Source organism: Streptomyces sp. ISL-12, assembly GCF_018614415.1.
GTDB lineage: Bacteria > Actinomycetota > Actinomycetes > Streptomycetales > Streptomycetaceae > Streptomyces.
The window spans coordinates 1-44,650 of the sequence record NZ_JAGGOO010000092.1; the positions used below are offsets into that span (position 1 = coordinate 1).

The 44,650-nt window shown below is 72.4% G+C and carries 39 protein-coding genes, 1 pseudogene and 1 riboswitch; of the genes and pseudogenes, 17 read left to right on the forward strand and 23 right to left on the reverse strand.

The genetic code is table 11. The annotated features are described in order from the left end of the window. Window positions 1-112: 112 nt before the first annotated feature. Entirely contained in the window at window positions 113-343 is a 231-nt protein-coding gene (locus tag J7I94_RS24460) for a hypothetical protein (RefSeq protein ID WP_189420941.1), read from the reverse strand. Between the two features lie 441 nt (window positions 344-784). Between J7I94_RS24460 and J7I94_RS24465 the strand changes: the two genes are divergently transcribed. From J7I94_RS24465 to J7I94_RS24490, 6 genes are all read left to right on the forward strand, one after another. After that, a complete protein-coding gene (locus tag J7I94_RS24465; RefSeq protein WP_215170050.1) occupies window positions 785-2,908 on the forward strand; it encodes a type IIA DNA topoisomerase subunit B in 2,124 nt (707 codons plus the stop codon). 336 nt (window positions 2,909-3,244) lie between these two features. After that, window positions 3,245-3,769 (forward strand): DUF1453 family protein, encoded by a 525-nt coding sequence (locus J7I94_RS24470; protein WP_215170052.1) that lies wholly within the window; start codon window positions 3,245-3,247, stop codon window positions 3,767-3,769. Next, complete coding sequence (locus tag J7I94_RS24475; protein ID WP_215170054.1) at window positions 3,766-4,920, forward strand: histidine kinase; 1,155 nt, start codon at window positions 3,766-3,768, stop codon at window positions 4,918-4,920. The genes J7I94_RS24470 and J7I94_RS24475 overlap by 4 nt, the downstream gene beginning before the upstream one ends. Further along, the gene (locus J7I94_RS24480) at window positions 4,917-5,633 is read left to right on the forward strand and encodes a response regulator transcription factor (RefSeq protein ID WP_215170056.1); all 717 of its coding nucleotides are present in this window, start codon (window positions 4,917-4,919) and stop codon (window positions 5,631-5,633) included. The genes J7I94_RS24475 and J7I94_RS24480 overlap by 4 nt, the downstream gene beginning before the upstream one ends. A 69-nt stretch (window positions 5,634-5,702) precedes the next feature. After that, window positions 5,703-6,254, forward strand: a complete 552-nt coding sequence (locus J7I94_RS24485) for a DUF485 domain-containing protein (protein ID WP_215170058.1) — start codon at window positions 5,703-5,705, stop codon at window positions 6,252-6,254. After that, window positions 6,251-7,843: a cation acetate symporter gene (locus tag J7I94_RS24490; RefSeq protein ID WP_215170060.1), complete on the forward strand. Its 1,593-nt coding sequence runs from the start codon at window positions 6,251-6,253 to the stop codon at window positions 7,841-7,843. Before J7I94_RS24485 ends, J7I94_RS24490 begins: the two co-directional genes overlap by 4 nt. 133 nt (window positions 7,844-7,976) lie before the next feature. Here J7I94_RS24490 and J7I94_RS24495 read toward each other — a convergent pair whose 3' ends face one another. From J7I94_RS24495 to J7I94_RS24515, 5 genes are all read right to left on the reverse strand, one after another. After that, entirely contained in the window at window positions 7,977-8,657 is a 681-nt protein-coding gene (locus J7I94_RS24495) for a response regulator (RefSeq protein WP_215170061.1), read from the reverse strand. Next, the gene (locus J7I94_RS24500; RefSeq protein ID WP_215170063.1) at window positions 8,654-10,447 is read right to left on the reverse strand and encodes a sensor histidine kinase; all 1,794 of its coding nucleotides are present in this window, start codon (window positions 10,445-10,447) and stop codon (window positions 8,654-8,656) included. The genes J7I94_RS24495 and J7I94_RS24500 overlap by 4 nt, the downstream gene beginning before the upstream one ends. A 536-nt stretch (window positions 10,448-10,983) precedes the next feature. Further along, window positions 10,984-11,934 (reverse strand): sucrase ferredoxin, encoded by a 951-nt coding sequence (locus tag J7I94_RS24505; protein WP_215170065.1) that lies wholly within the window; start codon window positions 11,932-11,934, stop codon window positions 10,984-10,986. Window positions 11,935-12,176: 242 nt separating this feature from the next. Continuing rightward, entirely contained in the window at window positions 12,177-12,413 is a 237-nt protein-coding gene (locus tag J7I94_RS24510; protein ID WP_215170067.1) for a hypothetical protein, read from the reverse strand. Between the two features lie 150 nt (window positions 12,414-12,563). Continuing rightward, window positions 12,564-13,136 carry a DUF6082 family protein gene (locus J7I94_RS24515; protein WP_215170069.1) on the reverse strand — a complete coding sequence of 191 codons (573 nt, stop codon included), beginning with the start codon at window positions 13,134-13,136 and terminating at the stop codon, window positions 12,564-12,566. Window positions 13,137-13,419: 283 nt separating this feature from the next. On the opposite strand from J7I94_RS24515, the gene J7I94_RS24520 reads away from it, so the two are divergent. Next, entirely contained in the window at window positions 13,420-14,577 is a 1,158-nt protein-coding gene (locus J7I94_RS24520; RefSeq protein WP_215170071.1) for a GTP-binding protein, read from the forward strand. Here the strand turns inward: J7I94_RS24520 and J7I94_RS24525 are convergent. After that, on the reverse strand, window positions 14,574-17,030 hold the full coding sequence (locus J7I94_RS24525; RefSeq protein WP_215170073.1) for a DNA topoisomerase (ATP-hydrolyzing) subunit A: 2,457 nt from the start codon (window positions 17,028-17,030) through the stop codon (window positions 14,574-14,576). The genes J7I94_RS24520 and J7I94_RS24525 overlap by 4 nt on opposite strands. Before the next feature lie 663 nt (window positions 17,031-17,693). Between J7I94_RS24525 and J7I94_RS24530 the strand changes: the two genes are divergently transcribed. The 4 genes from J7I94_RS24530 (at window position 17,694) to J7I94_RS24545 (ending at window position 22,485) form a co-directional block, all read left to right on the forward strand. Next, entirely contained in the window at window positions 17,694-19,055 is a 1,362-nt protein-coding gene (locus J7I94_RS24530) for a pitrilysin family protein (protein WP_215170075.1), read from the forward strand. Then, the gene (locus J7I94_RS24535) at window positions 19,052-20,440 is read left to right on the forward strand and encodes a pitrilysin family protein (RefSeq protein ID WP_215170077.1); all 1,389 of its coding nucleotides are present in this window, start codon (window positions 19,052-19,054) and stop codon (window positions 20,438-20,440) included. The genes J7I94_RS24530 and J7I94_RS24535 overlap by 4 nt, the downstream gene beginning before the upstream one ends. Window positions 20,441-20,663: 223 nt before the next feature. Further along, window positions 20,664-20,828: riboswitch (cyclic di-AMP (ydaO/yuaA leader) on the forward strand. 12 nt (window positions 20,829-20,840) lie between these two features. Further along, complete coding sequence (locus J7I94_RS24540) at window positions 20,841-21,605, forward strand: M23 family metallopeptidase (RefSeq protein WP_215170079.1); 765 nt, start codon at window positions 20,841-20,843, stop codon at window positions 21,603-21,605. Between the two features lie 184 nt (window positions 21,606-21,789). Continuing rightward, window positions 21,790-22,485 carry a GntR family transcriptional regulator gene (locus tag J7I94_RS24545; RefSeq protein ID WP_215170080.1) on the forward strand — a complete coding sequence of 232 codons (696 nt, stop codon included), beginning with the start codon at window positions 21,790-21,792 and terminating at the stop codon, window positions 22,483-22,485. Between the two features lie 206 nt (window positions 22,486-22,691). Here J7I94_RS24545 and J7I94_RS24550 read toward each other — a convergent pair whose 3' ends face one another. Next, the gene (locus tag J7I94_RS24550; RefSeq protein WP_003981826.1) at window positions 22,692-22,973 is read right to left on the reverse strand and encodes an HPr family phosphocarrier protein; all 282 of its coding nucleotides are present in this window, start codon (window positions 22,971-22,973) and stop codon (window positions 22,692-22,694) included. Window positions 22,974-23,105: 132 nt separating this feature from the next. On the opposite strand from J7I94_RS24550, the gene J7I94_RS24555 reads away from it, so the two are divergent. From J7I94_RS24555 to J7I94_RS24570, 4 genes are all read left to right on the forward strand, one after another. Then, window positions 23,106-25,973: a bifunctional GNAT family N-acetyltransferase/acetate--CoA ligase family protein gene (locus J7I94_RS24555; protein WP_215170082.1), complete on the forward strand. Its 2,868-nt coding sequence runs from the start codon at window positions 23,106-23,108 to the stop codon at window positions 25,971-25,973. Between the two features lie 83 nt (window positions 25,974-26,056). Continuing rightward, complete coding sequence (locus J7I94_RS24560; protein WP_215170084.1) at window positions 26,057-26,653, forward strand: DUF5998 family protein; 597 nt, start codon at window positions 26,057-26,059, stop codon at window positions 26,651-26,653. After that, window positions 26,653-27,846 (forward strand): alkaline phosphatase family protein, encoded by a 1,194-nt coding sequence (locus tag J7I94_RS24565; protein ID WP_215170086.1) that lies wholly within the window; start codon window positions 26,653-26,655, stop codon window positions 27,844-27,846. The genes J7I94_RS24560 and J7I94_RS24565 overlap by 1 nt, the downstream gene beginning before the upstream one ends. 61 nt (window positions 27,847-27,907) lie before the next feature. Then, window positions 27,908-28,558: a thymidine kinase gene (locus J7I94_RS24570; protein WP_215170088.1), complete on the forward strand. Its 651-nt coding sequence runs from the start codon at window positions 27,908-27,910 to the stop codon at window positions 28,556-28,558. A 114-nt stretch (window positions 28,559-28,672) separates the two neighbouring features. Here the strand turns inward: J7I94_RS24570 and J7I94_RS24575 are convergent, their stop codons facing one another. The 14 genes from J7I94_RS24575 to J7I94_RS24645 all read right to left on the reverse strand — a co-directional run bounded on the left by J7I94_RS24575 (window position 28,673) and on the right by J7I94_RS24645 (window position 41,533). Further along, window positions 28,673-29,110, reverse strand: coding sequence for a transposase (locus tag J7I94_RS24575; protein ID WP_215170090.1), 438 nt, complete (start codon window positions 29,108-29,110; stop codon window positions 28,673-28,675). 15 nt (window positions 29,111-29,125) lie between these two features. Continuing rightward, window positions 29,126-30,043 (reverse strand): TIGR03619 family F420-dependent LLM class oxidoreductase, encoded by a 918-nt coding sequence (locus J7I94_RS24580; RefSeq protein WP_308114685.1) that lies wholly within the window; start codon window positions 30,041-30,043, stop codon window positions 29,126-29,128. Next, window positions 30,040-30,942, reverse strand: coding sequence for an NADP-dependent oxidoreductase (locus tag J7I94_RS24585; protein ID WP_215170092.1), 903 nt, complete (start codon window positions 30,940-30,942; stop codon window positions 30,040-30,042). Before J7I94_RS24585 ends, J7I94_RS24580 begins: the two co-directional genes overlap by 4 nt. 213 nt (window positions 30,943-31,155) lie before the next feature. Beyond that, on the reverse strand, window positions 31,156-32,364 hold the full coding sequence (locus J7I94_RS24590; protein WP_215170094.1) for an MFS transporter: 1,209 nt from the start codon (window positions 32,362-32,364) through the stop codon (window positions 31,156-31,158). A 100-nt stretch (window positions 32,365-32,464) separates the two neighbouring features. Further along, window positions 32,465-33,226, reverse strand: a complete 762-nt coding sequence (locus J7I94_RS24595) for an enoyl-CoA hydratase/isomerase family protein (protein ID WP_215170112.1) — start codon at window positions 33,224-33,226, stop codon at window positions 32,465-32,467. Window positions 33,227-33,390: 164 nt separating this feature from the next. Beyond that, window positions 33,391-34,110, reverse strand: a complete 720-nt coding sequence (locus J7I94_RS24600) for an SDR family NAD(P)-dependent oxidoreductase (RefSeq protein ID WP_308114686.1) — start codon at window positions 34,108-34,110, stop codon at window positions 33,391-33,393. Between the two features lie 29 nt (window positions 34,111-34,139). Further along, window positions 34,140-35,126, reverse strand: a complete 987-nt coding sequence (locus J7I94_RS24605; protein ID WP_215170097.1) for a 3-oxoacyl-ACP synthase III family protein — start codon at window positions 35,124-35,126, stop codon at window positions 34,140-34,142. A 50-nt stretch (window positions 35,127-35,176) separates the two neighbouring features. Further along, on the reverse strand, window positions 35,177-36,220 hold the full coding sequence (locus J7I94_RS24610; protein ID WP_215170100.1) for a 3-oxoacyl-[acyl-carrier-protein] synthase III C-terminal domain-containing protein: 1,044 nt from the start codon (window positions 36,218-36,220) through the stop codon (window positions 35,177-35,179). 9 nt (window positions 36,221-36,229) lie between these two features. Then, a complete protein-coding gene (locus J7I94_RS38575; protein WP_251075664.1) occupies window positions 36,230-37,333 on the reverse strand; it encodes a VOC family protein in 1,104 nt (367 codons plus the stop codon). A 28-nt stretch (window positions 37,334-37,361) separates the two neighbouring features. Further along, entirely contained in the window at window positions 37,362-38,153 is a 792-nt protein-coding gene (locus J7I94_RS24625) for an SDR family oxidoreductase (protein WP_215170102.1), read from the reverse strand. Continuing rightward, window positions 38,150-39,223 (reverse strand): alcohol dehydrogenase catalytic domain-containing protein, encoded by a 1,074-nt coding sequence (locus J7I94_RS24630; protein WP_308114687.1) that lies wholly within the window; start codon window positions 39,221-39,223, stop codon window positions 38,150-38,152. Before J7I94_RS24630 ends, J7I94_RS24625 begins: the two co-directional genes overlap by 4 nt. Beyond that, on the reverse strand, window positions 39,220-39,606 hold the full coding sequence (locus tag J7I94_RS24635; protein WP_215170104.1) for a cupin domain-containing protein: 387 nt from the start codon (window positions 39,604-39,606) through the stop codon (window positions 39,220-39,222). The genes J7I94_RS24630 and J7I94_RS24635 overlap by 4 nt, the downstream gene beginning before the upstream one ends. Beyond that, complete coding sequence (locus J7I94_RS24640; RefSeq protein ID WP_308114688.1) at window positions 39,603-40,304, reverse strand: cupin domain-containing protein; 702 nt, start codon at window positions 40,302-40,304, stop codon at window positions 39,603-39,605. The genes J7I94_RS24635 and J7I94_RS24640 overlap by 4 nt, the downstream gene beginning before the upstream one ends. Continuing rightward, entirely contained in the window at window positions 40,301-41,533 is a 1,233-nt protein-coding gene (locus tag J7I94_RS24645; protein ID WP_215170106.1) for a sedoheptulose 7-phosphate cyclase, read from the reverse strand. Before J7I94_RS24645 ends, J7I94_RS24640 begins: the two co-directional genes overlap by 4 nt. A gap of 514 nt (window positions 41,534-42,047) precedes the next feature. Between J7I94_RS24645 and J7I94_RS24650 the strand changes: the two genes are divergently transcribed. Both J7I94_RS24650 and J7I94_RS24655 read left to right on the forward strand, forming a co-directional pair. After that, window positions 42,048-43,622: an AMP-binding protein gene (locus J7I94_RS24650; protein ID WP_215170108.1), complete on the forward strand. Its 1,575-nt coding sequence runs from the start codon at window positions 42,048-42,050 to the stop codon at window positions 43,620-43,622. Window positions 43,623-43,678: 56 nt separating this feature from the next. Beyond that, window positions 43,679-44,125 (forward strand): MarR family winged helix-turn-helix transcriptional regulator, encoded by a 447-nt coding sequence (locus tag J7I94_RS24655; RefSeq protein WP_251075665.1) that lies wholly within the window; start codon window positions 43,679-43,681, stop codon window positions 44,123-44,125. Here J7I94_RS24655 and J7I94_RS24660 read toward each other — a convergent pair. Continuing rightward, window positions 44,122-44,650, reverse strand: a pseudogene (locus tag J7I94_RS24660) (integrase core domain-containing protein); the annotation flags it as partial. The gene J7I94_RS24655 and the pseudogene J7I94_RS24660 overlap by 4 nt on opposite strands.

The following is a 44,650-nucleotide window of genomic DNA, read 5'->3' on the forward strand; positions in this document are numbered from 1 at the left end:
AACGACAGGCCCTAGGGGCGCTGTACGCGAGCGAGGGCGGCCCGCCTCCGGGTGGGGAGGTGGGCCGCCCTTACCGGCCTGTGCCGGTCTGCTCGTCGTGGGACGCGATAGGTCAGCGCTCGTCTTCCGAGTCGCTTGCCGGAACGGAGGTCAGGCGCTCGGTCTCGTCCTGTATCTCAGCGGCGATCTTCTTGAGTTCCGGCTCGAACTTGCGCCCGTGGTGGGCGCAGAAGAGCAGTTCTCCGCCGCTCAGCAGGACGACGCGCAGGTACGCCTGGGCGCCGCAACGGTCGCAACGGTCGGCGGCCGTCAGCGGGCTCGCGGAAGTCAGAACAGTAGTCACGTCGCCTCTTCTCTAGCTCGACGAGCTGTCGTACCAGGGTCAACATCCAACCAGCCCCAAAACGTTCCCGCTCGTGGCTTTTCCTCGAAAAAATTTTCCGAGGAGGCTAGCTGTTGCCGGTTGGCGGCGAATGTGCCGTATTGCGTGTCTATGTGTCGTACGGGTTCGCGCTATCGGTCAGTGTCGGTCCCCGCCGGCTGGCTTGCCGGTTGTTCATGAGGACGTGCCCGGAGCCTAAATGGTTCATGCCTCGAAGGGAACGTGATGTGCACTTCACCCCATCGAGGGATCGAACAGGTATGCGACTGTGGACTAGGCTGCCGTCGTGACGAGGGTGGCGTTACAACGGCTCTACCTGGGCTCGGTACCCTCTGAGCGGTGAACGACGCCGCGCCCTTACCCAATGGGGCCCCATCTGAAATTCAGCGAGGAGCGAACCGCGTGACCGCCGAGACGTCCGTGCCGTCCACTGCGCTGCTGGCAGGAGCAGACCGGGACGGTTCCAACTACACCGCGCGGCACCTGCTCGTCCTCGAGGGGCTCGAGGCCGTGCGCAAGCGCCCCGGTATGTATATCGGGTCGACCGACAGTCGTGGTCTGATGCACTGCCTGTGGGAGATCATCGACAACTCCGTCGACGAAGCCCTCGGTGGCTACTGCGACCACATCGACGTGATCCTCCACGACGACGGCTCGGTGGAGGTCCGCGACAACGGCCGCGGCATCCCGGTCGACGTCGAGCCCAAGACCGGCCTCTCCGGTGTCGAGGTCGTCATGACCAAGCTGCACGCCGGCGGCAAGTTCGGCGGTGGCTCGTACGCCGCCTCCGGCGGTCTGCACGGCGTCGGCGCCTCCGTGGTCAACGCCCTGTCCGCGCGGCTGGACGTCGAGGTGGACCGTGGCGGTCACACCCACGCCATCAGCTTCCGGCGAGGGGTCCCCGGTGCCTTCGCCGGCGGCGGTGCGGACGCCAAGTTCGAGGTGAAGAGCGGGCTGCGCAAGGCCAAGAAGATCCCGAAGTCGCGCAGTGGCACGCGCGTGCGGTACTGGGCGGACCGGCAGATCTTCCTGAAGGACGCCAAGCTCTCGCTCGACACGCTGCACCAGCGGGCTCGCCAGACCGCTTTCCTGGTGCCCGGCCTGACCATCGTCGTCCGGGACGAGTTCGGCCTCGGTGAGGGCGGCAGCAAGGGCGAGGAGTCCTTCCGCTTCGACGGCGGCATCAGTGAGTTCTGCGAGTACCTGGCCAATGACCGCGGTATCTGCGATGTCCTCCGCTTCACCGGGCAGGGCAGCTTCAAGGAGACGGTCCCCGTCCTGGACGAGCACGGTCAGATGACGCCCACGGAGGTCACCCGTGACCTGGGCGTCGACGTGGCGATGCGCTGGGGGACCGGCTACGACACCACCGTCAAGTCGTTCGTCAACATCATCGCCACACCCAAGGGCGGCACCCATGTCGCCGGCTTCGAGCAGGCCGTCGCGAAGACCATGAACGAGGTGCTGCGAGCCAAGAAGCTGCTCCGCGTCGCCGAGGACGACATCGTCAAGGACGACGCCCTCGAGGGGCTCACGGCGGTTGTCACGGTTCGGCTGGCCGAGCCGCAGTTCGAGGGGCAGACCAAGGAGGTGCTCGGCACCTCGGCCGCCCGCCGCATCGTGAACAACGTGATCACCAAGGAACTCAAGGCGTTCCTGACCTCCACCAAGCGTGACGCCGCCCAGCAGGCGCGGGTCGTCATGGAGAAGGCGGTGGCCGCGGCCCGCACCCGCATCGCCGCCCGCCAGCACAAGGACGCCCAGCGCCGCAAGACGGCCCTGGAGTCCTCTTCGCTCCCCGCCAAGCTGGCCGACTGCCGCAGCGACGACGTCGACCGCAGCGAGCTGTTCATCGTCGAGGGAGACTCCGCGCTCGGCACGGCGAAGCTCGCCCGGAACTCCGAGTTCCAGGCGCTGCTGCCGATCCGCGGCAAGATCCTCAACGTCCAGAAGTCGTCCGTGACGGACATGCTGAAGAATGCCGAGTGCGGCGCGATCATCCAGGTCATAGGGGCCGGCTCGGGGCGGACCTTCGACATCGACACGGCCCGCTACGGCAAGATCATCATGATGACCGACGCCGATGTCGACGGTTCGCACATCCGCACACTGCTGCTGACCCTCTTCCACCGCTACATGCGGCCGATGGTCGAGGCCGGCCGGGTCTTCGCCGCGGTGCCGCCGCTGCACCGCATCGAGCTCACCCAGCCGAAGAAGGGCCAGGACAAGTACGTCTACACATACTCGGACCGTGAGCTGCGCGACAAGCTCATGGAGTTCCAGAGCAAGGGTGTCCGGTACAAGGACTCCATCCAGCGCTACAAGGGCCTCGGTGAGATGGACGCCGACCAGCTGGCCGAGACGACCATGGACCCGCGGCGCCGCACCCTGCGCAGGATCAACCTCACCGACCTGGAGGCCGCCGAGCAGGTCTTCGACCTGCTGATGGGTAACGACGTCGCGCCCCGCAAGGAGTTCATCTCCAACTCGGCGGCGACGCTCGACCGGTCGCGGATCGACGCGTAGGCGCCTCGGCGCCTGGGCAGGGAGCGAGCGGTAACGGACAGTCACGGAGCGTCCGTTACCGGGACCCGGAGTGGCGGCCCGGGGCCTGGGGTCGCCGGGGTGCAGGGAGTGCGGAGCCCCCGCCCCCGAGCCATTGCGTCACCGAGCCACTGAGGTGCCGAGCTGCTGTGGGAGGGGGCCGACGGGCAGCCTCCACCCGTGGGTGGAGGCCCATCGCTCCGAGGCTCCACCCATGATCCACCCGGGCTCCGATCTTCCGGTCCGGCACTTTCCGTAACGTCGAAGGCGTCGGCAGGACTCACTGCCGACTTCCCCTTCTCGTACACGGAGGCTTGGATGTCCGGGGTTGTCGACGCGCTGGTGATCGTGGCCGTGGTCGGCCTGGTGGTCTCTCGCCAGTTCCGCCCGAGCCGGATCAACACGGAGAAGCGCTGGTGGACAGCGCCCGTCGTGCTGGCCCTGGTCGCGCTGAAGCAGCCGGGACTGCTCGGCGCCGACCACCACACCGCGTCGGCGGCCCTGCTTGTCATGGAACTGCTCCTGGGGGCGGCGGTCGGAGCGGGACTGGCTTGGACCACCCGCATATGGTCGGAGGCGGACGGCACCGTCTGGAGCAAGGGCAGCAAGGCGACCGCCGCGGTGTGGGGCGTGGGCATAGCCGTCCGCGTGGCCGTGTTCCTCCTCGGTTCGGTCCTGGGCGTGCGTCAGGACACTCCCGCCCTGTTGCTCGCCCTCGCGGCCACCCTGCTGGCCCGCTCCGCGACTCTGGCCTGGCGTCTGCGCACGGTGCGCCCGATGGCCCCCTCGGCCGCGATATACGGTGCCGGCGTGTCCTGGTCCACTCGGAAGGAACCTGTGTGACGGAGAACGCCTGGACGCGGTGGCCGTCCAAGGAAGCGCTCGGGCGCGAGAGGCGCTCGGCTCACCGGCGCCTGCTGGCCGTCGTCGTACGGGTGCTGGGGCTGGGTGCGCTCCTGTGGGGAGCGGTCGCCGGCGGTGAAAACGGGTGGGACGCGGTCGGTGCGACAGCGGTGGTTCTGCTGTCCGTGGTGGTGGCCTGGGCGCTCTTCCGGACCACGCTCGCACACCGGCTCCGGCCGTCCCTGTGCCTCGTGGCGGTTCTCCTCGGTCTTGGGGGCATCGCCCAGGCCGTCGGCTTCGACATCCCCGCTGCGGTCCTGTGGTGTGGATGTGCGGTCATCGCGCTGGAGCGGCTCCCCCTCGTGGTGGCGCTGCCCGTGGACCTGGTGGCTTTCGCCGCCTACGCCATGGTCAGCGACAACTCCTGGGCGAGCAGCGCCGCCTTGGCGGCCGGGCTGGCCCTGGGCGGGTACGTCCTGCGGCTCGACGCGGAGGCCCGGGGACACGCACAGCGGATGCTCGCCCAGGAGCGTGCCGCGCGGGCGGCCGAGGCGGAGTCGGCGGCGCTCGCCGAACGCGCCCGTATCGCCCGGGAGATCCACGATGTGCTGGCGCACAGTCTGTCGGCACAGATGGTGCACCTGGAGGCGGCGCGGCTGCTGATCGAGAGGGGAGCGGAGCGGGAGCAGATCCTGGAACGAGTGGTGGCAGCCCGGGGGATGGCCCGCGACGGACTCGCCGAGACCCGGCAGGCGCTGTCCGCCCTGCGCGGTGAGCTGACGCCACTGGAGGATTTCCTGGAGCAACTCGTGGGCACACCGGACGGCGCCCGTGCGACAGTCACCATTACGGGTGAGCGTCGGCCGCTGCCGGCCGAGGCGTCGCAGACCGTACGCCGGGTCGCCCAGGAGGCGATGACCAACGTCCGTAAGCACGCTCCGGGCGCGGAGGTCCGGATGGTCCTCGACTACGGCGGGCACGAAGTGACCCTGGACGTCAGCGACTCGGGCGGCGGAACCGGTGAACTGGCAGGCACGGGAGGCGGCTACGGTCTTATGGGTATGCGGGAGCGTGCCGAACTGCTGGGTGGCTCGCTGCGGGCAGGACCGGGCGAGGAGGGGTTCGTGGTGACGTTGAAGGTCCCCGTATGACGGGAGAGGACCGGGACAAGGACGCCCGGGACGAGGGCTCTTGGGGCGGCAAGGACGCCCGGGTCCTGGTCGTGGACGATCAGACGGTGGTGCGCGAGGGCATCGTCATGCTGCTGGGGCTGCTACCGGGTGTCGAGGTGGTGGGCGCCGCGGGCGACGGTGAGGAGGCGGTGCGGCTGGTGGCCGAACTGGCTCCGGACGTGGCGCTGATGGACCTGCGCATGCCGCGGTGCGACGGGGTCGAGGCGACCCGGCGGATTCGGGCCGAGCACCCTGGAACGCAGGTCGTGGTTCTCACGACGTACGTGGACGACGAGTCGCTGTTCCCGGCCCTGCGAGCGGGGGCGCGCGGTTATCTCACCAAGGACGCGGGCGGGGAGGAGATCGTACGGGCCGTTCACAGTGTGCTCTCCGGGGATGCCGGCCTGTCTCCGGGTATCCAGCGCCGGTTGCTGGAGAGACTGTCGGAACCGGAAGCGCGTCCCGCACCGCCGGCCGAGGTGCCGGACGGGCTCACCACGCGGGAGACCGAGGTGCTGGTGCTGATCGCGGAAGGACTCAGCAACCAGGAGATCGCCCGCAGGCTGCATGTCTCCACCGCGACAGTGAAGACCCACATCAACAACCTGTTCGCCAAGACCGGGATCAAGGACCGTGCACAGGCGGTCCGTTACGCCTATGGGAAGGGGCTTGTACGGCCACCGGCGGGGTGAGTCACCTGAAGGGGTGAAGAGCGGGAGGAAGATGAGTCGGGGATCTTCCCGTTCTGTCCATTCTTGGGCATGCAGTCAAGCAATGATCGCCTCCGTGAGGCGGGGGCCTATGACGACCCTTGGTACGACGCCCTCGCCTCCGGATGGGGTGAGGTGGCGGAATCGGCCGGCACGGCGACGCCGGTTCCCCCGTCGCCGACGCGACCGGCACCGGGCGGCGGCGCCCCGGCCGCGGTCTCGCCCACGTCCGCGACGCGGGCCACGCGCACGGCTGAGGCTGCGGTCACGGCCACGACCGAGGCCTACTTGGAGGTGCAGGGGAGCGCGGCGTTCCAGGAGGTGCGCAGCCGGTATCGAAGGTTCGTGGTACCGGCGGGGGCCGGCTTCCTCGTGTGGTATCTGGGTTACCTGGTGGCCGCCACGACCGCGCCGGGGCTGATGGGCCGGCCGGTGGCGGGGGCCGTGAACGTGGCGATGCTCGCCGGGCTCGGTCAGTTCCTCACCACCTTTCTGCTGACCTGGGCCTACACCCGGCACGCACGGCTCCGCCGGGACCGGGCGGCGCTGGAGCTCCGCTGGCACACGCAGGAACGGGCCCGGGCCCGGGGTGGCGCGGCATGACCGGGGAGCATCAGACGCTGGCGTTGGTGCTGTTCAGCTGTTTCGTGGGGGTCACGCTGGGGATCACCACCTGGGTGGGCCGCAACCGGCGGGGATCGACGGAGGAGTTCTACGCGGGCGGCCGTCTGTTCTCCCCGTCGGAGAACGGGTTCGCCCTCGCGGGGGACTACATGTCCGCCGCTTCCTTCCTCGGCATCTCCGGCCTGATCGCGCTCTACGGCTATGACGGCATGCTCTACTCGGTGGGCTTCCTGGTGGCGTGGCTCGTGGTGCTGTTCCTCGTCGCGGAACTGGTGCGCAACTGCGGGCGGTTCACCCTCGCCGACGTGGTGGCGGCGCGGATGCGGGAGCGGCCGGTGCGGATCGCCGCGGGCACTTCATCGGTCACCGTGTCCGTGCTGTACCTGGTGGCGCAGATGGTGGGCGCGGGCAGCCTGGTCGCGCTGCTGCTCGGCGGCACCGGCGAGGCGGCGCGGGCCTGGACCGTCGTAGGAGTCGGCGCGCTCATGGTCGTCTATGTGTCGTTGGGCGGGATGCGGGCCACCACCTGGATCCAGATCGTGAAGACGGTGCTGCTGCTCGGCGGCACGATGACGCTGACCGCGCTGGTCCTGGTCCGCTTCCACGGCGACTTCAACGAACTGCTGCTCAGCGCGGCCGCGCGCAGCGGGCACGGTGAGGCGTTCCTGGCGCCAGGGCTCAAGTACGGCGGGGACTGGACCGCCCGTCTCGACTTCATCAGCCTCGGGCTCGCCCTGGTCCTGGGCACCGCCGGGCTGCCGCACATCCTGTCCCGCTTCTACACCGTGCCCACCGCCCGGGCGGCCCGGCGGTCGGTGGTCTGGTCGATCGGACTGATCGGCGGGTTCTACTTGATGACGATCGTCCTCGGGTTCGGTGCGGCCGCCCTCGTCGGACCGGACGCCGTACGGCAGTCCAGCGCGGCCGGGAACACGGCGGTGCCGCTGCTGGCGCTCGACCTCGGCGGCGGCCCCGACTCCACCGGCGGAACCGTGCTCTTCGCGGTCGTCGCCGCGGTCGCCTTCGCCACGATCCTCGCGGTGGTCGCCGGAGTCACCCTGGCCTCCTCCGCGTCCGTGGCCCACGATCTGTACGCCTCGCTGCGCCGCCGCCGCGCTGAGCCGCGCGGCGAGGTGGCCGTGGCCCGCTGCGCCGCGGTCGGCGTCGGGGCGGTGGCGATCGCCCTCGGGCTGCTGGCCAGGGACCTCAACGTCGCCTTCCTGGTGGGCCTCGCCTTCGCCGTGGCCGCCTCCGCCAACCTGCCGGTCCTGCTGTACTCACTGTTCTGGCGCCGCTTCACCACACGCGGCGCCGTGTGGGCGGTCTACGGCGGTCTGGTCCCGGCGGTGGTGCTGGTGCTGGTGTCGCCGGTGCTGTCGGGCAGCCCCGGGGCCCTGTTCCCGGACGCCGACTTCCAGTGCTTCCCGCTGCAGAACCCCGGCCTGGTCTCCATCCCGCTGGGTTTCGTCGCGGGCTGGCTCGGCACCGTCACCTCCGCCGAGCCCGCGGACCGGGCCAAGCACGCGGAGACCGAGGTACGGGCACTGACGGGGGCGGGAGCCGTGTGACGGGGGGCCCGCACGCCTGTGGTGCCGTACCGGCTCGTCCGTGGTGCCGTACCGGTTCGTCGTCCTCCGTCGACGGTTGCCGAGGGGGAGGGCGGACGAGAGCGTGACGTGACGTGACGTGGTCAGGCGGGCCTCAGGTGTGGGTCGCCCACACATACCGGTGTTCCGGGCGGCCGGCGTCGCCGTATCTCAGGGTCAGTCTGGCCCGTCCCGTGCGCTCCAGGAGCTTCAGATAGCGCTGGGCGGTCTGCCGGCTCACGCCGGTCCGTTCGGCGATCTCCTGGGCCGACAGAGACCCCTCGGCCCGCATCAGGCACTGGCGCACCAGCTCCGCGGTGGTGGGGGAGTGGCCCTTGGGCAGCCCGGGCTCCGACGATGCCGACAGGGCCCCGAACATCCGGTCCACCTCGGCCTGTTCCGCCTCGCCGCCGCCGTCCAGGGCGCGGCGCAGCTCCGCGTACGCCTCCAGCTTGACGCGCAGGCCCGCGAAGGCGAACGGCTTGACCAGGTACTGCAGCGCGCCCTGGCGCATCGCCGCCTGTACGGTCGCCCGGTCCCGCGCGGCCGTCACCATGATCACGTCGGTCTGGTGGCCACGCCGGCGCATCTCCTGGACGACCGTCAGACCGGTCCGGTCCGGCAGGTAGTGGTCCATGAGTACGAGGTCGAGGCGGGGCAGGGTCTGCAGCCGCCGCAGGGCCTCGGCCGCGCTGTGTGCCTGGGCGGCCACGCGGAAGCCCGGTACTTTCTCGACGTAGGCGGCGTTCACGCGTGCGACGCGGGTGTCGTCGTCCACGACCAGGACCTCGATCATCGCGACTCCTCCTCGCCGTCGGCCCCGGTGTCCGGCCGGGACGAGGGCACGGTGACGTCCGGCCGGGACGAGGGCACGGTGACGTCCGGCCGGGGCGAGGGCAGGGAGGCGGCTGCCGCGGGAGCGGGTCCGGTGGCGGTTGCCGTGGGGCCGGGCTCGGTGGCGGTTGCCACGGGGCCGGGCTCGGCCAGTGCCTCGGGCAGGACGACCGTGAACTCGGCGCCCCCGCCGGGAGCCTCGCCGGCCACCGCGCTGCCGCCCTGCCGCTCGGCGAACGTCCGGACCAGGGAGAGCCCGATCCCCCGCCGGCGGTGCGCCGGAGGCTCCTTGGTCGACCAGCCCTCCGTGAACACCACCTCGCGTTGCGAGGCCGGCACACCCGGCCCCGTGTCGCGCACGCGCAGCACCGCCGTACGTCCCTCGCCCCGCAGTTCCACCTCCACGCGCGCGTGCCGGGTGCCCGCGGCGGCGTCGACGGCGTTGTCGACCAGGTTGCCGACGACCGTGACGAGTCCCCTCGGGTCGATCAGCCGGTCCGGCAGCCGGGTCCGGTCCGACACCCACAGGGTGACGCCGCGCTCGGCCGCGACGGTCGCCTTGCCGACGAGCAGCGCGGCCAGCAGCGGGTCGGTGATCCGCTCGGTGATCTGTTCCGCGGTGGCCCGGTGGTTGCCGACCACCTCGCCGACGAACTCCGCGGCGTCGTCGTACATCTCCAGTTCGAGCAGTCCCAGCAGGGTGTGCATGCGGTTGGCGTGCTCGTGGTCCTGGGCGCGCAGGGCGTCGATCAGGCCGCGCGTGGAGTCCAGTTCCCGGCCGAGCTGTTCCAGCTCGGTGCGGTCGCGCAGGGTGGCCACGGCGCCGCCGTCGCCGGTGGGCATCCGGTTGGCGACCAGCACGCGCGGGCCGCGGACGGTGAGCAGGTCGGTGCCGGTGACCCGGCCGGCGAGCACATCGGCCGTACGTCCCTCGCCGAGCGCCTCGCCGGGGGTGCGGCCCACGGCCTCGTCACCGACGTCCAGCAGGCGCCGCGCCTCGTCGTTGAGGAGGCGGACACGGCCCGCCCGGTCCAGGGCGACGACGCCCTCCCGGATGCCGTGCAGCATCGCCTCGCGCTCCGAGAGCAGCGCCGAGATGTCGGAGAAGGCGAGGTCACGGGTCTGCCGCTGGACCCGGCGCGCGATCAGCCAGGCGGCCAGCGCGCCGACCGCCAGCGCGCCCCCGGCGTACGCGAACAGTCCGGGGACGGCGTGCAGCAGACGGGCCCGGACGCTGTCGTAGGCGATCCCGACCGAGACCGCCCCGACGATGTCGCCGTCACCGTCGCGCAGCGGCACCTTGCCGCGGGCCGAGCGGCCCAGGGTGCCCTCGTCGATCTCCATCACCTCGTGCCCGGCCAGGGCCTCGCCCGGATCGGTGGACACGGCCGCGCCGATCCGGTCGGGATCGGTGTGCGACCAGCGCACGCCCCGCCGGTCCAGTACCACGACGTACTCCGCCCCGGTGGCCTTCCGGATCCGTTCCGCCTCCCGCTGGACCGGACCGTCCGCCGTCGCGGGGGTGCTCCGCAGCTCCGCCGCGAGCTGCGGCTGCTGCGCGGTCGTCTGCGCGATGGCCAGTGCCCGGCGCATCGCCTGGTCGTCCAGCTGATCACCGAGCGGCGCGAGGAACAGCCCGGTGGCCAGCACCGCGACTCCGGCGGCGATCGCCAGCTGCATCAGCAGCACCTGGGAGAACACCCGCCGTGGCAGACCGAGGCGCAGGCGGCGCGGGGGAGGAGTGGGGCTCATGGCCCTCGACGGTACGTGGTGCGGGCACCCAGCCGAAGACGGTGTGACGCGGATCTACCGGAAGCACGGGAGCGGGAGGCCCCCGCGTGGCATCGGGCCCCGGGGGCGGCCAGTCGTGTCATGGCCGCGGGAGAATCCCAGTGGCGCCGGGGCGCCGACAGGCGGTCCGTGGCATCGGGGCCCCGGGGGCGGTCAGCGGCATCGAGCCCCCGGCCGGCGGTCAGTGGCATCAGGCCGCGGGAGAATGCCAGCGGCAGCGGAGCCCCGGCAGGCGGTGCGTGGCATCGAGCCCCCGGTCGGCGGCCAGTCGCATCAAGGCCCCGGGAGATCCCCAGCGGCACCGAAGCCCCCGGTCAGCGGCACCGAAGCCCCAGCAGTCGGTCAGTGGCACCGAAGCCCCCTTCGCAGCCGGTCAGCGGCACCAGACCCCCGGCGGGCGTTCATCGGCACCGAAGCCCCCGGGAGAAGCCCAGCGGCACCGAAGCCCCGGCAGCCGCCCAGCGGCATCGGCCGAGTCCCGGCAGCCGGTCAGCCGGTCAGCCGGCCAGTGCCACTGCCGTCGCCACCGCCAGTTCACGGATCCCGGTGATCTCCATCCGCGCCGGTGAGCCGAGGACCGACGCCCCGCAGCTCTCCGGGCGCGGCGGCAGCGACGCGCCCTGGGCTACCGTGACCCGCCAGTGCCGCCCGTCGGCGTGGGCCACGGTCACCTGCCAGCGCGGTGCCGCACCGTCGGTACGCACGACGCTGAGCGTCTCGGCCGCGTACTCGCCCACCGCCGCTCGGACCGCCAGCTCGGCGGCCTGCCCGGGCCGCTCCCAGGCCGAGCTGCCACGGCACCCCGCGAGGACGATCCGCTTGTCCCGGACGCCCCGCAGGACCTCCCCGACCGCCTGGGCGTCGACCCTGCCGTACGCGTATCCGTACGGCAGGACCAGCACGGTCGGCGAGAACCGGTGGCCGCCCAGATGGGTGACCTCCCAGACGCCCTCGGTGCCGGTAGCGGCGAGTTCCGCGGCCAGCGGCCGGCCCAGCAGCGCACAGCACCGGTCGCGCTTGCCGTTGGTGCAGACGAGGACGAGCGGGTCGCCGGTGTGCGGCCCGCCCTGGAGCACGGTGTCGAAACCGCGGTGGTCGCCCCGGCCGAGCGCGGCGAAGTCCAGGTCGAGCAGGCGGGCGGGGTCGGCGACCGTGGCGGCGCGCAGCCAGGCGTTCCCCGGCGCGGTGTGAGCCGTGTAGACCCGTCGCTCGGCGGACGCGCCGGGGTCCGCGTGACGCCCGGGGCGGCGGATGAGCGCGATCCGCACGCCCGTGCCGCGCGTGGCCTTCTCCAGGGCACGGCCCAGGGCGGGATCCAGGTGGCTCGATGTGAGCGCCTTGACACCCCACGGACCGGGCTGCTCCAGCAGCAGCCAGGTCCGGGCGGTCGCCGCGGTTCCCGAAACGGGCTCGTCGAGGTCCTGGGAGACGGTTGAGCACCTACTCACAGAGGTGAGCCTAACCTGAGTTGAGTGGGACGACTTCTCGCCGCACTCGAACAGCCGCCGGTGGAGTGACGCCGGAGCGGACGCGGAGCGTGCGCGCTGGTCCCGGACACGCGTGTGGCCTGGTGCCGTGTTCTGGCGCCAGGCCTCATCGGTGGAGCGTCGAGCAGGACGGGGTGCCGGGCTGCTCGCCGGGTGGTCGGTCCGGCTCGGCACTGGTGGGTGCGGCCGGGGCGGGTGGTGGGTCAGGCGTCGGGGATGTCCGCCTTGGCGCGTACGAGGGTTTCCCGGCTCACGACGACGATGCGTTCGTAGTCGGCACGGGCGGCGTCGGCGGGCAGTTCGCGTTCCAGCGCCTCGGTGGCCTCGGTGCCGATGACGGCGAAGTTGCCGTCACTCAGTTCGAACACATCGGGGCAGGTGGATCCCGAGGTACTGCCACGGGCGCTCGGGGGCACACCGATGCGGCGCACGATCTTCAAAGGTACCGGTCCTAGAGGTTGGGCAGGTTGGGGGGACCTTACGCTACTGGTGCCCGCGATATCCCCGATGCCGGATGGCCGAAAAACGCTCTGCCGTGTGCCCTGGCGCTCCCGTGTTGACTCCTCCTCGGCCCCTCCGGGGTGCGGGTGTCAGTCGCTGGGGGGTGTGCCGACGACCCACCACTCATCGGTGTCGGCCTCGTCGAGGTCCTGGACGAGACCGTCGACCATGTGCCCCATGCGGGCTTCTTCGGAGGTCTCGCTGAGGGAGGCGCGCATGTGCCGTGACGCTTCCCAGTACTCGCGGAAGACCGGGCTCTGGAAGAACTCCCGCAGCGCCGCGTACAGCTCCTCCCGGTCCAGGAGCCCGGCCCGGTGCACGTGGTACAGGTACACGTACCAGGCGTTGGCGTAGAAGAACTGACGGCGCCGCTCCAGCGGTATGTCCTTGTCGTACGTGTCGATGACCTCGGCCAGTGACGGGTCGTCGATCGCCCGGGTCAGCAGCTCCCAGTGCATGCGCTGCTGATGTGCGAGGGACTTGCGCCGGAGGGCCAGCTCCTCCAGTTCCAGCTGCTTGGCGTGGAGATCCAGTTGCCGAGCACGCAGGCGTGCCGGCCCGAATCGCCGCTGACGTGCGGCCAGTGCCAGTCCGGCCGTCGCGGCCAGCAGGCCGGTCGCGGCGGAGCCGAACCTCCCCGAGAGGTTCTTCAGTGTGGCCATGTCAACCCCCGTATCAGGCGACCGTCCGCCGGTCGTCGCGTGCGGGGCGGGTGACGGGGACCGGCGAGCGATGGGCGGCGCTTGCCACCTCCAGAGTGCCGAGCGGCTCTGATCGGCGGGGAGGCGGAGAGGCGGCGCACGGAGGGAAGCGGGGTCGCACGCACCGGCGCCTTCTCCACCGTCTCCCCCGCGTACGCCGCTGACAATCGTTCACTCCGAGGCGTCACCGGGACTCGTATTCTGGGGTGGCACACGGTCCGGCAGATGTCAGAGAGGCAGCACCTTGGGGCAGAGTCCGACCCCGCGGGTTCCGGCCCCGCAGATCCCGGTGGTCATCCTCGCCGGATTCCTCGGTTCCGGAAAGACCACGCTCCTCAACCACCTGCTGCACCGCTCCGGGGGCAGCCGCATCGGCGCGATCGTCAACGACTTCGGCGCCATCGAGATCGACGCGATGGCGGTGGCCGGCGCACTCGGGGACTCCACCGTCTCGCTCGGCAACGGCTGTCTGTGCTGTGCCGTCGACCCCGGCGAACTCGACGTCTACCTGGCACGGCTCGCCCGGCCGGAGGCCGGCGTCGACGTCATCGTCATCGAAGCCAGCGGCCTCGCCGAACCCCAGGAACTGGTGCGCATGCTGCTCGCCAGCGAACTGCCGGGGATCGTCTACGGCGGTCTGGTCGAGGTGGTCGACGCCGCCGAGTTCGACGGGACGCGGGCCCGGCACCCCGAGATCGACCGGCACCTGGCCCTCGCCGACCTGGTCGTGGTCAACAAGCTCGACCGGGCCCCGGACGGCGGCGAGCGGGTGCTCGACCTGGTCGGCTCGCTCACCGACCGGGCCGCAGTCGTCCCGGCCACCTACGGCCGCGTCGACCCCGAGTTCCTCTTCGACTGCCGGCCGGCCGAGGAGCGCGTGGGGCAGCTGTCCTTCGACGACCTGCACGACCACGCCCGGACCGGCGGCCACGCCGACCATCTGCACAGCGCCTACGACAGCCTGTCGTTCGTCTCCGACGTCCCGCTGGACCCGCGGCGCCTGATGCGGTTCCTGGACAGCCGGCCCGAGGGCCTGTACCGGATCAAGGGGTACGTCGACTTCGGTCCGTACGATCCGCGCAACCGCTACCTCGTGCACGCCGTCGGGCGCTTCCTGCGCTTCTACCCGGAGCCCTGGCCGCCCACCGGTTCCGGTCCCGGTACGGGGACCGGCGCCGAACGGCTGACCCAGCTCGTCCTGATCGGCTCCGGCATCGACGCGCCCGCCCTCACCAAGGAACTCCAGGAGTGCGCGAGCCACGCCCCGCACGCCGACGAGCACGGCATGTGGGGCGTCCTGCGCTACGTACAGGGCCCGGAGGAGCAGGACCCCGACGACGGGGGACAGCCGGACCCGGACCTCGATGACGGGGTGGGCCCGGACCCGGACTCTGTCGTCTAGGCCGGTCCGGCCACCACCGCCACCGTCTTCGGCAGGGACACGCCCGATCCGTCGCGGCGCGGGTCGATCTCCGGCAGCTCGGCCGGTGTGCCGTTCTTCTGCGCGGCCCGGGCCGGCGCGGGACCCGCCCAGGCGAGGGCCAGGCAGTCCTCGCCCTTCAGGAACCGCTGGCAGCGCACGCCGCCCGTGGCCCGGCCCTTGCGCGGGTACTGGTCGAACGGCGTCAGCTTGGCCGTGGTCTGCACGGAGTCGTCCAGCGTCCCGCGCGAGCCCGCCACGGTGAAGACCACCGCGTCCGCCGCCGGGTCGACCGCCGTGAACGAGATGACCTTCGCGCCGTCGGTGAGCTTGACGCCGGCCACGCCGCCCGCCGGACGTCCCTGCGGACGGACCTGCGAGGCCTGGTAGCGCAGCAGTTGGGCGTCGTCGGTGACGAAGACCAGGTCCTCCTCGCCGGTACGCAGCTCGACCGCGCCGACGATGCGGTCGCCCTCCTTGAGGGTGATGACCTCCAGTTCCTCCTTGTTGCCCGGGTAGTCGGGCACCACCCGCTTGACGACGCCCTGCTCCGTGCCGAGCGCGAGGCCCGGCGAGGACTCGTCGAGGGTCGTCAGGCAGACCACCGTCTCGTCGTCCTCCAGGGAGACGAACTCCGCCAGCGGCGCGCCACCCGCCAGGTTGGGCGTGGACATCTCCTCCGGCAGCTGCGGCAGGTCGACCACGTTGATCCGCAGCAGGCGCCCGGCGGACGTCACCACGCCCACCTCGCCGCGGGCCGTGGCGGGCACCGCCGAGACGATCAAATCGTGCTTGACGCGCTTGCCGCCGCCGTCCGACGCGAACGGCTCGCCGTTCGCCGTACGGGCCAGCAGCCCGGTGGAGGAGAGCAGCACCCGGCACGGGTCGTCCGCCACCTGGAGCGGCACGGCGGCCACGGGGGTGGCCGCCGACTCCAGCAGCACGGTCCGGCGGTCGGTGCCGAACTTCTTGGCCACCGCCGCCAGTTCCGCCGAGACCAGCTTGCGCAGCTCCTGGTCGGAGTCGAGGATGCGGGTCAGCTCCTCGATCTCCGCGTTGAGCCGGTCCTTCTCGGCCTCCAGCTCGACGCGGTCGAACTTGGTCAGCCGGCGCAGCGGCGTGTCCAGGATGTACTGGGTCTGCACGTCGCTCAGCCCGAAGCGCTCGATCAGGCGCTCCTTGGCCTGCGCGGAGTTCTCGCTGGAGCGGATGAGGCGGATGACCTCGTCGATGTCGATCAGCGCGGTGAGCAGGCCCTCGACCAGGTGCAGCCGGTCGCGCCGCTTGCCGCGGCGGAACTCGCTGCGCCGCCGTACGACGTCGAAGCGGTGGTCGAGATAGACCTCGAGCAGTTCCTTCAGGCCCAGGGTGAGGGGCTGGCCGTCCACCAGGGCGACGTTGTTGATACCGAAGGACTCCTCCATCGGCGTCAGCTTGTAGAGCTGCTCCAGGACGGCCTCCGGGACGAAGCCGTTCTTGATCTCGATGACCAGGCGCAGCCCGTGTTCGCGGTCGGTGAGGTCCTTGACGTCCGCGATGCCCTGGAGCTTCTTCGCGCCGACCAGGTCCTTGATCTTGGCGATCACCTTCTCCGGACCGACCGCGAACGGCAGCTCGGTGACGACCAGGCCCTTGCGGCGGGCCGTCACCGTCTCCACGGTCACCGTCGCGCGGATCTTGAACGTGCCGCGGCCCGACGCGTACGCGTCCCGGACGCCCGGCAGCCCGACGATCACGCCGCCGGTGGGCAGGTCGGGGCCGGGGACGTGCTTCATCAGGGCTTCGAGGTCGGCGTTCGGGTACCGGATCAGGTGCCGGGCCGCGGCGATGACCTCGCGCAGGTTGTGCGGGGGCATGTTGGTCGCCATGCCGACGGCGATGCCGGAGGCGCCGTTGACCAGCAGGTTGGGGAAGGCGGCGGGCAGCGCCTGCGGTTCCTGTTCCTGGCCGTCGTAGTTGGGGGCGAAGTCGACGGTGTCCTCGTCGATCGACTCCGTCATCAGCCCGGCCGCCTCGGCCATCCGGCACTCGGTGTACCGCATGGCGGCGGGCGGGTCGTCGTTGCCCAGCGAGCCGAAGTTGCCGTGGCCGTCCACCAGGGGGACGCGCATCGAGAACGGCTGGGCCATGCGGACCAGGGCGTCGTAGATCGACGCGTCGCCGTGCGGGTGCAGCTTGCCCATCACCTCGCCGACGACGCGGGCGCACTTCACGTACCCGCGCTCGGGCCTGAGGCCCATCTCGTTCATCTGGTAGACGATGCGGCGGTGCACCGGCTTGAGTCCGTCGCGTGCGTCCGGCAGGGCACGGGAGTAGATGACCGAGTACGCGTACTCAAGGAATGAGCCCTGCATCTCGTCGACGACGTCGATGTCGAGGATCTTCTCCTCGTACGGGTCGTCGGGCGGCGGGGTCTTCGTACTACGGCGGGCCATCGCTGCCGGCTCCTCGCTGAAGCGTGAACGGTGATCTGACGCGGTCCATTGTGGACTGCGGCACTGACAGCGACCGACCAGGACCCGTCGCGGGCGCCCGGCCCGGTGCTGCCCGCAGGGTACGCCCTCGCCTCGGGCGGCCTCACGCGCGCGTGCCCGTGCTCGCCGTCGGCGGCACCCGCCGAGCCGCTTCGCAGCGGCCTCCCGGTCCCCGGCGCGCGTCATCACGAGCACCGGGCCGGTGACCGCCGGGGTGCGCGCCGGGGCGCTCACCCGCCGGCGACCGCTGCCCGTGCCCGTTCGCAACCCCTGCCCCGTATCCGCGTTCGTGCCTGCTTGCGGCCCCTGCCCCGCATCCGCGTTCGTGCCTGCTTGCGGCCCCTGCCCCGCATCCGCGTTCGTGCCTGCTTGCGGCCCCTGCCCTGCAACCGCGCCCGTGCCTGCTCGCGGCCCCTGCCCCGCAACCGCGCCCGTGCCTGCTCGCAGTTCCCGCCCGCCACCCCGCGGGGCTGCTCGCTCTCGGCGTACCGGAGGCGGGAACTTCTCCAGTGGCCCGCGCGCTTGCATACAGTGGCAGGACCGATAGGAATTCCGCAGTTCCGACCACTGATACGGCCGGGACCGAGGATTCCGTCCAAGGTTTCCGCGATCGAAGGGACGTACATGCCCATGGGTCACACGGCCACAGCCGAGGCAGGCTCCGGCGGGCTGACAGCGACCGAGTACCGCTTGGCCAACGGCCTGCGCGTGGTGCTCTCCGAGGACCACCTGACCCCGGTCGCGGCGGTGTGCCTCTGGTACGACGTCGGCTCGCGCCACGAGGTCAAGGGCCGTACCGGTCTGGCTCACCTTTTCGAGCACCTGATGTTCCAGGGCTCCGGGCAGGTCAAGGGCAACGGCCACTTCGAACTGGTGCAGGGCGCCGGCGGCTCCCTCAACGGCACCACCAGTTTCGAGCGCACCAACTACTTCGAGACCATGCCCGCCCACCAGCTGGAGCTCGCCCTCTGGCTGGAGGCCGACCGCATGGGCTCCCTGCTCGCCGCCCTCGACGACGAGTCGATGGAGAACCAGCGGGACGTCGTCAAGAACGAGCGCCGCCAGCGCTACGACAACGTGCCCTACGGCACCGCGTTCGAGAAGCTGACCGCCCTCGCCTACCCGGAGGGCCACCCCTACCACCACACGCCGATCGGCTCCATGGCCGACCTGGACGCGGCCACCCTGGAGGACGCCCGCGCGTTCTTCCGCACCTACTACGCGCCCAACAACGCGGTGCTGTCCGTGGTCGGCGACATCGACCCCGAGCAGACGCTCGCCTGGATCGAGAAGTACTTCGGTTCCATCGCCTCCCACGACGGCAAGCCCGCCCCCCGGGACGGCGAGCTGCCCGAGGTCATGGGCGGGCAGCTGCGCGAGGTCGTCGAGGAGGAGGTCCCGGCCCGCGCCCTGATGGCCGCCTACCGCCTGCCGCACGACGGCACGCGCGCGTGCGACGCCGCAGACCTGGCCCTCACCGTCCTCGGCGGCGGCGAGTCCTCCCGGCTCTACAACCGCCTGGTGCGCCGTGACCGTACGGCCGTCGCGGCCGGCTTCGGCCTGCTGCGCCTGGCCGGTGCCCCCTCGCTCGGCTGGCTGGACGTGAAGACCTCGGGTGACGTCGAGGTGCCGGTCATCGAGGCCGCCATCGACGAGGAGCTGGCCCGGTTCGCCGAGGAGGGCCCCACCGCGGAGGAGATGGAGCGGGCCCAGGCCCAGCTGGAGCGCGAGTGGCTGGACCGGCTCGGCACGGTCGCCGGCCGCGCCGACGAACTGTGCCGCTACGCCGTCCTGTTCGGTGACCCGCAGCTCGCCCTGACCGCCGTACAGCGCGTCCTGGAGGTCACGGCGGAGGAGGTCCAGGAGGTCGCCAAGGCCCGCCTGCGCCCCGACAACCGCGCGGTGCTCGTCTACGAGCCCACCGCCCCCGCGGCCGACGCGGACACCGACGACGCCACCGACGAGAACGAGGAGGCGGCCAAGTGACCGAGCTCGCCACCATGGACTTCCACCCCCGGCCGCAGGCGGGCGAGCCCAAGCCCTGGGCCTTCCCCGCTCCCGAGCGCGGCACGCTCGGCAACGGTCTCACCGTTCTGCGCTGCGACCGCCCCGGCCAGCAGGTCGTCGCCGTCGAGCTGTTCCTGCGGGCGCCCCTGGACGCCGAGCCGGCCGGTCTCGACGGCGTCGCCACCATCATGGCCCGCGCCTTCTCCGAGGGCACCGACAAGCACTCCGCCGAGGAGTTCGCCGCGGAACTGGAGCGCTGCGGGGCCACCCTGGACGCGCACGCCGACCACCCCGGCGTCCGCCTCAGCCTCGAAGTGCCCGCCTCCCGCCTCGCCAAGGCGCTCGGCCTGGTCGCCGACGCCCTGCGGGCACCCGCGTTCGCCGACAGCGAGATCGAACGCCTGGTGCGCAACCGGCTCGACGAGATCCCGCACGAGCTGGCCAACCCCTCGCGCCGGGCCGCCAAGGAGCTCTCCAAGGAGCTGTTCCCGGCGGACTCCCGGATGTCCCGCCCGCGCCAGGGCACCGAGGAGACGGTCGCCGGCATCGACTCCGCGGCCGTACGCGCCTTCTACGAGAAGCACGTCCGTCCCGCCACGGCCACCGCCGTGGTCGTCGGCGACTTCACCGGCGTCGACCTCGGCGCGCTGCTCGACGACACCCTCGGCTCGTGGACGGGCTCGGCCGCCGAGCCGCGGCCCGTGCCCCCGGTGACCGCCGACGACACCGGCCGCGTCGTCATCGTGGACCGCCCCGGCTCCGTCCAGACGCAGCTGCTGATCGGCCGTACCGGCCCGGACCGGCACGACAGCGTCTGGCCCGCCCAGGTGCTCGGCACGTACTGCCTGGGCGGCACCCTCACCTCCCGCCTGGACCGCGTCCTGCGCGAGGAGAAGGGCTACACCTACGGCGTCCGGGCCTTCGGCCAGGTCCTGCGGTCCGCGCCCGACGGCACGGGTGCCGCGATGCTCGCCATCAGCGGCTCCGTCGACACCCCGAACACCGGTCCGGCCCTCGACGACCTGTGGAAGGTGCTGCGCACGCTCGCCGAGGGCGGGCTCACCGACGCCGAACGCGACGTCGCCGTGCAGAACCTGGTGGGCGTGGCGCCGCTGAAGTACGAGACCGCGGCGGCCGTCGCGAGCACGCTGGCCGACCAGGTCGAGCAGTACCTGCCCGACGACTACCAGGCGACGCTGTACCAGCGGCTCGCCGCGACCGGCACGGTCGAGGCCACCGCGGCGGTCGTCAACGCCTTCCCGGTGGACCGTCTGGTGACCGTCCTGGTGGGTGACGCGGCGCAGATCAAGGAGCCCGTCGAGGCCCTGGGCATCGGCGAAGTCACCGTCGTACCGGCCGAGTAGACGGCGAGTAGACGGCGGAGCGGCGCCACGCGCGCGTGAAGGCCCCGGTGACCGGTGTGTCGCCGGGGCCGCCCTTTGCCCGAATTCGACGCATTGGGGCGAAGGTTGCCTGTCTGCCCTGTGGGATGAGCAACAAAAACCCTGCTGCGTTTGAGTCTTGAACGGGCGCCCGCTTAGCGTCTCCCAGGCTGTTCGTCAGGCAGTGCGCCGCACCCGCGGCACCGGACAGTCATCGCCGAGTCCCCGTACGGCGCGAGCCAGGGGAGCCGGGGACCCACCGCAGTCCCTGGGGTGAATCGGACGCCCGCGCGCACCGCGAGGGGGTCCGTAGGAGACCTTCCTGCTCCGAACCCGTCAGCTAACCCGGTAGGCGAGAGGGAAGGAAAGGACCAGCCTCTACATGGCGTTCACGCGCGCCACCGGGAAGCACCGCCGTCCCGGCCGGGTACACCGCACCACCGTCCGCGCGGCGGGTGTCGCGACCCTCACCACCACCGGCGTCCTCGGCACCCTCGCGGCCCCCGCGCTCGCCGCCGAGCCGTCCCCCGAGGACACCGGCCTCACCCCCGTCATCACCCTCGGCGACGCCGTGGCCGAGGAGGTCGACGCCCAGGCCGCCGCCCAGCGGCAGGCCGCCGAGGACGCCGCCGCCCGGGAGAAGGCCGAGCAGGCCGCCCGCGAGCGGGCCGCCGAGGCCGCCGAGCAGGCCCGTGAGGACAAGGAGCGCGCCGCCCGCGAGGCCGAGCGCAAGCGCCTGAACACCTACGTGGCCCCCATCGGCGGCTCGTACGTGTCCACCGCGTACCAGGCCAGCAGCGGCCTGTGGTCCTCCGGGACGCACACCGGCATCGACTTCCACGCCGCCTCCGGCACCACCGTCCACGCGGTCGGCGCCGGCACGGTCGTCGAGGCCGGCTGGGGCGGCGCGTACGGCTACCAGGTCGTGATCAAGATGCACGACGGGACGTACACCCAGTACGGCCACCTGTCGTCCATCGGCGTCTCCGTGGGCCAGACGGTCACCGCGGGCCGGCAGATCGCCCTCTCCGGGGCGACCGGCAACGTCACCGGGCCGCACCTGCACTTCGAGGCCCGCACCAGCGCGGAGTACGGCTCGGACATCGACCCCGTGGCCTACCTCCGCTCCCACGGCGTCACCGTCTGACACCCCGCGACACCGAAAGCCCCGGCTCCCCGAGCCGGGGCTTTCGGCGTTGCGGGTGACCAAAAACAGACCAAAAACAGCCAGGGAAACCGGCTCTCCGTCGGAAAGTGCGGCGCATTGCAATAGAGTCACTGAACACGCGTCAATCGTCGACGTTTCACGGGGATTAAGGCGGAGGTCGGTCATGCGTATTCCGGCGCACTCGGTGTGCACGGCGATCCGGGACGACATCGTCGCCGGTGTCTACGAGCGCGGCAGCCGGCTCACCGAGGAACTCCTCGCCCGCCGCTACGGCGTCTCCCGCGTCCCCGTGCGCGAGGCCCTGCGGACCCTGGAGGCCGAGGGGTTCGTGGTGACGCGGCGGCACGCGGGCGCGTGCGTGGCCGAACCCACCGAACAGGAGGCCGCCGACCTGCTGGAGATGCGGCTGCTCCTGGAGCCGCTCGGCGCGGCCCGGGCCGCGCAGCGGCGCACCGAGGCCCATCTGAAGGTGCTGCGCGGCCTGGTACGGCTGGGCCAGGAGCGGGCCAGGCGGGGCAACAGCGACGATCTGCGCTCGCTGGGCGGCTGGTTCCACGAGACGCTCGCCCAGGCCGCCGGCAGCGCGGCGATGACCTCGACGCTGACCCAGCTGCGGCACCGGATCGCCTGGATGTACGCCGTGGAGGCGCCCGCCAGCCCGGTCGACACCTGGGCGGAGCACGGCGCGATCGTCGACGCGGTGGCCCGGGGCGACGGCGAACGCGCCCGGTCGCTCACCGCGCTGCACACCGAGCGGTCGACGGCCGCGCACCGCCTGCGCTTCGCCCCGGGCGCCGATCGCGCGGAACGTGTGAGGAACTCGCAACGTGCCGTAAACATGCCGAGCCTGCGGCATTAACACGGGCGCCGTATACAAAGAGGAGTTATTCGGCGGGGTCTTTTTCTGCTGCCATTTTATTGTCGTCCCCGTGCTTTTCCTGAGGGGGTGCGGCTGATTTCGGGCGGCCGGATGCGGGTGCCGGCTATTGGGGGCCGGGTGCGGAAAAGCGAAAGCCGTGCCGGCCCCGAAGGGACGGCACGGCTCGCCTTGGTGCGCGCGACGGCTCAGACGGTCTCCGGAAGCTCCTCGAGCCCCTCGGCGACCAGCTTCGCCAGACGGTCCAGCGCGGCGTCCGCGCCCTCGGCGTCCGAGGCGAGGACGATCTCCTCGCCGCCCTGGGCGCCCAGACCCAGGACGGCTAGCATGGAGGCGGCGTTGACGGGGTTGCCGTCGGCCTTGGCGATCGTCACCGGGACGCCGCTGGCCGTGGCGGCCCGGACGAAGATGGAGGCGGGGCGGGCGTGGAGACCCTCGGCCCAGCCGACGTTGACGCGGCGCTCAGCCATGTGTTGCTGCCCTTCAGTTGTGCAGGCTTGTCTAGACCAGTCTTCCATACGGTGTTCCACCGGCCCGTTCCCGCTCGGCCCGCCCCGCACGGCCCCGGGCCGTTGTCGTACCCGAGCCGTACGCTGGGCCCCATGCAGACCGCGTCGGACCGGCACGAGTACCCCGCCCACTGGGAGGCGGACGTGGTGCTGCGCGACGGCGGCACCGCGCGCGTGCGCCCCATCACCGCCGACGACGCGGAGCGTCTGGTCGGCTTCTACGAGCAGGTCTCGGACGAGTCTAAGTACTACCGCTTCTTCGCGCCCTACCCCCGGCTGTCCGCCAAGGACGTCCACCGCTTCACGCACCACGACTTCGTGGACCGCGTGGGGCTCGCGGCCCTGGTGGGCGGCGAGTTCATCGCCACCGTCCGCTACGACCGGATCGGCGCCGACGGCACGCCCGCGCACGGCTCGGCCGACGAGGCGGAGGTCGCCTTCCTCGTCCAGGACGCCCACCAGGGACGCGGCGTGGCCTCCGCGCTGCTGGAGCACATCGCCGCGGTCGCGCGCGAGCGCGGCATCCGACGCTTCGCCGCCGAGGTGCTCCCCGCCAACACCAAGATGATCAAGGTGTTCACGGACGCCGGCTACACCCAGAAGCGCAGCTTCGAGGACGGCGTCGTCCGCCTGGAGTTCGGCCTCGAACCCACCGACCGCTCGCTCGCCGTGCAGTACGCGCGCGAACAGCGCGCCGAGGGCCGTTCCGTACGGCGGCTGCTCACCCCCGGCTCCGTCGCGGTCATCGGCGCCGGCCGCAACCCCGGCGGCGTGGGCCGCGGCATCCTCGGCAACATCAGGGACGCCGGTTTCACCGGCCGGCTGTACGCCGTGAACCGCGCCTTCGAGGAGGAGCGGACGGAACTGGACGGCGTGCCGGCCCACCGCTCGGTGCGGGAGATCGACGGACCCGTGGACCTCGCGGTCGTCGCCGTCCCCGCCGAGCAGGTCCGGGAGGTCGTCACCGAGTGCGGCCGGCACGGCGTGCAGGGACTGGTCGTCGTCTCCGCCGGGTACGCCGAGAGCGGCCCCGAGGGCCGTGAGCGCCAGCGCGCCCTGGTGCGGCACGCGCGCGCGTACGGCATGCGGATCATCGGCCCCAACGCCTTCGGCGTCGTCAACACCTCGCCCGAGGTGCGGCTCAACGCCTCCCTCGCCCCCGAGATGCCGCGCCCCGGCCGGATCGGCCTGTTCGCCCAGTCGGGCGCCATCGGCATCGCCCTGCTCTCCCGGCTGCACCGGCGCGGCGGCGGGGTCACGGGCGTGACCGGCGTCTCGACCTTCGTCTCCTCCGGCAACCGGGCCGACGTCTCCGGCAACGACGTCATGCAGTACTGGTACGACGACCCGGACACCGACGTCGTCCTGATGTACCTGGAGTCCATCGGCAACCCGCGCAAGTTCACCCGCCTCGCGCGGCGCACGGCGGTGGTCAAGCCGCTGGTCGTCGTGCAGGGCGCCCGGCACGGCGGCGCGGCCCCGCAGGGGCACCCGGTACGCGCCACCCGGCTGCCGCACGCGACCGTCTCGGCCCTGCTGCGGCAGGCCGGCGTGATCCGCGTCGACACGATCACCGAGCTGGTCGACGCGGGGCTGCTGCTGGCCCGGCAGCCGCTGCCCGCCGGACCGCGGGTGGCGATCCTGGGCAACTCGGAGTCGCTGGGCCTGCTCACCCACGACGCGTGTCTCTCCGAGGGGCTGCGGCCGCTGCCCCCGCTGGACCTGACGACGGCCGCGTCACCGGCGGACTTCCGGGCGGCGCTCTCCGAGGCGCTCGCCGACGACGCGTGCGACGCCGTGGTGGTGACCGCGATCCCGGCCCTCGGCGAGGGAGCGGCCGGCGACGCCGCCCTGGCCGAGGCCCTGCGTGCGGCCACCGTCGCGTCCCCCGCCAAGCCCGTCCTGGTGGTCCACGTCGAACTGGGCGGCTTGGCGGAGGCCCTGTCGGCGGCCATGAGCACGGCACCGCACACGAACCCGCACGCATCCCCGCACGCGACCCCGCCCGTGACGGGCGACCGCACCCCTGCCCCGGCGGAAACCCCCTCCGTCCCGCCCGAGCAGACCCCCGCCCCCGCCGGGAAACCCACGGACGGCACCCGTCTCATCCCCGCCTACCCCGCCGCCGAGCGCGCGGTCCGGGCCCTCGCCCAGGCCGTCACCTACGCCCGCTGGCGCCGCGACACCGCCGAGCCGGGCAAGGTGCCGGAGTACGAGGACGTCGACGAGAAGGGCGCCGCCGAGCTGATCGAGCGCCTCCTCGCGCGCGGCGAGGGCCTCACCCTCGGCAGCGAGGAGACCTGCGAACTGCTCGGCCGCTACGGCATCCACGTCCACCGCGCCCTGCCCGCTCCCACCCCCGACGCCGCCGTCGCCGCCGCGCGCGCCCTGGGCCGGCCCGTCGTCCTGAAGGCCACCGCCCCCCACCTGCGCCACCGGGCCGACCTGGGCGGCGTACGCCTCGACCTGGCCGACGAGGAGCAGTTGCGGCGCGCGTACGAGGAGCTGACCGGGCTGTTCGGGACCCCGGCCGAGCTGCGGCCCGTGGTGCAGGCCATGGCACCGCGCGGCGTCGACACCGTCGTACGGGCCGTGATCGACCCGGCGGCCGGCGCCGTGCTCTCCTTCGGGCTCGCCGGGGCCGCCACCCAGCTGCTCGGCGACACGGCGCACCGGCTGATCCCGGTCACCGACCGGGACGCGGCATCGCTCATACGTTCGATACGTACCGCTCCGCTCCTCTTCGGCTGGCGCGGCTCCGACCCGGTCGACACCGCCGCCCTGGAGGAACTGCTCCAGCGCGTCTCCCGCCTCGTCGACGACCACCCCGAGGTCGTCGCCGTCACCCTGGAACCGGTGGTCGTCGCCCCGCGCGGCCTCAGCGTCCTCGGCGCCTCCGTGCGCCTGGCACCGCCGCCCGCCCGCGACGACCTGGGCCCGCGCACGCTCCCGGCGTACTGACCACGGCCTGCGGCCCGCGGCCCGCGACCCGTGGCGGTCCCGGAGGCCGCGACCGTCCCGGGCAGTCAGTGGGTCCCCGTAGGATGGACGGCATGGCCAAGACCAGTACGACGACCCAGGGGCTGCGTGCGGCGATCGAGCGCAGCGGCTACTACCCGGCCCTCGTGGCCGAGGCGGTGGAGGCCGCCGTGGGCGGCGAGCCCGTCCGGTCGTACCTGGTCCACCAGGAGACGACGTTCGACCAGAACGAGGTACGGCGGCATGTGACCGTGCTCGTCCTCACCGGCAACCGCTTCATCGTCAGCCACACCGACGAGCAGGCCGCCGACGACACCTCCCCGTCCCCCTACGCCACGACGTCCACGGAGTCCGTCAAGATCGGCCGGATCTCGTCCATCGTCGTCAGCCGGGTGGTCGCCAACCCCGAGCAGTACAAGCCGGGCACCCTGCCCCGCGAGATCGTGCTGACCATCGGCTGGGGCGCCGTCGCCCGCATCGACCTGGAGCCCGCCGCCTGCGGCGACCCCAACTGCGAGGCCGACCACGGCTACACCGGCAGCTCCACCGCCGACGACCTCAGCCTGCGCGTCAGCGAGGCCGGCGACGGCCCGGAGACCGTGCGGCAGGCCCTCGCCTTCGCCCAGGCCCTCTCCGAGGCGACCGCGGACACCGCGCACTGATGTACCAGTCCACCGCCTGGGACATCCACCCCGAACCCCTCCCCGTCGACTCCGCGCCCGTCCCCGAGTACGGCACCGGCTCCCTCGCCGACCTGCTGCCCACGCTCGCCGCCGGCATGGACGTCCCCGGCATGACCGCCGCGATCGAGGAACTGACCCCCGCCGACCGGAACTGCGTCTTCCTGATCGACGGCCTCGGCTGGGAGCAGCTCCGCGCCCACCCCGAGTACGCCCCCTTCCTGACCTCGCTCCTCGGCAGCTCGCGCGGCGGCACAGGACGTCCGATCACCGCCGGCTACCCGGCGACCACCGCGACCTCCCTCGCCTCCGTCGGCACCGGCCTGCCCCCCGGCGCCCACGGCCTGCCCGGTTACACCGTCCGGGACCCGGCCACCGGCGAGCTGATGAACCAGCTCCGCTGGCAGCCCTGGACCGACCCGCACGTCTGGCAGCCCCGGCCCACCGTCTTCCAGCTCGCCCACGCCGCGGGCGTGCACGCCGCGCAGGTCTCCGCCCCCGCCTTCCAGAACACCCCGCTGACCAAGGTCGCGCTCAGCGGTGGCACCTTCCTCGGCCGGGAGTCCGGCGAGGACCGCATGGACCTGGCGGCAGAGCGGCTGGCCGCCGCCGACCGCGCCCTCGTCTACACGTACTACTCGGAGGTCGACGGCGCCGGCCACCGCTTCGGCGTCGACTCCGACACCTGGCGCGGCCGGCTCTCCCACGTCGACCGTCTCGTCCAGCGCCTGGCCGAGCGACTTCCGCCGCGCACCGCCCTCTACGTCACCGCCGACCACGGCATGGTCGACGTGCCCTTCGACGAGGAGCACCGCATCGACTTCGACGCCGACTGGGAGCTGCGGGCCGGCGTCGCCCTGCTCGGCGGCGAGGGCCGCGCCCGGCACGCCTACGCCGTACCGGGCGCCCAGGACGACGTCCTCGCCTGCTGGCGCGAGGTGCTCGGCGAGCAGTTCTGGGTGGCCTCGCGCGACGAGGCGATCGAGGCGGGCTGGTTCGGCCCGCACGTCGAGGAGCGGGTGTACGGCCGCATCGGCGACGTCATCGCCGCCGCCCGGGACGACGTCCTGCTCATCGCCTCCGACCGGGAGCCGAACGAGTCGGCGATGGTCGGCAACCACGGCTCGATGACCCCCGCCGAGCAGTTCGTCCCGCTCCTCGAAGTACGCTCCTGAACCGCGTCGCCGTCCCCCTGTCCCACCTGCCGTTCCACTGCCGAAAGGTGCTCAACCCCTCATGCCCGAGCTGGTCTTCTTCTCCGGAACGATGGACTGCGGGAAGTCGACCCTGGCACTGCAGTTCGCGCACAACCGGTCGGCGCGGGGGCTGCAGGGGCTGATCTTCACCAGGGACGACCGCGCGGGGGAGGGGAAGCTCTCCTCACGGCTCGGTCTGGTGACCGACGCGGTGGAGGCGGTACCGGGGCTGGACCTCTACGCCTATGCCGTCGACCAGGTGTCGCGGGGCGGCAAGGTCGACTACGTGATCGTGGACGAGGCGCAGTTCCTGGAGCCGACGCAGATCGATCAACTGGCCAGGGTCGTGGACGACCTGTCCCTGGACGTCTTCGCCTTCGGTATCACCACCGACTTCCGTACGAAGCTCTTCCCCGGCTCCCGGCGGCTGATCGAACTGGCGGACCGGGTCGAGACCCTCCAGGTGGAGGCGATGTGCTGGTGCGGGGCGCGTGCCACGCACAATGCCCGCACGGTGGGCGGCGAGATGGTGGTGGAAGGCGAGCAGGTCGTCGTCGGTGACGTGAGCGATTCCGCCGCGGAGGTCGGCTACGAGGTGTTGTGCCGGCGTCACCACCGTCGCCGTATGACGAGCCGCTCCGCCCACGCCGGTGTGCTCTCGCCGGACGTCCTGCCGGTGGCCTCCGACTGAGCGCTGCCGGCCGGAGGGGCCGAGGCCCACTGCCCGGAAAGCCGAGCGCGGGGCGGACGGCGGCGGCCGGCCCCGTCGGCGGCCACCGCTGCTGCGCTCGGACGGGGCGGTCTCTCACCGGCCCCGCGCGGCCGCCGGTGCGGCGCAGGACGTCGTACCCTGCGCGGCCCGGCGGATGATGGCGTGGCAGGTGGCCCGGTCCCGGTGGAGGGCCTGAGGGTCGCCGCCGGGCGGGAACCGGCGCACCAGGGCGGCGTCGAGCGAGGGCCACACGCCCTCGGCGGTCCACTGGGTGAACCGCCGGTGGACCGTCTGCCACGACACCTGGAACACCGGCGGCACCTGGCGCCAGGCGCAGCCGGTCACGGCGGCGTACACGATGGCGGCGAGGACGCGCCGGTCGGAGACCCGGGACTGGCCGCCGCCCTGACGTCGTCGGGGCGGCGGCGGGATGACGTCCTGGGCGGCCGCCCACAGGCCGGCGGTGATCAGGTGCTCGGTGATGCTGAAGCGGGATATGTCAGGGGCGGGAGGGAGCGTGCCTGTTTCCACTTCTGTCCAGCTCTTTCACTCGACTGTCGGTGCGATCACGTGCTCCGCGAGGGTGTGAAGGGTGCGCCAGTCCCGCTGGGCGGTCTGACGCAGCCGCTGGTCGCCCGGGTCGGTGTCCAGGATGACGTACCGCGCGCCGAGTTCGGCCAGCGCCGCCACGTCGGAGCGGATCTGGGCGAGCGTGCCGTGGCCGGTGGGCCGCCGCCACTCGTCCAGGGGGTCCGCGGTGACGGAGACCTGGATGCGCGGGCACAGCTCCGGTACGGGCCGGCCCTCCTCCTCGGCCAGGCGCCGCAGCACCGGCACGGCCTGCCGGAGCCAGTGCGCCTGCGGCCACAGCGGGTGCCAGGCGTCGCCGTACCGTGCGCAGCGGCGCAGCGCGGCCAGACTGTTGCCGCCGACCCAGACGGGCGGGTGGGGCCGGCGGCGCGGGCGCGGCGCGGTGTGGACGCTGTCGAAGGCGACCGTCTCGCCCTTGAACGAGGCACGGTCCTGGGTCCACAGCTCCCGCACGGCCGCCAGGTACTCGTCGGTGAGCCGGCCGCGCCGGTGGAACGGGACGTTCAGCGCCTGGTAGCCCAGCCGCGCCCAGCCCACGCCGACACCGAGGACGAACCGGCCACCGGAGAGCTGGTCCAGCGTGGCCGCCATGCGGGCGAGCTGGACCGGATGCCGGTGCGGCATGATCACGACGCCCGTGCCCAGTTCGATGCGCCGGGTCTGTCCCGCCAGCCAGGCCAGCGAGGTGAACGCCTCGTAGAAGGGTTCCGGCGACCGGGCCGCCGCGTCCGGGGTCAGGGCCAGATGATCGGAGACCAGCAGCAGGTCGTAGCCCGCGTCCTCCGCAGTGCGGGCCCATCCCAGCAGGGTGTCCGGGTCCATGCCGGGGCCGAAGTTGGGGAGGTTGATGCCGAACTTCACGGTGTGTGTCACGGGACCAGGAGCACCTTGCCCCGCACGCCGCCCGCCTCGAAGCGGGCGACCGCCTCGGCGGCGGAAGCGAACGGGTAGACGCCGCCCACCCGTACGGTCAGCACCTTGTCGTCCACCAGGGCGGCGAGCCGCTCCAGCCGCGCCCCGTCCTGGTCGACGAAGGAGACCACCGGCTCGATGCCGCGTTCCGCCGCGGGCACCGCGGTCGGTACGACGGTGACGGCCCGGCCCCCGTCCCGGACGCCCCGCACGGCACCGGCCAGACCGGCGGTCTCGAACAGCGCGTCGTAGCGCGGTTCCTCGGGCACGCTCGTCAGCACCTCGTCGGCGCCCAGCTCCCGGGCGAGGTCGTGATCGGCGGGGCGCACCACGGCGGCCGTCCGCCAGCCGCGGTCCCGGGCGGCCTGGAGCGCGAAGCCGCCCAGTGCCCCGACGCCACCGGTGACCAGCAGCCACGCGCCGGCGGGCAGGTCCAGTCGGTCGAGCGCCTGGAAGGTGCTCAGCGCGCCCAGCGGCAGCGCCGCGGCGTCGGCCAGGGGCACACTGCTCGGCGCCGGGGCCAGCAGGTCCTCGCCCAGCGTCACCCGCTCGGCCCAGGTACCCAGACCCGTGGCGGCCTGTGCCGACATGCCGATCACCGGGTCACCGACGCGGAACCGCGTCACCCCGGCCCCGACGGCGTCCACCGTGCCGGACAGGTCCCAGCCCAGCGTCATCGGGAGCGGGACGGTCAGCTCGTCCCCCTTCGACCCCGACCGCACCTGGCAGTCCACCGGGTTGACCGCCGCGGCCCGCACGGTGACCCGCACCTGACCGGCCCCCGGTGCGGGGGCGTCCGGGACCTCGGCCACCTGGAGGACCTCCGGCCCGCCGAAGCGTTCCATCACCACTGCGCGCATCGTGCTTTTCCCTCGTTCTCTGTCGTTCCGCATCGCTGTGAGCCGTGCTTGTGCTCGTGCTGTGCCGTGCTCGTGCTCATGCCGTGTTTGTGTGCCGTGCCGTGCCGTGCTCGTGCTCATGCCGTGCTTGTGTGCCGTGCCGTGCCGTGCCGTGCCGTGCCGTGTCGTACGTGCGGTGCCGTCCGGTGTCCGCCGTGCCGCGCCGCCGGGGCGTCAGGAGGCGGCGCCGGCCTGCTCGGCCGGCACGGCGTCGCCGGTCGCGGCCCGCTCGCCGCGGCGGTCGGAGCGCATCGCGTACAGCGCGACCGGCAGCGCGAGCAGGGACACCAGCGCCGCGATCCAGGACACCCCGTCCATGCCCAGCGTGGAGTCGATGACCACGCCGCCCAGCCAGGAGCCCAGCGCGTTGGCGATCTGGAAGGCCGAGATGTTCACCGACAGGGCCAGGGTCGGCGCTCCGCTGGCGGCGCCCAGCAGCCGGGCCTGGAGCGCGGGGGTGATCGCGAAGGCGGCGGCCCCGAAGACGAAGACCGTCACCGGGACGACGGCCTTGCTCTCCAGCGTCAGTCCCAGCAGTACCAGGGAGACCGGCAGCGCGATCAGCATCCCGCACAGCGAGGGCATCAGCGACCGGTCGGCCAGCCGCCCGCCCAGCAGGTTGCCGGCCAGCGATCCGACTCCGTAGACCAGCAGCAGGGCGGTGACGACACCGGTCGAGAACCCGGTCGCGTCGGTGAGCATGGTGGCCAGGTAGGTGTACGCGGTGAAGGCACCCGTCTGGCCCAGTACGGTCATCACGATGGCCAGCGCCACCTGCGGGCGGCCGAGCGCCGCCACCTCGTCCCGCAGGTTCGAGGCGGGGGCCCCGCCGCCCGTGTGGGTCGCCGGGACCAGGGCGACGATCAGCAGGATGCCGATGACGGCGACGGCCGAGACCGCCCAGAAGGTCGAGCGCCAGCCGTAGTGCTCGCCCAGCAGGGTGCCGAGCGGCACACCGAGGACGGTCGCCAGGTTGAGGCCGGCCGCGACCTGGGCCACGGCCCGGCCCTGCTTTTCGGCGGGTACCGAGCCGACGGCGACGACCACGGCGACCGCGAACAGGGTCGCGTGGGCCAGGGCGGAGACCACCCGGGCGACCATCAGCACGCCGTACCCCGGAGCGACGGCGGCCAGCAGGTTTCCGGCGGTGAAGACCGCCATCAGGGCGATCATGAGCCGCTTCCGGTCGAACCGGGTGGTCAGCGCGGTGAGCAGCGGGCCGCCGAAGACGACACCGAGCGCGTAGGCGGTGACCAGCAGACCCGCGCTGGACACGGTGACGCTCAGGTCGGACCCCACCTGGGGCAGCAGCCCGGCGATGACGTATTCGGCGGTACCCACCCCGAACACACAGACGAGCAGGGCGAAGAGCGGTAATGGCATGGCTTCCCCAGAGACGGAGCTGAACTATTTTCTTCGACATGCATTAAACTGACATGCATTCACTGAGTCAACAAGGACCAACGGAGCGCAGCCGGACCGGTCAGCGGCCCTCGAACCGGGCCCGGCCCGGTCCCTCGGCCGCGAACGTGCGCATTCCGGTCAGCCGGTCCCGGGTGGCGAACAGCGCCGCGAACGCCTCGCGTTCCACCGCCAGGCCCTCGTGGAGACTGCCGGTCGCCCCGGTGTCCACCGCCCGCTTGGCGGCGGCGAGCGCGACGGCGGGCCCCTCCACGTACGAACGGGCCCTGCGCAGCGCCGCCGGGAAGACCTGGTCCGCCGCCACGACCTCGTCCACCAGGCCCGCGTCCCGCGCGGCGGCGGCGTCCAGGGCACGCCCCGAGTAGATGAGGTCCTTGGCCCTCGCGATCCCCACCAGCCGGGTCAGACGCTGCGTGCCGCCGGCCCCGGGGATCACGCCCAGCAGGATCTCGGGCAGGCCGATCCGGGTGTCCTCGGCGCAGACCCGGAAGTCCGCGGCGAGTGCCAGCTCGCAACCGCCGCCCAGCGCGGCCCCGTTGACCGCCGCGACCACCGGTTTCGGGATCTCGGCGACCGCCGTGAAGGCCGCCTGGAGGGCCGCCGAGTGCTCGGCCATCTCGGCGTGGGTCATCGCGGCCATCTCCTTGATGTCCGCCCCGGCCGAGAAGATCCGCGGCCCGCCGTGGAGCACCACGGCGCGTACGTCCCGCCGGGTGGCCGCCTCGGCCGCCGCCCGGTGCAGATCCCGTTGGGCGGCCCGGTCGAGGGCGTTCACCGGCCCCCGGTCCAGCCGCAGGACGCCGACACCGTCGGCCACCTCCAGCCGGACCGCCGCCGTCCGCGCCGCGGCCTCCTTCGCGGGTGCGCCGGTGGTTCCGGCTGTCCGTGCCTCCTTCGCGGGTGCCCCGGTGGTTCCGGCTGTCCGTGCCTCCTCCGCGGGCGCGCCCGCGGTCCCCGCCGCCCCCGCCGTTCCCGCCAGTTCCGTCCTCACGCCCACAACAGACCTCCGTTGACGTCGAGCGTTCCTCCGTTGACGTAACTCGCGTCGGCGGAGGCCAGGTAGACGGCGGCCCGCGCCGCCTCCCGGGCCTCGCCGGGGCGGCCCAGCGCGAAGCGCTTGCGGTACGCCTCCCAGACCCGGTCGTTGTCGGTCAGCGTCCGCCCCATGCCCGCGTCGAGGATGCCCGGGGCGAGGGCGTTGACCCGGATGCCGTACCGCCCCAGCTCGATCGCGGTGACCTTGGTGAACATCTCCACGGCGGCCTTCGTCGCGCAGTACCCGGCGGCACCGACGGCGACCCGGGTGGCCATGCTGGAGGACACGTTGATGATGGCGCCGCCCCGCTCCCGCAGCAGCGGCACGGCCGCGCGGGTGCTCAGGAACACCCCGGTCAGGTTGGTGCTCACCATGGCCTCCCAGTCGGCCACCGCCAGCCGCTCCACCTTGCCGTCCCGGCTGATCCCGGCGTTGGCGACGACGACGTCGAGCCGGCCGTAGCCCTCGTCGGCGGACCGCATCAGCGCGGTCACCGAGTCCAGGTCGGTCACATCGGTCCGCTCGTACCGGACGCGGTCCGGGTACTCCTCCTGGAGTGCCTTGACGTCCCCCGCCGTCCGGGAACCGCACACCACCGACGCCCCCTCGGCGAGGAACTCCCGGGCGATGGCGAGCCCGAGCCCGCTGGTGCCGCCGGTGATCACTGCCACTCGGTCTTCCAACCGCATGAGAACCCCCTCTAGTACCAGGTCATGACGGCCGCTCCGGCCGACATTCCGCCCCCCACGCCGGCCAGCAGGACGCGCTCGCCGCGCCGCAGCGGCTGCCGCAGATGAGCGTCGTGCAGGGTCACCGGAATGGACGCGGCGCCCGTGTTGCCGTACCGGGGAGCGGTCAGCGGGACGCGGGCGGGGTCGAGGCCCAGATCGCGTGAGCACTGTTCCAGCAGGCGGGTGTTGGCCTGGTGGAAGACGACCCGGTCGATGTCGTCCAGCGTCAGGCCCGACTCGTCGAGCACCTCGCCGACGAGCTTGGGCAAGGTGGTCAGGACGTAGTCCCGCACCGCGCGGCCGTCCATGCGGAACAGGTGCTCACCGGCCGCGTACGCCTCCTGGTCCAGCGCCTTGGCGGTGCCCCCGGCCGGAACCTCGACGAGCCCGCGCAGATCGCCGTCGGTCACCAGACGGCTGGCGTGCAGCCCGAAGCCGTCGGGCACCGGGCCGACCAGCGCGGCCCCCGCGCCGTCCCCGAACAGACTGACCGTGCGACGGTCCGAGCGGTTCGTGATCCGGGAGTACATGTCGGCCCCCACCACCAGCGCGGACCCGTCCGGGGTCCGGTGGCGCAGCAGCCCGTCCGCGATCGCCAGGGCGAACAGGAAGCCGCAGCAGACGGCGTTGACATCGAAGGACGCCGGACTGCCGGGCAGCCGCAGTTTGTGCTGCAGGGCCGCCGCCGTGGCCGGCTGCGGCCGGTCCCCGGTCGAGGTGGCCACGATCACGCTGCCGATCCGGGGCCACCGCGCCCGGTCGGCGCCGAGCAGGTCCAGGGCGGCGGCGACGGCGAGATCGGACGTGTCGGTGCCGGGGGCGGCGTAGCGGCGGCCGTCGATGCCGGTGCGCTCGTGGATCCACTCCGGTGTGGTGCCGCTCCAGGCGGCCACGGTCGCGTTGTCGACGATGTCCGGTGGTACGTACGCGCCCAGCCGTGTGATGCCGATGGCCACGGGTCTTCCTCCTGAGACGGTCGCTTTCCGGGATCGGTGGGGTGGGTAGGTCAGTCCGTCCAGTCCGGCGTCCGCAGCACCTCCAGCACCGCGCACGTCCAGTTGAAGCCGCCGCCCACGCCGAGGAGGACGACTTTCTGTCCCGGGGCGAGGACACCGCTCGCGGCGAGGTGGTCGAGCCCGGCGATCTGGTCACCGGCGCCGAGGTGGCCGACCCGGCGGGCGAACTCCCAGTCGGTGCGGTCGAAGCCGGTCAGGCCGAGCGGTTCCAGGCACTGCCGTACCAGCAGATGGGCGCCGAAGTGCGGCAGCACCACGTGGTCGGCCTCCTTGACGCTGGTGCCGGCCTCCTCGGTGGCCTGTTCGACGGCCGCGCGCAGGCCGATCGCGCCGCGCTCCCACACCTCGTCCTTGGGCGTCCTGGCCAGGAACTCCTGCGCCCTGCGGTAGAGGTCGATCGGCCGGTGCGCGCTGTGCCGGAACGGGCCGAACTCCTCGTCGCCCCGGTGCAGCCCCTCCAGCTCCGGGTCCTGGGTGGTCACCATGGAGACCAGCCGGGCGAAGCCCTCCTCGTCCCGGGAGGCGACCAGGGCGCTGCCGCCGTCGCCGAAGACCAGCCCGGAGTCGGCCCGCCAGCGGTCGAAGTACGGGGCGCGCCAGGCGTCGGCGCAGGTGATCAGCACCGGTCCGGAGTCCGGCCGGGCGCGCAGCAGCGCGGCGCCGAGTTCCAGCGCGGCGAGTCCCCCGTTGGACCCGGCCCGGACCTCACTGCCGAAGGCGTTCACCGCCCCGAGCTCACGCTGCACGTACGAGGTGGAGTTCCAGACGTCGATGCCGTTGTGCATCAGCACCCCGTGCAGGACGGCGGCCAGCTCGTCCGGCGCGGTCCCGGCCCGGTCCAGTGCCCGGCGGGCGGCCCGGACCGCGAAGTCCGGTACCCGGTCGTCCTCGGCGGCCACCACGAGGCAGCTCTGCCGGCTGCGGTCGGCCTCGTCCCGGCTGTACTGCCCGGTCCGGACCGCCTCCTCGGCGGTCACCGTCGTCTCCGGCAGCCAGGCCCCGGTGGCCTTGATGTGGATGTCGTCCCAGCGCACGCCGCCTCCTCAAGGCCGGTTGGTCCAGGCGAACGGGCCGCCGGGGCAGCGCCGCGCGGTCGTCTCGTGCTCGTAGGGCATCGTGCCGTCCGGCATGTTCAGGACCTCCATCTGGATGCCGATCGGCGTCGTGAAGTAGACCCACCGGTCCCCCGCGATCGGGCCGTCGGTGATCGTTTCCGGCTCGCCGAGCACCCGGACGCCGGGCACCGAGCGCAGGTAGGCGACGGCGGCGTCCACGTCGTCGACGTAGAAGGCGAGGTGGTGGCCGCCGACGTCGCTGTTGCGCGGCGGCACGGTCGCCGAGCCGGGTACCTGGTAGGAGAACAGCTCGATGTTGTCCGTGGGGCCCAGGCGCAGCATGGCCTGCTCGATGGTGCCCGAGCCGTGCACATTGAGCTGGGTGCTGAAGAACCCGGCGTCCAGCTCCAGCGGCCCGATGCGGTACAGGAGTTCGGCACCGAGGACGTCCGTGAAGAAGGCGACCGAGGCGTCCAGGTCGGCCACCGTGTACGCGACGTGGTCGACGTTGCGGACGGTGGGGATCGCCGGGACGGTCGGCACGTCGTCGTTGCGGTTGGTCCACACCGGAGCGGGGCCGAAACGGCGGCCGTCGGTCTCCTTCTCGTACGGCATGGCCGCGGGGACCGAGTGCACCTCCAGCTGCATGCCCCAGGGGGTGAGGAAGTAGACCCAGCGGTCGCCCTCGTTGGGGGCGCCCTCCGGCATGGTCTGCGGCTCGCCGAGCACCCGCACACCGGGCTGGCGGCGCAGGTACGCGACGGCGGCGTCCACGTCGTCCACCTGGAAGCCCAGGTGGTGACCGCCCACGTCGTTGTTGCGGGGCGGGACGGTGTTCTGCTCCGGGACGGTGTACTGGAACAGCTCGATGTTGGAGGTCGGGCCGAGCCGCAGCATGGCGATGTCGGTGCTGGCCCGCGGGTCGACGTCCAGGTGGACGGCCATCCAGTCGTCGTCGCCCGAGACGCCGTCGAGCCGGTAGATCAGTTCGCCGCCCAGGACGTCGGTGAAGAAGCCGACGGCTTCGTCGAGGTCGGGCACGGTGAAGGCGAAGTGGTCGACGCTGCGAGCGGTGGGTATGCCGCCGGTCATGAATGCTCTCCTCGCGGGTGACTGACCATCAGATGGTGTTCGCGTACTGCTGGTTGGCGATCGCGGCCATGAGCCCCAGACCGCCGTCCACGACGACCGAGGTGCCGGTGGTGTACGCGGCGGAGGCGGAGGCGAGGTGTGCCACCAGCGCGGCCACCTCCTCCGGCCGGCCGGGGCGGCCGGCCGGGATCGCCGGGCGCTTGATGTCCGCGGCGTCCGCCGTCTCAGGCACCCCGTTCATGGGGGTGGCGGTCTCGCCGGGGGCCACCGAGTTCACGGTGATGCCGTGCTCGGCCAGTTCCAGTGCCATCACCTTGGTGACCGCGCCGAGTCCCGCCTTGGCCGCGCAGTACGCGCTGCCGCCGCGGATCGGCATGTGCTCGTGCACCGAGGTCACGTTGATGATCCGGCCGCCCCGGCCCGCCTCCACCATGACCCGGGCGGCGGCCTGCGCGCACAGGAACGGCCCCGTCAGATCGACGTCGATCAGGCGCCGCCAGCCCTCCGGCTCCTCGTCGACGGCCTCCGCGCGGCGGTTGACGCCCGCGTTGTTGACGAAGACGTCCAGTCCGCCCAGTTCCTCAGCTGCCCGTACGACGCTCTCGGCAGCCCCCTCGGGGTCGGCCAGGTCGAGCCGTACCAGCACCGGACGGGCGGACTCCGGCAGCCGCTCGGCGGTCTCGCGGGCCCCGCCCAGGTCGCTCCGGTAGCCGACGGCGATCCGGTGGCCCGCCGCGCCGAGGGCGAGCGCGACGGCTCGCCCGATGCCCGAACTGGCCCCCGTGACCAGGGCCGTGGGCTGTCGCTGGGACGTGGTCATGACGCATCAGCCTCCGTGAAGTCGAGCAGCACCTTGGGACGGGCGCCGCGCCCGCGCTCCAGGAGCGCGAACGCCTCGGCGGCGCGGGCCGCGGGCAGTACCCGGCTGATCAGCGGGTCGGCCCGCAGCACCCCGTCGGCCAGCAGGTCGAGCACGTGGTCGTAGTGGTCCAGGCCGTGCCGGACGCCCAGGACGGACAGGCCGTCCAACGTGATCCGGGCCGCGGGGAGGCCGTCCACCGGACCGGCGGCGACGCCCACGGCCGCGATCCGGCCGCCGGGCGCGGCCAGTTCCACGGCCCGGCTGAAACCGGCGGGGCTGCCCGACGCCTCGATCACCAGGGTGTACCCGGCGTCGGGAGCCTTGTCGGGGAGCAGCCCGTCGCGGGCACCGAGACTCATCGCCAGTTCCAGGCCCGCCGGTTCGATGCCGACGGCGTCCACCCGGTGCGCCTGCCGGGCGGCCAGCTGGACGGCGATCAGCCCGATCGTGCCGGTGCCGACCACGGCGACCCGGTCCTCCGGCCGGCAGTCCGCGCGGCGCAGCGCCTCGACCACCGTCACGGCGGGCTCGACCAGGACCGCCGACCGGTCGTCCACCGCGTCCGGCACCGGCACCAGGGCCGACGCCGGCATCCGTACGTAGGAGGCGGCGGCGCCCTGCAGGCCGTACAGGCCGACCTCGCGCATCGCCGGGCACAGCCCGCGCCGCCCGCCGCGGCAGTGCCCGCACCGCCCGCACGGCACCATCGTCTGGCCCACCACCCGTTGCCCGGGCAGCAGACCGGTGTCCGTGCCGGCCGCGGCGACGGTCCCGGTCCACTCGTGGCCGACGACGTGCGGCAGGCGGGCCCGCCCGTCCAGCAGGTAGCTCGCGGTACCGTGCAGCAGTTCCAGGTCGGTGCCGCACAGCCCGGTGTGGGTGACGCGGACCAGTGCGTGGCCGGGCAGCGGCTCCGGAACCGGGAGGGTCAGGACCCCGACCTCTCCGCGGCCGGTGACGGCGACCGCCGTCATGGTCCCGGAGGGCCACACGGAGGGCCGGTCCGTCGCGGGGAGCACGCCGGTCACGGGCCCACCTCCGGCCGCCGCGCGGGCAGCAGCGCACTGCGGCCACCGGACAGCACGGACACCTGCAGGAGTTCGGCGGCCCCCGCGCCGGCGGTCAGCCTCGGACGGCTGTCCGCCGGGCAGAGCAGCACCTCACCGGCGCGCAGCGAACGCGGAGCCGCCCCGTCCTCCGCCACGGTGACCTCGCCCGACAGCAGCAGCCAGAGTTCCTCGGTGCCGGACCGGCCCCGCTCCTCCGCGCCCGCGCCCGGTGCGAGCAGGACGTGGTCCACCGCCTCGCACTCGCTGTGCATCATGCCGCGCCGGGCCAGGCAGCGCCGGGAGACCGGCGGGGCGCCGTCCGAGCCGGTGACGGCGTGGGCGCTCGCGGTCGAGACGATCACCGGACCTCCAGCACCGCGTGGAACACCCGCAGGCCCTCCTGGTCCGCGCGCAGCGTCAGGCGGCCGCCGAGCGGGAGGGTGACCGAGGTGCCGGGCGTCAACGACGCGTGCCCGGCGGGGCTCTCGGCCGCCCCGGAGCCGGCCAGCACGAAGACGACGTGCTCGGCGCCGTCCGCGAGCAGCTTGCGTTCCTCGCCCGCGTCGAGCTGCAGCGTGCGGACGAGGGACAGCGGGCCGTCGAACACCTCGGACGGATCGATCTCCCCTGCCCGGGCCAGGTCGTACACCTTGCTGCGCATGCCTTCCCTCCGTTCCCGTGATGCCGGCGTGCCGGTGAGCACCGCGTGCGTGGCGGGGGTGGACATCTCCACCACGAGCCAGTCCAGGTCCTCCGCGCCGGTGTTGCGCAAGCCGTGCGTGCTGCCGGCCCTGGTCAGCGCGATGCTGCCCGGTCCGACCGGACGGGCGGTGCCGTCCAGCGACAGTTCGCCGGTCCCGGCGAGGACGAAGTAGATCTCCTCGGTACGGGTGTGCAGGTGGACGCCGCTCACCGCGCCGGGCGGCAGCGAGGCCCATTCGACCGCCTCCCAGGAACCCGCCGTCCCGGTCCGGCGGGCCAGGCATTTCCAGTACGTGAGCCCCTCGGTGCCGTGCACCCCGAACACCCGGGAGGCGTCCGAGGTGTCCGCGACGATCACTGGGCCCGTCCGGCCGCCGGACCGTACGAGGCGAGTTCGGTGAGCGCCCCGTCGATCTCCTCCTGCGTCACGTCGTCCACGAAGCAGGCACGCCCGATGCCCACCGGCAGCGGCAGGTGCTGCCGCCCGTCCCGGTGGCGCACGGTGTCGGCCAGCGCCCTGCCCAGCGTCCCGGGGGTGCACACGGGGTGGAACAGCGGCAGCCGCAGGTCCTCCATCACGCCCAGCACCCGGTCGCAGTCGGCCTCGCTCACCAGGCCCCGGCGGCGGGCGAGGACGGTGGTGAACGCCATGTCCACCGTGACCGCCTCGCCGTGCAGCAGATCGGGCAGGGCCTCCATCTCGATGGTGGGGGAGAAGGAGTGCCCGTAGTCGACCAGCCGCTGCAGCTGGTGCTCCCAGAGGTTGGGCTGGAGCTCCTCCAGCATTCCCTGGACCGCGCGGCGCAGTACCTCGTCGGCGAGGGCGCCGCCGTCCTCGCTGCCCGCGCTCTGCAGCCGGCTGCTCAGCAGGCACTTGCTGTGCTCGGCCAGCAGGTCGAACAGGACCCGGTCCTTGACCAGCGCGATCTTGAGGATCTCCGCCAGGCCGTTGCTGATGTGGCGCTCGTCGAGCGTGCTGAGGAAGGCGCGGTCGAGCAGGGTGACCGACGACGGGTGGTAGGTGCCGAGCCGGTTCTTGTGGCGGTCGAAGTTGACGCCGGTCTTCGCCCCGATGCCGGCGTCCACCAGCCCGATCAGGGTGGTGGGCACCCGGACGTAGGGGGTCGACCGGCGGTACAGGCTGGCCGCGAGACCGACGATGTCCAGCAGCACGCCGCCGCCTATCGCGATCAGCGGCTCGTGCCTGCGGGAAATACCGAAACGGTCCATGTGCTCGACGACCCGGAACACGGATTCCATCGTCTTGAGTTGCTCGTGCGCCGGAATGACGCACAGCTCGAATTCGATGCCCTGGCCTTCGCAGTAGGCCAGTACTTGAGCTCCGTAGAGCTCGTTGACTTTCTCCTCGACCACCAGCAGTCGGCGTCGGCTGCGTACTTCGCTGGTGGTTCCCGCCAGGGCCAGCGCGGGGTTTTCCGGATGCAGTACGCCGGGCGTGAAACGCACCTCGTAAGTGACCGGCTTGGCGGTGCTCACCGTCCAGGCGTGTGCCGGTTCACCGGAGACGAAAAGGCCGTTCTCGGAACGCTCACGGGTGCCCGGAGCGGTGACCGTGGATACCGTCATGACGAACCCCTCATCGGTCTTCGACGTGGACCCTGCTGGGCCGAAACGGGACCCTAGGAGCGGCGTCGAACGATCGGCAACGTGACCGGGATCACGGCTGGGCGCCGCTCGGCCGGCCCGTGTCCGTCTCAGTTGGCGAGGCGCTTTCCCGCGCCCGGATCGCGAACCGGCCGGTACTGCCGATTTCTCTCACGGAGCGTTCACCATTTCCTCGGTCACCGGCACTTTGCGTAAGGGCGGAGTTCCTCGGGCGGACGCCAGGAGAGACATGTGCCGACAAGGGGCGAAGCGGACATAAGGTGGAAATGTGAAACCGGTTGAAAGACCTCCGTCGGGCAACTTTTACCAACGGTTAACAACTCTTCGCTTTCTCGGTCACCTGGCGCGAAAGCGCTCTTGTGATCGATCGAAAACTGCCAATAACTTCCCGGTCCCGTAGCCGCCGCTCATATCCCGAGGCTTGCCTGTGTCGGGCGAGTAAACGTCGGGGAACATGACCAGGAAGCGGGAGCGCATGACTTCTGTACAGGCACGGATACAGGACCTGCTGAGCACTTTCGGCGCACCCGACGCCGATGTGGCGCGGCTGTTGTGCGACCGCCGGCCGCCGGACGCCGTCGCCTTCACCGTCCTCGGGCCGGATCTGGAATCCGTCCCCCTCACCTATGGCGCCCTCGCCGAACGGTCCCGGCTGCTCGCCGGCCGACTGCGCGCGCTGGGCGTCGGCCCGGGGGACCGGGTGGCCACGCTGATGGGCAAGTCGGCCGACCTGCCGGTCAGCCTGCTGGCGATCTGGCGGCTGGGCGCGGTGCACGTGCCGCTGTTCACCGCCTTCGCTCCCGATGCCGTCCGCGCCCGCACCGCTGCCGCCAAGGCGGTCATCACCGATCCGTCCCAGTCGCACAAGGTCGACGCGCTGCGCGGCCCGGACGGCACCCTGCCGTGGCACGTGCTGGAGGCCGGCCCGGACCTCGCACGGGCCCCGGGCCCGGTCGCGGACACGTACCCCGTGGGAGGGGCGGCCCCCTTCCTGGAGCTGTACACCTCCGGAACCACCGGCCCGGCCAAGCCCGTCCCGGTACCGGTCCGGGCGATCGCCGCCTTCGCCGCGTACCAGGAGTTCGGGCTGGACCACCGCGCGGACGACGTCTTCTGGAACATGGCGGACCCGGGGTGGGGCTACGGCCTCTACCAGGCGGTCATCGGGCCGTTGGCGCTGGGCCGGGCGGCCCTGCTGCTCAGCGGCGGCTTCGACGCCGACCGGACGGTCCTGACCCTGTCCCGCCACCGCGTGACCAACTTCGCGGCGGCGCCCACCGCCTACCGGTCCTTGCGGGCCCAGTGGCCCGGCCGGCCGCCGTTGGCGCTGCGCTGCGCCTCGTCCGCGGGTGAGCCGCTCGACGCCGCGACGGCCGAGTGGGCCGCGGACGCGCTGGGGACGGAGATCCACGACCACTACGGGCAGACCGAGCTCGGCATGGTCGCCGGGCACGGATGGCACCCGGCGATCAGGCCGGCGGCCCGGACGGCCGGTTCGATGGGCCGCTCGTTCCCGGGCTGGCGGTTGAGGGTTTTGGACCGGACCGAGGACGTCGAAGCGCCGCCCGGCGAACCCGGCAGGCTGGCCGTCGACCGGTGGGAGAGTCCGCTGATGTGGTTCACCGGATACGGCGGCGGGACCGCGCCCGCGCGACGCTGGCACGTCACCGGTGACATCGCGGTCGCCGATGCCGCGGGGAATCTGACCTTCACCGGCCGCGCCGACGACGTGATCATCATGGCGGGCTACCGCATCGGTCCGCACGACATCGAGAACGCCCTGCGGGCGCACCCGCGCGTGGCCGACGCGGCGGTCGTGGCGGTGCCCGACGGGCTGCGGGGCGAGGTGATCGAGGCTTTCGTCGTACTGTCCCCCGACGACGAGCCGGGGGAGGAGCTCGTCGGCGACCTCCAGACGTGGGTCAAACGCCACCACGCGGCCCACGCCTATCCCCGGTCCGTGCGGTTCGTGGCCGAGTTGCCGAGGACGCCCAGCGGGAAGGTCCGCCGCGATGTGCTGAGGGCCGTGTCGGCGGCCGCCCCGCACTAGAAAAATATGTCTGTGCATTGTTTGCTGGGGAAAGTGTCCCTGTGGGAGAATGCGGTATGGCCAAGGCAACACAGGCGCCCGCGATGACGCAGGACAGGATCTGGCGAGAGCTGAGTGAGGCGCAGACCCATGTCAACGCCGGCCTGGAACGAGAGTTGTACCGGCAGCACCAGCTCCGCCTCTCCGAGTACCACGCGTTGAGCAGTCTGGCCGACGCGGTGGACGGCAGTCTGCGCATGCAGGACCTGGCCGACGCCGTGGGCCTGAACCAGAGTTCGGTCACCCGGATCGTCGCCCGGCTGGAGGCGCAGGGGCTGTGCGAGCGCTGCCTGTGCCCCGACGACCGCCGCGGTGTGTTCACCCGGCTCCACGAAGCCGGCCGTGCCCGTGCCGAGGCGGCGGCTCCCACCTACCGCAAGGTGCTGGCCGAGGAGTGCGCCCGCTGGGGCCTCGTCATCGAACAGACGGAAGCGGGCCTGCGGTTCACCCTCACCGGCCGCTAGGTGTATTGAACTGCAGCGTTGTTTACACGGCTGATGGGTGGCTGCCCGCAAAGTGCGGTGTGGCAGCGGTGGTGGTTGTAGGTGTGCGGGAATTCTGCCAGGGCCGCGGTCCGCTCGTCGTTGCTCGTGCAGGACCTGATGCAGGCCCGTTCGTCGAGCGGGGTGCGGTTGAAGCGTTCGACCTTGCCGTTGGTCCGCGGGCCGGTAGGCACGCGTGAGCTTGCCGGTCGCGCCGAGGTCGGCCAGGGCATCGCGCCAGGCGAAGCTCCTGCGGTAGGGCCAGGCGTTGTCGGTCAGGACCCGCTCGATGCGGTCGATGCCCGTGGTCTGGAAGAAGACCGCGGCCCGGCGGAGGAAGGCTGCGCAGGTAGCGGCCTTCTCGTCCGCGTGGATCTCGCTGTAGGCGATGCGGGTGTGGTCGTCGACGGCGGAGTGGACGTAGTCGAAGCCCACGCTGTTGCGGCGGGCCCGGCCGGCCTCCCGGCCCAGGACTCTGTGACCGCCGCCGTCGGGGATGCGGCCGAG

What these genes read in the sequence shown, in the direction of transcription:
- J7I94_RS24545 (WP_215170080.1), top strand. Translation starts at nt 21,790, where the DNA reads ATGCGTATTCCGGCGCACTCGGTGTGCACGGCGATCCGGGACGACATC.
- J7I94_RS24645 (WP_215170106.1), bottom strand. Translation starts at nt 41,533, where the DNA reads ATGACGGTATCCACGGTCACCGCTCCGGGCACCCGTGAGCGTTCCGAG.
- J7I94_RS24650 (WP_215170108.1), top strand. Translation starts at nt 42,048, where the DNA reads ATGACTTCTGTACAGGCACGGATACAGGACCTGCTGAGCACTTTCGGC.
- J7I94_RS24570 (WP_215170088.1), top strand. Translation starts at nt 27,908, where the DNA reads ATGCCCGAGCTGGTCTTCTTCTCCGGAACGATGGACTGCGGGAAGTCG.
- J7I94_RS24585 (WP_215170092.1), bottom strand. Translation starts at nt 30,942, where the DNA reads ATGCGCGCAGTGGTGATGGAACGCTTCGGCGGGCCGGAGGTCCTCCAG.
- J7I94_RS24525 (WP_215170073.1), bottom strand. Translation starts at nt 17,030, where the DNA reads ATGGCCCGCCGTAGTACGAAGACCCCGCCGCCCGACGACCCGTACGAG.
- J7I94_RS24530 (WP_215170075.1), top strand. Translation starts at nt 17,694, where the DNA reads ATGCCCATGGGTCACACGGCCACAGCCGAGGCAGGCTCCGGCGGGCTG.
- J7I94_RS24485 (WP_215170058.1), top strand. Translation starts at nt 5,703, where the DNA reads ATGCAGTCAAGCAATGATCGCCTCCGTGAGGCGGGGGCCTATGACGAC.
- J7I94_RS24550 (WP_003981826.1), bottom strand. Translation starts at nt 22,973, where the DNA reads ATGGCTGAGCGCCGCGTCAACGTCGGCTGGGCCGAGGGTCTCCACGCC.
- J7I94_RS24625 (WP_215170102.1), bottom strand. Translation starts at nt 38,153, where the DNA reads ATGACCACGTCCCAGCGACAGCCCACGGCCCTGGTCACGGGGGCCAGT.
- J7I94_RS24515 (WP_215170069.1), bottom strand. Translation starts at nt 13,136, where the DNA reads ATGGCCACACTGAAGAACCTCTCGGGGAGGTTCGGCTCCGCCGCGACC.
- J7I94_RS24470 (WP_215170052.1), top strand. Translation starts at nt 3,245, where the DNA reads ATGTCCGGGGTTGTCGACGCGCTGGTGATCGTGGCCGTGGTCGGCCTG.
- J7I94_RS24480 (WP_215170056.1), top strand. Translation starts at nt 4,917, where the DNA reads ATGACGGGAGAGGACCGGGACAAGGACGCCCGGGACGAGGGCTCTTGG.
- J7I94_RS24560 (WP_215170084.1), top strand. Translation starts at nt 26,057, where the DNA reads ATGGACGGCATGGCCAAGACCAGTACGACGACCCAGGGGCTGCGTGCG.
- J7I94_RS24565 (WP_215170086.1), top strand. Translation starts at nt 26,653, where the DNA reads ATGTACCAGTCCACCGCCTGGGACATCCACCCCGAACCCCTCCCCGTC.
- J7I94_RS24490 (WP_215170060.1), top strand. Translation starts at nt 6,251, where the DNA reads ATGACCGGGGAGCATCAGACGCTGGCGTTGGTGCTGTTCAGCTGTTTC.
- J7I94_RS24500 (WP_215170063.1), bottom strand. Translation starts at nt 10,447, where the DNA reads ATGAGCCCCACTCCTCCCCCGCGCCGCCTGCGCCTCGGTCTGCCACGG.
- J7I94_RS24495 (WP_215170061.1), bottom strand. Translation starts at nt 8,657, where the DNA reads ATGATCGAGGTCCTGGTCGTGGACGACGACACCCGCGTCGCACGCGTG.
- J7I94_RS24555 (WP_215170082.1), top strand. Translation starts at nt 23,106, where the DNA reads ATGCAGACCGCGTCGGACCGGCACGAGTACCCCGCCCACTGGGAGGCG.
- J7I94_RS24540 (WP_215170079.1), top strand. Translation starts at nt 20,841, where the DNA reads ATGGCGTTCACGCGCGCCACCGGGAAGCACCGCCGTCCCGGCCGGGTA.
- J7I94_RS38575 (WP_251075664.1), bottom strand. Translation starts at nt 37,333, where the DNA reads ATGACCGGCGGCATACCCACCGCTCGCAGCGTCGACCACTTCGCCTTC.
- J7I94_RS24590 (WP_215170094.1), bottom strand. Translation starts at nt 32,364, where the DNA reads ATGCCATTACCGCTCTTCGCCCTGCTCGTCTGTGTGTTCGGGGTGGGT.
- J7I94_RS24655 (WP_251075665.1), top strand. Translation starts at nt 43,679, where the DNA reads ATGGCCAAGGCAACACAGGCGCCCGCGATGACGCAGGACAGGATCTGG.